This is a genomic window from Thalassospira sp. MCCC 1A01148, from assembly GCF_001613795.1.
Lineage (GTDB): Bacteria > Pseudomonadota > Alphaproteobacteria > Rhodospirillales > Thalassospiraceae > Thalassospira.
This window is the reverse complement of sequence record NZ_LPVZ01000022.1, coordinates 114,297-171,967: the sequence shown is the minus strand read 5'-3', so window position 1 is coordinate 171,967 and position 57,671 is coordinate 114,297. Positions and strand designations below refer to the sequence as shown.

Annotated in this window: 50 protein-coding genes, 2 tRNA genes and 1 other RNA gene (2 of these 53 cut by a window edge); 21 read left to right on the top strand and 32 right to left on the bottom strand. The window is 55.0% G+C overall.

Annotated elements, in window-relative coordinates:
- On the top strand, positions 1–62 hold the 3' end of the coding sequence (locus tag AUQ43_RS18285; RefSeq protein WP_062957744.1) for an ABC transporter permease. 1,081 nt of this gene lie to the left of the window's left edge; the window shows 62 of its 1,143 coding nt (coding positions 1,082–1,143); the start codon falls outside the window, past its left edge; it ends in the stop codon at positions 60–62.
- A 50-nt stretch (positions 63–112) separates the two neighbouring features.
- Here AUQ43_RS18285 and AUQ43_RS18280 read toward each other — a convergent pair.
- Both AUQ43_RS18280 and AUQ43_RS18275 read right to left on the bottom strand, forming a co-directional pair.
- A tRNA-Val gene (locus AUQ43_RS18280) sits at positions 113–189 on the bottom strand.
- A 16-nt stretch (positions 190–205) separates the two neighbouring features.
- Positions 206–282: transfer RNA gene (locus AUQ43_RS18275), tRNA-Val, on the bottom strand.
- 245 nt (positions 283–527) lie between these two features.
- Between AUQ43_RS18275 and AUQ43_RS18270 the strand changes: the two genes are divergently transcribed.
- A complete protein-coding gene (locus AUQ43_RS18270) occupies positions 528–1,394 on the top strand; it encodes an N-formylglutamate amidohydrolase (RefSeq protein WP_062957743.1) in 867 nt (288 codons plus the stop codon).
- Positions 1,394–1,972: a GNAT family N-acetyltransferase gene (locus tag AUQ43_RS18265; protein ID WP_062957742.1), complete on the top strand. Its 579-nt coding sequence runs from the start codon at positions 1,394–1,396 to the stop codon at positions 1,970–1,972. The genes AUQ43_RS18270 and AUQ43_RS18265 overlap by 1 nt, the downstream gene beginning before the upstream one ends.
- 1,038 nt (positions 1,973–3,010) lie before the next feature.
- Here AUQ43_RS18265 and AUQ43_RS18255 read toward each other — a convergent pair.
- The 3 genes from AUQ43_RS18255 to dgcN all read right to left on the bottom strand — a co-directional run bounded on the left by AUQ43_RS18255 (position 3,011) and on the right by dgcN (position 6,569).
- On the bottom strand, positions 3,011–4,120 hold the full coding sequence (locus AUQ43_RS18255) for a diguanylate cyclase (RefSeq protein WP_232310743.1): 1,110 nt from the start codon (positions 4,118–4,120) through the stop codon (positions 3,011–3,013).
- 462 nt (positions 4,121–4,582) lie between these two features.
- Positions 4,583–5,563: an N-acetyl-D-Glu racemase DgcA gene (gene dgcA / locus AUQ43_RS18250; protein ID WP_062957739.1), complete on the bottom strand. Its 981-nt coding sequence runs from the start codon at positions 5,561–5,563 to the stop codon at positions 4,583–4,585.
- A 1-nt stretch (position 5,564) separates the two neighbouring features.
- Positions 5,565–6,569: an N-acetyltransferase DgcN gene (gene dgcN / locus AUQ43_RS18245; protein WP_062957738.1), complete on the bottom strand. Its 1,005-nt coding sequence runs from the start codon at positions 6,567–6,569 to the stop codon at positions 5,565–5,567.
- A gap of 272 nt (positions 6,570–6,841) precedes the next feature.
- Between dgcN and AUQ43_RS18240 the strand changes: the two genes are divergently transcribed.
- The 5 genes from AUQ43_RS18240 (at position 6,842) to AUQ43_RS18220 (ending at position 12,850) form a co-directional block, all read left to right on the top strand.
- On the top strand, positions 6,842–8,191 hold the full coding sequence (locus AUQ43_RS18240; protein WP_062957737.1) for a glutamine synthetase family protein: 1,350 nt from the start codon (positions 6,842–6,844) through the stop codon (positions 8,189–8,191).
- 225 nt (positions 8,192–8,416) lie between these two features.
- Positions 8,417–9,523, top strand: coding sequence for a polyamine ABC transporter substrate-binding protein (locus AUQ43_RS18235; RefSeq protein ID WP_062957736.1), 1,107 nt, complete (start codon positions 8,417–8,419; stop codon positions 9,521–9,523).
- A gap of 404 nt (positions 9,524–9,927) precedes the next feature.
- A complete protein-coding gene (locus tag AUQ43_RS18230; RefSeq protein ID WP_062957735.1) occupies positions 9,928–11,094 on the top strand; it encodes an ABC transporter ATP-binding protein in 1,167 nt (388 codons plus the stop codon).
- Positions 11,091–12,020: an ABC transporter permease subunit gene (locus tag AUQ43_RS18225; RefSeq protein WP_062957734.1), complete on the top strand. Its 930-nt coding sequence runs from the start codon at positions 11,091–11,093 to the stop codon at positions 12,018–12,020. Before AUQ43_RS18230 ends, AUQ43_RS18225 begins: the two co-directional genes overlap by 4 nt.
- Positions 12,017–12,850 (top strand): ABC transporter permease subunit, encoded by an 834-nt coding sequence (locus AUQ43_RS18220; protein WP_062957733.1) that lies wholly within the window; start codon positions 12,017–12,019, stop codon positions 12,848–12,850. Before AUQ43_RS18225 ends, AUQ43_RS18220 begins: the two co-directional genes overlap by 4 nt.
- Positions 12,851–13,007: 157 nt before the next feature.
- Here AUQ43_RS18220 and AUQ43_RS18215 read toward each other — a convergent pair whose 3' ends face one another.
- Together AUQ43_RS18215 and AUQ43_RS18210 are read right to left on the bottom strand one after the other, a co-directional pair.
- Entirely contained in the window at positions 13,008–13,718 is a 711-nt protein-coding gene (locus tag AUQ43_RS18215) for a TetR family transcriptional regulator (protein ID WP_062957732.1), read from the bottom strand.
- A 331-nt stretch (positions 13,719–14,049) separates the two neighbouring features.
- Positions 14,050–14,502 carry an Lrp/AsnC family transcriptional regulator gene (locus tag AUQ43_RS18210; protein WP_249741897.1) on the bottom strand — a complete coding sequence of 151 codons (453 nt, stop codon included), beginning with the start codon at positions 14,500–14,502 and terminating at the stop codon, positions 14,050–14,052.
- Between the two features lie 209 nt (positions 14,503–14,711).
- Here AUQ43_RS18210 and ald point away from each other — a divergent pair, with 209 nt between their 5' ends.
- Complete coding sequence (gene ald / locus AUQ43_RS18205; RefSeq protein WP_062957731.1) at positions 14,712–15,827, top strand: alanine dehydrogenase; 1,116 nt, start codon at positions 14,712–14,714, stop codon at positions 15,825–15,827.
- Positions 15,828–15,902: 75 nt separating this feature from the next.
- On the opposite strand, the gene ilvD is transcribed toward ald, so the two are convergent.
- Positions 15,903–17,756: a dihydroxy-acid dehydratase gene (ilvD, locus tag AUQ43_RS18200; RefSeq protein WP_062957730.1), complete on the bottom strand. Its 1,854-nt coding sequence runs from the start codon at positions 17,754–17,756 to the stop codon at positions 15,903–15,905.
- Positions 17,757–18,343: 587 nt separating this feature from the next.
- On the opposite strand from ilvD, the gene AUQ43_RS18195 reads away from it, so the two are divergent.
- A complete protein-coding gene (locus tag AUQ43_RS18195) occupies positions 18,344–20,416 on the top strand; it encodes a glycosyltransferase family 41 protein (RefSeq protein ID WP_062957834.1) in 2,073 nt (690 codons plus the stop codon).
- A 21-nt stretch (positions 20,417–20,437) separates the two neighbouring features.
- On the opposite strand, the gene AUQ43_RS18190 is transcribed toward AUQ43_RS18195, so the two are convergent.
- Positions 20,438–21,073 (bottom strand): D-glycero-beta-D-manno-heptose 1,7-bisphosphate 7-phosphatase, encoded by a 636-nt coding sequence (locus tag AUQ43_RS18190; protein WP_062957729.1) that lies wholly within the window; start codon positions 21,071–21,073, stop codon positions 20,438–20,440.
- A gap of 229 nt (positions 21,074–21,302) precedes the next feature.
- Between AUQ43_RS18190 and AUQ43_RS18185 the strand changes: the two genes are divergently transcribed.
- On the top strand, positions 21,303–22,178 hold the full coding sequence (locus AUQ43_RS18185) for an AEC family transporter (RefSeq protein ID WP_062957728.1): 876 nt from the start codon (positions 21,303–21,305) through the stop codon (positions 22,176–22,178).
- A gap of 5 nt (positions 22,179–22,183) precedes the next feature.
- Here AUQ43_RS18185 and AUQ43_RS18180 read toward each other — a convergent pair whose 3' ends face one another.
- Genes AUQ43_RS18180 through glmM form a run of 4 tightly spaced genes read right to left on the bottom strand, consistent with a single transcriptional unit; the run spans position 22,184 to position 25,343 of the window.
- A complete protein-coding gene (locus AUQ43_RS18180; protein ID WP_114129835.1) occupies positions 22,184–22,522 on the bottom strand; it encodes a hypothetical protein in 339 nt (112 codons plus the stop codon).
- A 31-nt stretch (positions 22,523–22,553) separates the two neighbouring features.
- Positions 22,554–23,096, bottom strand: coding sequence for a DinB family protein (locus tag AUQ43_RS18175; protein ID WP_062957726.1), 543 nt, complete (start codon positions 23,094–23,096; stop codon positions 22,554–22,556).
- Positions 23,097–23,146: 50 nt separating this feature from the next.
- Positions 23,147–23,944, bottom strand: a complete 798-nt coding sequence (gene thiD / locus AUQ43_RS18170) for a bifunctional hydroxymethylpyrimidine kinase/phosphomethylpyrimidine kinase (protein WP_062957725.1) — start codon at positions 23,942–23,944, stop codon at positions 23,147–23,149.
- A gap of 49 nt (positions 23,945–23,993) precedes the next feature.
- Entirely contained in the window at positions 23,994–25,343 is a 1,350-nt protein-coding gene (gene glmM, locus AUQ43_RS18165) for a phosphoglucosamine mutase (protein ID WP_062957833.1), read from the bottom strand.
- Between the two features lie 273 nt (positions 25,344–25,616).
- Between glmM and AUQ43_RS18160 the strand changes: the two genes are divergently transcribed.
- Together AUQ43_RS18160 and AUQ43_RS18155 are read left to right on the top strand one after the other, a co-directional pair.
- Positions 25,617–27,623 (top strand): ATP-binding protein, encoded by a 2,007-nt coding sequence (locus AUQ43_RS18160; protein WP_181838551.1) that lies wholly within the window; start codon positions 25,617–25,619, stop codon positions 27,621–27,623.
- The gene (locus AUQ43_RS18155; protein ID WP_062957723.1) at positions 27,620–29,614 is read left to right on the top strand and encodes a 7TM-DISM domain-containing protein; all 1,995 of its coding nucleotides are present in this window, start codon (positions 27,620–27,622) and stop codon (positions 29,612–29,614) included. Before AUQ43_RS18160 ends, AUQ43_RS18155 begins: the two co-directional genes overlap by 4 nt.
- Before the next feature lie 67 nt (positions 29,615–29,681).
- Here the strand turns inward: AUQ43_RS18155 and AUQ43_RS18150 are convergent, their stop codons facing one another.
- The 15 genes from AUQ43_RS18150 to AUQ43_RS18080 form a co-directional block, all read right to left on the bottom strand.
- Positions 29,682–30,467, bottom strand: coding sequence for a response regulator transcription factor (locus AUQ43_RS18150; RefSeq protein WP_062957832.1), 786 nt, complete (start codon positions 30,465–30,467; stop codon positions 29,682–29,684).
- 265 nt (positions 30,468–30,732) lie between these two features.
- Positions 30,733–31,848, bottom strand: coding sequence for a dihydropteroate synthase (gene folP / locus AUQ43_RS18145; protein ID WP_062957722.1), 1,116 nt, complete (start codon positions 31,846–31,848; stop codon positions 30,733–30,735).
- Positions 31,849–31,861: 13 nt separating this feature from the next.
- A complete protein-coding gene (gene ftsH / locus AUQ43_RS18140) occupies positions 31,862–33,805 on the bottom strand; it encodes an ATP-dependent zinc metalloprotease FtsH (RefSeq protein WP_062957721.1) in 1,944 nt (647 codons plus the stop codon).
- An 85-nt stretch (positions 33,806–33,890) separates the two neighbouring features.
- The gene (tilS, locus tag AUQ43_RS18135; RefSeq protein ID WP_084272161.1) at positions 33,891–35,345 is read right to left on the bottom strand and encodes a tRNA lysidine(34) synthetase TilS; all 1,455 of its coding nucleotides are present in this window, start codon (positions 35,343–35,345) and stop codon (positions 33,891–33,893) included.
- A gap of 9 nt (positions 35,346–35,354) precedes the next feature.
- Positions 35,355–36,413, bottom strand: coding sequence for a tol-pal system protein YbgF (gene ybgF / locus AUQ43_RS18130; protein ID WP_062957831.1), 1,059 nt, complete (start codon positions 36,411–36,413; stop codon positions 35,355–35,357).
- Between the two features lie 153 nt (positions 36,414–36,566).
- A complete protein-coding gene (gene pal / locus AUQ43_RS18125; RefSeq protein WP_062957719.1) occupies positions 36,567–37,061 on the bottom strand; it encodes a peptidoglycan-associated lipoprotein Pal in 495 nt (164 codons plus the stop codon).
- Between the two features lie 129 nt (positions 37,062–37,190).
- A complete protein-coding gene (gene tolB / locus AUQ43_RS18120) occupies positions 37,191–38,561 on the bottom strand; it encodes a Tol-Pal system beta propeller repeat protein TolB (protein WP_062957718.1) in 1,371 nt (456 codons plus the stop codon).
- A gap of 39 nt (positions 38,562–38,600) precedes the next feature.
- Positions 38,601–39,557, bottom strand: a complete 957-nt coding sequence (locus AUQ43_RS18115) for a hypothetical protein (RefSeq protein WP_062957717.1) — start codon at positions 39,555–39,557, stop codon at positions 38,601–38,603.
- 7 nt (positions 39,558–39,564) lie between these two features.
- Positions 39,565–40,017, bottom strand: coding sequence for a protein TolR (tolR, locus tag AUQ43_RS18110; RefSeq protein WP_062957716.1), 453 nt, complete (start codon positions 40,015–40,017; stop codon positions 39,565–39,567).
- A gap of 2 nt (positions 40,018–40,019) precedes the next feature.
- Positions 40,020–40,751: a protein TolQ gene (gene tolQ / locus AUQ43_RS18105; protein ID WP_062957715.1), complete on the bottom strand. Its 732-nt coding sequence runs from the start codon at positions 40,749–40,751 to the stop codon at positions 40,020–40,022.
- 7 nt (positions 40,752–40,758) lie between these two features.
- Entirely contained in the window at positions 40,759–41,220 is a 462-nt protein-coding gene (locus AUQ43_RS18100) for a YbgC/FadM family acyl-CoA thioesterase (RefSeq protein ID WP_062957714.1), read from the bottom strand.
- Positions 41,220–42,281, bottom strand: coding sequence for a Holliday junction branch migration DNA helicase RuvB (ruvB, locus tag AUQ43_RS18095; protein ID WP_062957713.1), 1,062 nt, complete (start codon positions 42,279–42,281; stop codon positions 41,220–41,222). Before ruvB ends, AUQ43_RS18100 begins: the two co-directional genes overlap by 1 nt.
- The gene (ruvA, locus tag AUQ43_RS18090; RefSeq protein WP_062957712.1) at positions 42,278–42,973 is read right to left on the bottom strand and encodes a Holliday junction branch migration protein RuvA; all 696 of its coding nucleotides are present in this window, start codon (positions 42,971–42,973) and stop codon (positions 42,278–42,280) included. The genes ruvB and ruvA overlap by 4 nt, the downstream gene beginning before the upstream one ends.
- Complete coding sequence (ruvC, locus tag AUQ43_RS18085; RefSeq protein ID WP_062957711.1) at positions 42,970–43,548, bottom strand: crossover junction endodeoxyribonuclease RuvC; 579 nt, start codon at positions 43,546–43,548, stop codon at positions 42,970–42,972. Before ruvC ends, ruvA begins: the two co-directional genes overlap by 4 nt.
- Positions 43,549–43,582: 34 nt before the next feature.
- Entirely contained in the window at positions 43,583–44,329 is a 747-nt protein-coding gene (locus tag AUQ43_RS18080) for a YebC/PmpR family DNA-binding transcriptional regulator (RefSeq protein ID WP_062957710.1), read from the bottom strand.
- A 484-nt stretch (positions 44,330–44,813) separates the two neighbouring features.
- Here AUQ43_RS18080 and AUQ43_RS18070 point away from each other — a divergent pair, with 484 nt between their 5' ends.
- Together AUQ43_RS18070 and AUQ43_RS18065 are read left to right on the top strand one after the other, a co-directional pair.
- Positions 44,814–46,988, top strand: coding sequence for a methyl-accepting chemotaxis protein (locus AUQ43_RS18070; RefSeq protein WP_084272160.1), 2,175 nt, complete (start codon positions 44,814–44,816; stop codon positions 46,986–46,988).
- Between the two features lie 492 nt (positions 46,989–47,480).
- A complete protein-coding gene (locus AUQ43_RS18065; protein ID WP_232310742.1) occupies positions 47,481–49,622 on the top strand; it encodes a methyl-accepting chemotaxis protein in 2,142 nt (713 codons plus the stop codon).
- 103 nt (positions 49,623–49,725) lie between these two features.
- Here the strand turns inward: AUQ43_RS18065 and AUQ43_RS18060 are convergent, their stop codons facing one another.
- The 4 genes from AUQ43_RS18060 to AUQ43_RS18045 form a co-directional block, all read right to left on the bottom strand.
- On the bottom strand, positions 49,726–50,541 hold the full coding sequence (locus AUQ43_RS18060) for a TIGR00282 family metallophosphoesterase (RefSeq protein ID WP_062957706.1): 816 nt from the start codon (positions 50,539–50,541) through the stop codon (positions 49,726–49,728).
- Positions 50,542–50,668: 127 nt separating this feature from the next.
- A non-coding RNA gene (gene ssrS, locus AUQ43_RS18055) (6S RNA) lies at positions 50,669–50,829 on the bottom strand.
- Positions 50,830–50,975: 146 nt separating this feature from the next.
- A complete protein-coding gene (locus tag AUQ43_RS18050; RefSeq protein WP_062957705.1) occupies positions 50,976–51,314 on the bottom strand; it encodes a cell division protein ZapA in 339 nt (112 codons plus the stop codon).
- A 3-nt stretch (positions 51,315–51,317) separates the two neighbouring features.
- Complete coding sequence (locus AUQ43_RS18045; protein ID WP_062957704.1) at positions 51,318–51,584, bottom strand: hypothetical protein; 267 nt, start codon at positions 51,582–51,584, stop codon at positions 51,318–51,320.
- A 408-nt stretch (positions 51,585–51,992) separates the two neighbouring features.
- Here AUQ43_RS18045 and tkt point away from each other — a divergent pair, with 408 nt between their 5' ends.
- The 6 genes from tkt to efp form a co-directional block, all read left to right on the top strand.
- On the top strand, positions 51,993–53,975 hold the full coding sequence (gene tkt, locus AUQ43_RS18040; protein WP_062957703.1) for a transketolase: 1,983 nt from the start codon (positions 51,993–51,995) through the stop codon (positions 53,973–53,975).
- Between the two features lie 113 nt (positions 53,976–54,088).
- Positions 54,089–55,096: a type I glyceraldehyde-3-phosphate dehydrogenase gene (gap, locus tag AUQ43_RS18035; RefSeq protein WP_062957702.1), complete on the top strand. Its 1,008-nt coding sequence runs from the start codon at positions 54,089–54,091 to the stop codon at positions 55,094–55,096.
- Between the two features lie 121 nt (positions 55,097–55,217).
- Entirely contained in the window at positions 55,218–55,940 is a 723-nt protein-coding gene (locus tag AUQ43_RS18030; protein WP_062957701.1) for a hypothetical protein, read from the top strand.
- Positions 55,941–55,949: 9 nt separating this feature from the next.
- Positions 55,950–56,381: a hypothetical protein gene (locus tag AUQ43_RS18025; RefSeq protein WP_062957700.1), complete on the top strand. Its 432-nt coding sequence runs from the start codon at positions 55,950–55,952 to the stop codon at positions 56,379–56,381.
- Positions 56,382–56,449: 68 nt separating this feature from the next.
- Positions 56,450–57,091 (top strand): thiamine phosphate synthase, encoded by a 642-nt coding sequence (gene thiE, locus AUQ43_RS18020; protein ID WP_062957830.1) that lies wholly within the window; start codon positions 56,450–56,452, stop codon positions 57,089–57,091.
- A gap of 199 nt (positions 57,092–57,290) precedes the next feature.
- Positions 57,291–57,671: the 5' portion of an elongation factor P gene (gene efp, locus AUQ43_RS18015; protein ID WP_062957699.1), read on the top strand. The gene runs 186 nt beyond the window's last position; only the first 381 of its 567 coding nucleotides appear in the window; its start codon is at positions 57,291–57,293; the stop codon falls past the right edge of the window.

Here is a 57,671-nt window from a genome sequence, read left to right as displayed (position 1 = left end):
GGGTGGGTTTCTTTGCCTTTAGCGCGCTGCGGTTCAGGAAGAGTATCGCGCAGATGCGCTAAGCCTTGGCCCGGAAACACAAAACCCCGCGCGGGAACCGGCGGGGTGGGAATGGTGGGCCTAACAAGACTCGAACTTGTGACCTCTCGCATGTCAAGCGAACGCTCTAACCAACTGAGCTATAGGCCCCTATGGGTTTGAAAGATGGTGGGCCTAACAAGACTCGAACTTGTGACCTCTCGCATGTCAAGCGAACGCTCTAACCAACTGAGCTATAGGCCCGCAAATCCATCTTTCCAAAGACCAAGGCTTCGTAACCGAAAACAATGGTCTGTGCCGTTTGCGTCGGCGAGGCGGTATTTAGCCCAAGGCTGGACTTGGCGCAACCCCAGAAATGGTTTTTTGACAAAAAATGTTCATCAAATCCGTGGCAATTCCCATATGCTAGAAGATAGTATGATAACGGATCGCAAGACGGACGACGAAGCCCAAATCCGCGTCATAAGGGATGGACATTACGAAAGACAATGAACCAGTTGCCTTCGGAACTCGCCTCAACTGGCCCTGCCACCGTAATCCTGCCACCCCGGCAAACCCTGCCGGTGGTGTTTGCATCCCCGCATTCCGGCCGCCAGTACCCGCAGGATCTGATTGAACGCGCACGGATTGGCGCGTTCGAGCTGCGCGCATCCGAAGATGCCTTTGTCGATCAGTTGTTCAATGCCGCCCCCAAGCTTGGCGCGCCTTTGCTGTGCGCAACATTCCCGCGGGCCTATGTTGATGTGAACCGGGCGGCGATGGAGCTTGATCCGCGCATGTTTGATGGCGACCTGCCCGAGGATGACGACATCAATTCGATGCGCGCCCTTTCGGGACTGGGATCGATCCCGCGCGTGGTCAGCGGCGGGGTCGAGATATACAAGACCCGCCTGCCCGCCGAAGAAGCACTTTCGCGGATCAAGACATATTATCGGCCCTATCATCAGGCATTGCAGAAACTGATTGATCAGACGCGGGCGAATTTTGGCTACTGCATTCTGATTGATTGCCATTCGATGCCCGGAGATTCGTGCGACAGCGCAAAAAACCGCGTTGATCTGGTGCTTGGCGATTGCTATGGAAGTTCCTGCCACCCGTCATTGACGCGGTTTGTGGAAGATTGTTTCCGTGATATGGGCTTTGCGCCCGCGCACAATGATCCATATGCCGGGGGCTATTGCACACGCCATTACGGTCGCCCGCAAGAACATGTGCACAGCCTTCAGATCGAGCTTTCGCGCGCGCTTTATATGGATGAAGCAACAATCGGCCCGCATCGTGGATTTGACGTCCTGCGCGACCAGATGACCGATCTGATATCGCGCTTCCATGATCTCGACGGGAACCCGTTTTAATGACCGAAGCCACCGACACCAGCGACGTGTTGAGCGACCTGATCATCCGCGATGCCGAACCCGAAGATTTTGAACGCATCACCGAGATTTATGGCCACCATGTTTTGCATGGGCTGGCATCGTTTGAAGAACGTGCGCCTGAAATCGCGGAGCTGACATCGCGCTGGCAACATGTGCGTGAACGCGGCCTGCCCTATCTGGTGGCCGATGTGGATGGCCGGGTTGAGGGATTTGCCTATGCCGGGGCCTATCGAACCCGCCCGGCCTATCGCTTTACGGTCGAGGACACGATTTACATTGCCCCGGAAGTCGTCGGCAAGGGGGCTGGCAGTGCGTTGCTTTCGGAACTGATCAAACGCGTCACCGCCCTTGGCTATCGCCAGATGATCGCGGTGATCGGCGACAGTGCCAATGTGGCGTCTATCGGGTTGCATGCGCGGTTGGGCTTCCGGGTGGCCGGCACGTTACAGTCAGCCGGTTTTAAAATGGGCCGCTGGGTCGATAGCGTGATCATGCAGCGCGGCCTGGGCGACGGGGATAGCGACAACCCCGACAGCAATCCAACGCGCGAGAAGTAGGGCTAGCTGCGACCAAAACAGCCCAACGCCTCACAGCACAACATACAGCCCCCCTCAGAATCCAAAGCACAAAATACAGTATGTTAAAACAAGAACCTTGTGTTATAGTCGACCTCCGGACCGGCTGGTTCCAAGGGGGGACCAAACCACCGACTACCTATTAATTGCGATGCTCTGGAAATGCTGAAAAGTGTCGGCGTCAAAAGCAGCGCAAGAGCATTGAGCAAACTATAAAAAGTCAGGCGATTTTAATGCATCTTCCAACGCGTTCACTCTCGTCTGATCACAACCGGAAAAGACATGCGGAAAAATCCGCTCCCGCAGACCAGAATCAACATTGACGTCAAATTCGATGTTGCGCCTACGGTCTCAATAGTTCTCACTTTTGTTCTGATACTATTGGACAAATTTCCCCTATAAGATGATGCCTCGCCAAAACGGCGGGGCATTTCTCTTTCCGGTTGATTTGCACTGCACCATTTAACAAATTCCAGAATGCACCATATGCTCAGGGGTTGAACATATGCTTTGCATTTGTGTAATCGGCTGAATTCAGGCAAAAAAGAAGGCCGCCTGTGACAGCGGCCCAAGTCTAGGGAGGAAACGTCCAAGAAACGAGCGACAAGTCGCTCGCCGGAATGCACTGCGTCCTACCGCAGCGCACAAATGGAGATTACTGATTTGCCGGGGAGGACGCAATAGTTTTTTGACTATTTTTTTGTCAAAAATATTACTGCTTCTTTTTTGTGCATTATTTTGCGGCATTGCCCGTCAAACGCCCGAAAATTTCACACTTCCCGGCTATTTTTTTGACCACCAAAGAAAATCAAACCTCGGTTGGAACGGAGGGAATCGATGCGAATCCACAGCCAAATAGTTCGATTTCGAACGTCATGGCCATCGATTCCACACAGCAACATTGCGCCCATGAGGTCACTTTGCCAGCCAAAGGGCATTGAAACAGGCTGTTTCACCGGAAAGGAAGTCAGGGAAATCCACCCGAAAGGCCCAAAGAAGTGCCCCGGGCACCCCAAAAGATCAGTTGATGCTGTGATCCGCTGATTGCGTATTGCCAGCGGCCGCTGATTGGGAAGCCAGCGCCTGTACGGCGCTGCGTCGGCCTAAATAGCCCTGCTCCACCAGATCTTCGCGATCACGCCGTTTCTTGGCGTCATACATCCGTTGATCGGCAAGGTCGATCAGGTTGTGTGGCAGGGCAATGGCATCCTCGATCCGTTCGGACAGACCGACACTGGCCTTTTGCACCTGCCCGTCTTCAAGCTTTGCCAGACCGGGCAACATAACGCGGTCAAGCACCTCGGCCGCGCGGGCACGGTCAAGTTCGGGCAGCAATATCAAAAATTCCTCCCCACCCCAGCGCACGACAAGATCGGACCGGCGAAACCGGTGGACCAGATTGTTGCCGACCTCGCCAAGAATGCGATCACCGTAATCATGCCCATAGCGGTCATTGATCTGCTTGAAATCATCAAGATCGACAAAGGCGACGGTATAGGGCGCATTTTTACGCTGAGCCGCATCGAAACTGACCCGGATCATTTCCATGCCAAAGGCGCGGGTATAACAGCCGGTCAACGGATCAATGGCGATTTCATGAACAGCCGCGATGGTCCGGTAAAGCTGCACCAGGGATGAAACCATTGCCAGCGGCAGCAAGAAGGCCAGCAACATTTCAAACGGCACAAAACCTGTTTCAAGGCCACTTTGCGCGCTGATGGCCAACAACGCCAGAAACGGCACCGAAAGCAAGCCCGCCTCGGCCAATGTCAGCGGCATGATGGCGATCATCATCACCAGACCAATCAGAAGGAAGCTGTGCGCAGAGTGCATTTGATCGGTAGCACGTGGATCGTTGGCCGCAAAAACACATAAAAGACTGGCGGCAAAGATCAGCATCAGCATGGGCAGATAGGGAAAATGGCGCCGCCAGCGTGCGCTGACCGCGCGATTTGCAAGCACGGCAACGGCAACGCCAGCCACCAGAAGACGCAGAACAAAGGTCTGCGACGACCACATTTCAACGGCAAGGGTGCCATCCCAGAATGGAACAGCCAGCATCAGAACCAGAACAAAAACAGCGGCAAAGCGGGCGGAAATCTGAATAGATTCCTTGCGCCGCAGATGCATGAGTTCTGCGTGCCGGGGCGTGTATAGGAAATCCCGATAACAGCACCGAAATGTCCTGCGCGCCAGACTGCCATTTTCAAGAGGGCGTGTATCCACCAAAACCGCTCCACCCAGATAAAACGGGCCGGTTTCGACCCTTTATTAGCAACGGTTTATCGTTCCCCTATTTGGTCGAATACACAACTATACATTAGGGTGGCGCGATACAGCATAAGGGGCAATATGGACGTTAAAAATCCCTATACTCAACGGCAATGCGTTGAATCCTAAAGAAAAAGTTAACAGCCATATGCCCGGATGCGACGATAAAAAAAATTGGGTCCGATTTTCTACTTCAGGTCGAATATTGTACTGGCGGGTTTCAAATGTCGGAAAATAAAACGGCGCGCCGGTTTCCCGGTGCGCCGTTCAATTATAGCCCTGCCAGACAGCAACTATGCCGCTGTATAGAACCTATCCAAATTAACCCCAGAGTTCACGATCTGGCAGCCCCATAACACCATTATTGAAGGTCAGGGCGTGATCGCGATCCTTGGCCATCCAGATCGGGCCATCGAGATCGACAATGCGTGACATCGCACCGGTGATCATCGCGGGCGCCATGGCAAGCGATGTACCGACCATGCAGCCGGTCATCAGTTGCATGCCAGCCTTTGATGCGGCTTCTGCCAGTTCAAGCGCGCCGGTGAGACCACCGGTCTTGTCGAGCTTGATATTGATCATGTCATAGAGATTGGCCAGACGCGGAATGTCGGCCAATGTATGAACAGACTCGTCAGCACACAGAAGAACCGGGCAATCGATATCGATCAGACCGTCATCCTGCCCGGCAGGCAGGGGCTGTTCGATCATTTCGACACCGAGGCCATCAAGTTCGGCCCCGATATCTTCAAGCAGATCAAGCGACCAGGCTTCGTTGGCATCAACAATGATGCGCGCCTTGGGCGAGCCTTCGCGCACGGCCCGGACCGACTCAACGACGTTTTCGCCATTGAGCTTGACCTTGAGCAGCGGCGCATGGGCGATCTTGCGGGCCCCTTCGCGCATGTTATCGGGGGTATCAATCGACAGCGTTTCAGCCGTGATCAATCCTTCCGGTGCCTTGTGCCCGATCAGTTCCCACACACGACGACCGGCCCGCTTGGCTTCCAGATCCCAATAGGCGCAGTCAACTGCGTTGCGCGCAGCGCCGGCCTTCATGGCATCCTGAAGTTCCTTGCGGGTCATGCCACGGTTCAGTGCGTCTGCCTGTGCTTCGATATCGGCAATAACGCCTTCGACCGTTTCATTGTACCGGGCATAGGGAACGCATTCCCCATACCCGGTATGTGTGCCGTCACTTAAGCTCACCTTGACCACATGTGCCTCTGTCCGTGCCCCGCGCGAGATTTTGAAAACCTGCGCAAGCGGGAAGACTTCGGAAATCACACTGAGTTTTGGCAACTTAGATCTCCTGAAGTTTGTCGACCAGCGGTGCGACACCGGTACGGACCGGATCAACAGCCGGAAGACCGAATTCAGCTTCGATGTCGGCCAGAAGTTTCTTGGCCGCCGCGTCATCAAGCGCCTTGGTGTTGACCGCAAAACCGACAACCTTGCAATTCGGGTTGGTCAGCTTGGCGTGCTGAAGGTTTACTTCCATGCAGGTCTTGAGATCCGGCAGTTTATAGCCCGGCAGGCCACGCATGTGAGTACGGGTCGGCTCGTGGCAAACCACGAGTGCGTCCGGCTGGGAGCCGTGGATCAGGCCCATGGAAACACCGGCAAACGATGCGTGGAACAGGCTGCCCTGCCCTTCCATGACGTCCCAGTGATCGGCGTCATTGGCCGGTGCAATGGATTCAACAGCGCCCGAGATAAAGTCGGAAATCACGGCATCAACCGAGATTCCTTCGCCCGCGATGAAGATACCGGTCTGGCCGGTTGCACGGAAATCGGACTTGATGCCGCGCTTTTTGAATTCGGCGTCAATCGCAAGGGCGGTGTACATTTTACCAACCGAGCAATCGGTCCCAACAGCCAGAACACGTTTGCCCGAACGTTCTTCACCATTGCCGACCGGCACTTTGCCGTCGAAGTGGCGAACGTCCAACAGGCTGACACCTTTGGCCTTGGCGGCATCAACCAGTTCCGGAATGGTGGAAAGACGGGTGTGCAGACCGTTGGCGATATCCATGCCGGCATCAATAGCAGCCAGCAGGGTTTCCATCCATGCCGGGCCGATGATCCCGCCACGGTTGGCAACGCCAAGCACAAGGGTTTTAACACCGGCGGCCTTTGCTTCGGCAATGGACATTTCCGGCAGACCGAGATCAGCCTGACAGCCCGGCAGGCTCAGCTGACCGACGCACCATTCCGGGCGCCACTGCTTGATGCCGATTGCGGTTTTTGCAGCCAGTTCGTCCGGCGCGTCACCAAGAAACATAAGATACGGATGTGCGATTTTCATAATACCTCCTTGACCAGCATCCAAACGCTGCTCTTAAATATTGTGGCGTGACTATAGCGCAATCTGGTAGGATGGTTCCAGAGATATGAAACGATATCTTCGACGATCCCACAGAAACTTCGTCTATAATTCTAAAAAACACGACAATAACGAAATTAAATACAATAGTCTTCGAAGACCAACATCCTTTCTTGTGAATTTGTTCGGGAATGGCCCGAAAAACGCAAGAAAATGCAATTTTGAAGGACTGGCGTGAAAGCGCCCGACTACACATGAGCACCGATCTCAAGACGTGGCTATCCGAGCGAAAAATCGAAGAAGTCGAATGCATTGTACCGGACATGTCCGGCGTTGCCCGCGGCAAGGTTCTTCCGACACAGAAATTCCTGAAGGGGCTGGAGGCCAAAAGCCTTGCCATCCCCGAAGCAATATTCTGCCTGACGGTAACCGGCGGCTATCCGGAGGAAACCGATGCCTTCCTTGATCCGGCCGAAAAGGACGTGGTCATGGTTCCCGACCCGCAAACCGTGCGCGTTGTCCCATGGTACGAAGAGCCAACCGCCCAGATCATCTGCGACTGCTTCCATTTTTCCGGCGAAGAAGTTTCAACGTCCCCGCGCGGCGTGCTGAAGCGCGTTCTCAAGGCATTTGAAGAACGTGGCATGAAGCCCGTGATCGCGCCGGAACTTGAATTTTATCTGGTGGCAAAAAACACCGACCCCGACAACCCGCTGGAACCGCCAATCGGCCGTTCCGGGCGGCCGGAACGCGCATCGAACGCCTTTGGCATTGATGCGATCAACGAGTTCGACCCGCTGATCGAGGACCTTTATGACTATTGCGAGGCCATGAATATCGATGCCGATACCATGAGCCACGAATCGGGTCCGGCCCAGCTTGAAATGAACTTTAACCATGGCGACCCGCTTGAACTGGCCGATCAGGCCTTCCTGTTCAAACGCACCCTGCGCGAGACGGCCCTGAAACATGGTGTCTATGGCACGTTCATGGCCAAGCCGATGGGCAATCTGCCGGGCAGCTCGATGCATATTCACCAGAGTGTTCTTGATATCACAACCGGCAAGAACCTGTTTGCCGATGATGACGGGGAAAACTCCAAACTGTTCCTGAACTATATTGGCGGTCTGCAGCGTTACCTGCCGGCAGCCATGCCGCTTCTGGCACCGAACATGAACAGTTATCGCCGCTTGCAGCCCTGGTCCGATGCGCCGATCAACATGCACTGGTCACTTGATAACCGCACGGTCGGTCTGCGCCAGCCAAATGGCCCGCCCGCCGCGCGCCGGGTTGAAAACCGCCTGCCGGGCGCTGATGCCAACCCGTATCTGGCGATTGCGGCATCGCTTGCCTGTGGCCTTTTGGGGATTCTCGAAGAGGTTGACGCCACGGCCCCGATCGAAGGTTCGGGCTATGACCGTGCCCATTCCCTGCCCCGTCACATCCACGAAGCACTTGCGAAATTCCATCGCTGCAAACCGCTTAAGGAACTTCTGGGCGAGGAATTTGCCGCCGCGGTCATTGCGGTCAAGGAAGCAGAATGGGATGCCTATCAGACCGTGATCAGCGCCTGGGAGCGAGAGCACCTTTTGCTGAACGTTTAAAAGTCCCATATCGAATTTTGCGCCGGGGATTGACGCCCGGCGCAAGAATATTGCATCGCAAATGCACAATTATTCACATGATGCGAAAAATGCACATTTTTCCATCTTGTATTTGACAATATCCTGAAGCATTCGAAGGATATCAGGATCGTCCCCGGGCTCCGGGGGAAGAAAACAACGGAGCCATCAAACATTCAAACGCTGCCACATGGGAGGCTCAGCGAAATGAAAACTCTTCTTAAAACTTCAAGCCTTGCTGTGCTTGCAACTGCCGTTGCCGGTTTTGCAACAAGCGCATCGGCACAGGAAGTTCTCAACATCTATAACTGGTCGGATTATATCGGCGAGGAAACGGTTGCGAACTTCGAAAAGGAGTTCGGCGTCAAGGTCAACTATGACGTCTATGACAGCAACCAGCTTGTCGAAGCCAAGCTGCTGGCGGGCAATTCCGGTTATGACATTGTCGTCCCGACCCTTGCCGACGCCGAACGCCTGATCAGGGCAAAGCTTTTCCAGCCAATCGACAAATCCAAACTGTCGAACTATGACAATCTGGATCCGATCATCCTTGAACAGCAGGCCAAGTACGATCCGGACAACACCTATGCCGTGCCGTATTTCTGGGGCACCAACGGCTTTGGCTACAACGTTGCCAAGATCAAGGAAGTTCTGGGCGACGATGCACCGGTCGATAGCTGGGCAATGATCTTTGACCCGGAATATGCCGAAAAGCTGTCTTCATGCGGCCTGTCGCTTCTGGATGATCCGGGCGAGATCGTTCCGCTTGTAAACTTCTATCTTGGCAATGTGCCGGAAGGCGAACCGACCAAGGAATCGATCGAAAGCGCCTTTGCACAGCTTGAGAAAATCCGCCCGCACGTGACGTATTTCCATAGCTCGCAATACATCAACGACCTTGCCAACGGAAACACCTGTATTTCCGTAGGCTGGTCGGGTGACGTCGGCATGGCGGCCCTTCGCGCAGAAGAAGCCGGCAACGGCAACGAGATCAAGTATGTCATCCCGAAGGAAGGCACGCTCATCTGGTTCGATGCGATGATGATCCCGGAAGATGCACCGAACCCGGAACTGGCGCACAAGTTCATCGATTATGTGCTGCGTCCGGACGTCGAAGCTGAAATCGCAAACTATGTTGCCTATGCAACGCCGAACCTTGCTGCGATGGAACTGGTTGACCCGGCACTTCTGGAAGACGAAGGCATCTATCCGCCGCAGGAAGTCAAGGAACGCCTGAAGTCCAAGGTCGAGCCGAGCGGACGTCTTCTGCGCACACGTACCCGTATGTGGACGAAGCTTAAAACCGGTCAGTAAGCAATCCTAGCTGATTGTGTTCTGATATCTTTGCGAAGGGCGCGACATGTTTCGCGCCCTTTTGCTTTTTTGGGATGTGAAAACGCCGCGCTGGCGCGTACAGTGACTCGTGCTCAGTCGCTGCAAACAGCCACAGATCTGCGCCGGACCGCAATTGCGAATCCGCGAAATATTGCACATTTTTTGAACACCAACCTTCGATTCCCTGCCGTTTTAGACATCAAATGGCGATTGTTGTTCAAAATATCGCACACCCCTCTTTACAGATTGCAGAAATGCTTCATCCTGTTATCAGGAAGAACCGACCTTTTCAGCAATGCCGCAACATCGAAAGATTGCGCATCAGGTCATCAGGGGCTGACGTCTGATTTAATCGGTTCATCTTGACATTGAACAAGGGGAGAATGCTGGTGTCAGAGGCGGTTTTGGAGCACGTGCACGAGGATGTGCACAAGACGCAACCTTGGAACAATCCGGATGCGGTTCCCTATATCCGTTTTGAGAATGTGACCAAGAAATTCGGCGACTTCTATGCCGTTGATGATGTTTCCCTTGATATTTATCGCCACGAATTATTTGCCCTTCTGGGCGGATCGGGCTGCGGGAAAACAACACTTCTGCGCATGCTGGCCGGGTTCGAGGAACCGACGTCGGGCAAGATTTACATTGATGGCGTCGATATGGCGGGTGTTCCGGCCTATGAGCGCCCGACCAACATGATGTTCCAGTCCTATGCCCTGTTCCCGCATATGAGCGTGGAGCAGAATGTCGCGTTCGGTCTTGTACAAGACGGTGTTTCGCGCAGCGAAATCAAGGAACTGGTCGCCGAGATGCTGGGCCTTGTTCAGATGAGCAAGTTTGCCAAACGCAAACCCCATCAGCTGTCGGGTGGCCAGCGCCAGCGTGTCGCGCTTGCACGATCGCTTGTGAAACGGCCAAAGGTGCTGTTGCTCGATGAACCGCTTGGCGCGCTTGACAAAAAGCTGCGTGAACAGACCCAGTTCGAGCTGGTCAATATTCAGGAAAAGGTTGGCACAACCTTTGTCATGGTCACCCACGATCAGGAAGAAGCCATGACCATGGCATCACGCATCGCCGTGATGAATGAAGGGGTGATCAACCAGATCGGCACCCCGTTTGAACTGTATGAGTATCCCAACAGCCGCTATACCGCGAATTTCCTAGGTCAGGTCAACCTGATCGAGGGTGTTCTGGTGGATGATGACGAAAAATACGCCGTTATCAAATCCGAGGAAGCCGGTTGCGACATTTATATTGATCACGCAGTTCAGGGCCACCAGAGCATGACGTTTTGGGTGGCACTTCGCCCGGAACGCCTGCGCATTACCAAACAAGCCCCAAGCGAAACCAAATACAATTGCGTGTCGGGCAAGGTCGAAGAGATCGGCTATCTGGGCGGTATTTCGACCTATCACGTCCGGCTTGAAAGCGGTAAACGCATCAAGGTAACCGAGCCGAACTCCACCCGCCAGATCGAGCCCCGCTATACGTGGGAAGACCCCGTCTGGGTATCGTGGGAGGCCGGTGCTGCTTCGGTTCTGAACAAATGAGCAGTGACAAGCTAACCATCAAGCAACGTTTTGATCGCTGGATGATCAAGCATGGCCGGGTGCTGGTGATCGGCATTCCGTATTTCTGGCTGTTTTTGTTCTTCCTTGTACCGTTTCTGATCGTTCTCAAGATCAGCTTTTCGGTGGCAGAATATGCACAGCCGCCCTATACGCCGCTTTTTGAATGGATCGACGAAGGCATCGCGATCACGCTTAATTTCGGGAACTACCTGTTCCTGCTTTCTGACAGTCTGTATGCCACCGCCTATCTGAATTCGATCCGGATCGCGGCGATTTCGACCATCATCACGCTTCTGATCGGCTATCCGATGGCCTATGGCATTGCGCGTGCGCAAGGATCGATGCGCAGTGTGTTGCTGATGCTGGTCATCCTGCCGTTCTGGACCAGTTTCCTGATCCGCGTTTATGCCTGGATCGGGATCCTTGACCGCGAAGGATTGATCAACGCGTTCCTGCTGTGGGCAGGTATCATTTCCGAACCATTGATCATGCGCCAGACCGAATTCGCGGTTTATGTCGGGATTGTCTATACCTACCTGCCCTTCATGATCCTGCCGCTGTATTCCACGCTTGAAAAGATGGATGTCAGTCTGGTGGAAGCCGCCCTTGATCTGGGCTGCAAGCCCTGGCAGGCCTTTGCCAAGATCACGCTACCGCTTTCCATGCCGGGGATTTTGGCCGGGTCGCTTCTGGTGTTTATTCCGGCTGTGGGTGAATTCGTTATCCCCGAACTGCTGGGCGGTCCGAACACATTGATGATCGGTCGAACGCTTTGGAACGAGTTCTTTGCCAACCGTGACTGGCCGATTGCATCAGCCGTGGCGATCGCGATGCTGATCTTCCTTGTCGTGCCGATCATGTGGTTCCAGCATATTCAGACCAAGCAGGAGGAAGGCCAGCAATGAGCAGCAAACGTTCAACCTTCCTGATTTCGGCCCTGGTGTTTGGCTTTGCCTTTCTTTATGTGCCGATCCTGCTTGTCATCATCTATTCCTTTAACGAAGGGAAGCTGGTGACCGTTTGGGCGGGCTTTTCGACCAAATGGTATGTGTCGCTGTTTTCCAATGACGGCATGATTGATGCTGCCTGGAACAGCCTGCGCATTGGTGTGATGTCGGCGACCCTCGCCCTGGCACTCGGCACGCCTGCCGGTCTGGTGATGTCACGCTTTGGCCGGTTCAAGGGACGCACCCTGTTTTCGGGGATGATCGCAGCCCCGCTGGTGATGCCAGAGGTTATTACCGGTCTATCGCTTTTGCTGTTGTTTGTAACGCTTGAGCAAATGATCGGCTGGCCGGCGGGCCGTGGTCTTTCGACCATCACGATTGCGCATACGACCTTCTGTGCTGCCTATGTCGCGGTTGTCGTGCAATCACGCCTGTCGGGCATGGATACCTCGGTCGAGGAAGCGGCGATGGATCTGGGGGCAAAGCCTGCCAAGATCTTCTTTGTCATTACACTGCCGATGATCCTGCCTGCGTTGCTGGCCGGCTGGTTGCTGTCCTTTACGCTGTCACTGGATGATTTGGTGATTGCGAGCTTTGTCGCTGGGCCGGGGTCAACCACACTGCCAATGAAGGTCTTTTCATCGGTACGTCTTGGCGTCTCGCCCGAGATCAACGCGCTGGCGACCCTGATCATTCTCGCCGTTTCGGTGATGATCATCATTGCCAGCCTGATGATCCTGCGCTCTGAACGGATGCGCAGCCGGGCCTCTGCCGACGCACAACATTGAGACTGACCTAGGCCTCAGGACCAAAGATCACATCACAAAAAAGCAGCGCCGGACAAACCATCCGGCGCTGCTTTTGTTTTGCGATATCGCTGCCTTGGCGTGAACGGGCCAGTCGTGGCCTAGAGCAGTTTCCGTTTAGATCGAAACGGAAATTGCTCTAGCAGTTGCCTTCGGCCGCCTTGCGCATCATTTCACGGCACTTCATGCCCGGTGCAGAGACCTGCCAGTAGGAAACAACTGCTTCCTCTGCAGCATCGGCAAAATCGATAATCAGATTATTGAGCGCGTTCTGTTCCATAAGCTTCTTCACCCGATCCGGGAGCTGCGACATCTGCCACAGGCCAAGAACCAGCGCATAGGATGAACGCATCAGCTTGCTGGCATCTTCGGGTGTGATTTCATAAAGCTCGGCCAAAGCATCGGCGGTACGTTTGACCATGGATGCCAGGAAACGGCGCTGGTTGACGACCATTTCATCGTCAGAACCTGATTCCAGAACGCCTTGCGACAATGACGCGAGATAAAGGAACTTTTCGTTCTTGACCAGATATTGCACAAACTGCCGCGCAACACGGGTTGAATCGCGTTCCTCGGGCCGGCGCAATGCTTCCTGATCAATGATATCCAGATTGTTCTCAAACCACTCTTTCTGGAAGTGGCGGAGCACCTCTAGAAACAGTGCTTCCTTGCTTGAGAAATAAAGATAAAGCGTCCCTTTGGCCAAATTTGCCTTGCGTGCGACCTCTGCGGCCGAGGGCAAGGTGCCGTCACCTTCCAGATAAAGCTTGCGGGCAGCATCAAGAATATCAGCACGGCGTTTTAGTTTCTGCTCGTGGCTTCGAGCACGAACAAGATTATCTTGTTCCATTTGATTAGTTTCCCCCAACGTATTTTCCCCGGGCATATTATTGCATTTTAATTCACCTAAAAGTCAAATCGCGGGATTGGAATAAATGGACAAAATTCATGAGGCATTGAAAAGACAATCATTTTTCCGCTCGAACACCTGCCAGATTATATGAATTACGGTCATATACAATCAACCTGAGCAACGCACTCCGAACAATTCACCAATTTTCGTACAGTTTTTTGTTCGAGTCGCGCACGGTCCCAAAGGCGTGAAAAGATGAGCCCCGGCAACAAGGTCTGCCAAAGCATTACATTCCATGGTGCCCAATAGGGTTGCTGGTAGCGCTGGTTTATACCGGCAGTTCCGTGGTGCGTTTGACTTCGCGCAGTGTGATGACTGTCTGAACCCGTTCGACTCCGGGCAATTGTGTCAGGACTTCGCTGTGGATGCGTTCGTAGTCCGCCGTGTCGCTATAAACGACATGTACAAGATAGTCGCTTTGCCCGGCCAGCAGATAACATTCGACGACTTCGGGAACCTTTTGAATTTCCTTTTCAAAGGTTTCGAGTGCCTCGCGGGTTTGACGGGTGATCGCGATATTGACGAAGGCATTTCCCGGCTTGCCGATCCGTGCGGGATTGAGAAGCATGGTGTAATGATCGATGAAGCCCGCCTCTTCAAGCAGCCGCACACGCCGCAGGCAGGCAGAGGCCGAAAGGTTCACCTTTTCGGCAAGTTCCGCATTGCTGATGCGACCATCTTTCTGCAGCAAACGCAGAATCATCCGATCTCGTTCATCCATCTCCATTCGAACAATCCTCCGAAATAATCATCTATCTGTTGAATTATATAGCAATGATACCATCAAACACCCCTTGAAATGAAGATTAATTGCCCAATTTTTAGGGTATCATTCAAGAACAAGATTAAAAGAGGCGCCAACCGCCCGGGAATCCCCGGAAACACCGAGGATATCCCCCGATTACCACCTTTTTGTCGGGAGGAAACGACATGCTGATTGGTGTTCCAAAGGAAATCAAAAACCACGAATATCGCGTCGGACTGACGCCAAGCTCGGTCCGCGAACTTGTTGAACATGGCCATAAGGTTCAGGTCGAAACCATGGCCGGTGCCGGTGTCGGCTTTGCTGATGAAGACTACATTGCCGCCGGTGCAACCATTGCCGGTGCTGCGTCCGATATCTTTGCCAGTGCCGAGATGGTCATCAAGGTCAAGGAACCGCAGAAAGTTGAGTATGAGCAGCTCCGCCCCGGCCAGTTGCTGTTTACCTATCTGCATCTGGCCCCGGACCCCGATCAGACCGCCGGTCTGGTCAAATCCGGTGTGACCGCGATTGCCTATGAAACTGTGACCGACCGATCCGGTGGCCTGCCGCTTCTGGCGCCGATGTCGGAAGTTGCCGGTCGCATGGCGCCGCAGGTTGGGGCCGCAGCCCTTCAGAAAGCCAATGGCGGACGCGGTATGTTGCTGGGCGGTGTGCCCGGTGTGGCCCCGGCCAAGGTCGTTGTGATTGGTGGCGGTGTTGTCGGCACCAATGCGGCCCGCATTGCCGCAGGCATGGGGGCGGACGTGATCATTCTTGATAAAAACGTCAAACGCCTGACCTATCTTGATGATCTGTATGGCCCGCGCATCAAAACGCAATACGCCACCATCGATGATACCGAGGCGCTTGTGCTTGAAGCCGACATGGTCGTTGGTGCAGTGCTTGTGCCTGGTGCGGCTGCGCCGAAACTGATCAAGAAAGAGCAACTGTCACGCATGAAGCCGGGTTCGGTGATTGTTGATGTTGCGATTGATCAGGGCGGTTGTTTTGAAACATCGAAGGCAACCACCCATGCCGACCCGACCTATATCGTCGATGATGTTGTGCATTATTGCGTTGCCAACATGCCCGGTGCCGTCGCGCGGACATCGACCTTTGCGCTCAACAACGCCACCCTGCCCTTCGCACTGGCCCTTGCCAATAAGGGCTGGAAAAAGGCCTGTCAGGACGATCCGCATCTGGCAGCAGGGCTTAATGTCCATGATGGCAAGATCACCTACAAGGCCGTGGCAGATGCGCTGGGCTATGATTACCTGCCGATTGAAAGCGCCCTGGCCTGAGGCGCTTGAATGCGATCATGAAAAAAGGGCGCCGATTGGCGCCCTTTTTGTTTGGTTTCGGTGAACGCTGGTCGATCAGAATTCGACCTGTGTCACGTCACGGACCGCACCCTGATCGGCACTGGTTGCCATGGCGGCGTAGGCACGAAGGGCTGTCGAGACCTTGCGTTTGCGCGGCTTGGCCGGACGCCATGCTTCGGGCCCCTTGGCTTCCATCGCCTGACGACGGGCGGCCAGATCGGCATCATCAACCGCGATCTTGATTGAACGGTTCGGAATGTCGATTTCGATCATATCACCCGGCTCGATCAGGGCGATATCGCCACCAGCAGCTGCTTCGGGCGAGACGTGACCAATCGACAGACCCGACGTACCGCCCGAGAAACGACCATCGGTAATCAGTGCGCAGGCCTTGCCCAGCCCCATCGATTTGAGATAGCTGGTCGGATACAGCATTTCCTGCATGCCCGGACCACCTTTGGGGCCTTCGTAACGGATGACGACCACGTCGCCTTCCTTGACCTCGCCACCAAGAACCTTGGCAACGGCTTCGTCCTGACTTTCGCAAATTACGGCCGGGCCGGTGAATTTCAGGATGCTTTCATCGACACCGCCGGTTTTGACCACACAGCCGTTGGCTGCAAGGTTGCCAAACAGAACGGCAAGACCGCCATCCTGACTGTAGGCATGGGCGACATCACGGATGCAGCCTTCTTTTTCATCAAGGTCGAGATCGTCCCAATAACGTTCCTGACTGAACGCGGTTTGTGACGGCACCCCGCCCGGCATGGCACGGAAGAACTTGTGCACGGCCTCGTTGGTGGTGCGTTTGATGTCCCATTTTTCAAGGGCATCGGCCATGGTCTTGGAATGCACCGTGGAAACATCGGTATGCAGCAGGCCTGCGCGATCAAGTTCGCCCAGAATACGCATGATGCCACCGGCACGATGGACGTCTTCCATGTGGAACATCGGATGGTTCGGCGCGACTTTTGACAGATACGGGATCTTGCGCGACAGGCGATCCATATCGGTCATGGTGAAGTCGACTTCCGCTTCCTTGGCAATCGCAAGCAAATGCAGAACCGTGTTGGTCGAACCGCCCATGGCGATATCAAGCGCCATGGCGTTTTCAAAGGCATCAAAGGTTGCGATGCCGCGCGGGGTCGCACCGATGTCTTCTTCTTCGTAATAACGACGTGCCAGTTTGACCGAGGTACGGGCCGCTTCGAGGAAGAGCTCCTTGCGGGCCGCGTGGGTTGCCAGCACAGAACCATTGCCCGGCAGCGCAAGGCCAAGTGCCTCGGCCAGACAGTTCATCGAGTTGGCGGTAAACATGCCAGAGCATGACCCACAGGTCGGGCAGGCAGAACGTTCGACTTCGGTAACCTGTTCGTCGGAGATGTTCGGATCAGCGGCCTGCACCATGGCATCGACCAGATCAAGGTGATGTTCCTTGCCCTCGATGGTGACCTTGCCGGCCTCCATCGGGCCACCGGATACGAACACGCACGGGACATTCAGGCGCATCGCCGCCATCAACATGCCCGGGGTAATTTTATCGCAGTTGGAAATGCAGACCATCGCATCGGCGCAATGGGCATTGACCATATATTCAACGGAATCAGCAATGATTTCGCGTGACGGCAGGCTATAGAGCATGCCGTCATGGCCCATCGCAATGCCGTCATCCACTGCAATGGTGTTGAATTCCTTGGCAACACCGCCGGATGCCTCGATCTCGCGTGCGACCATCTGACCGAGGTCCTTGAGATGCACGTGACCGGGCACGAACTGGGTGAAGCTGTTGACGACCGCAATGATCGGCTTGTCGAAATCTTCGTCTTTCATGCCAGTGGCGCGCCAAAGGCCGCGCGCACCAGCCATGTTGCGGCCGTGTGTTGTTGTACGGGACCGATATTCCGGCATGGAAGGAACCTCTCTTCAAATCGCTAGTGGCGTTTCTTTCGGACCATGGATCGCGGTCCAAAGCCCTCTATATATGGGTGCGTTCTAGCACAGTCTTCGCGCATTTTGACAGTTTTTTGCCTGAAAATTTCGCCAAATTCCGTGATTGGGTACGAATGCTACGAACAAGAAATTTTACACCCGTTTTTCAAGGGGCATTTAGATGACTGTTTCTACACTCAGAGTTTGCGTAAAAATCGTCCCGTACCAGTGCATGAACGCAAAATTGTGATCAAGTTCACAATGTTTATACAAATTTAGACCCACACCTATCCCAAATACCCTCAGACCTACTCCATTGCATAGGCGACCTTTAGCCAAACAATACATATCGTACTAGGTGATTATCGCCGCCAGGCGATTCTCCCACTCCCATTCTCGCCCCGGACCTCATACAGGTTCGGGGTTCTTTTTTGCCCATATTTCATGCCGCAATCGCCAAACTGGTAATTGCGCGCTTTAAAGGATGTCGCGAACCCTTTAATGTCTGGCAAGAACCGCTTGGGTCCGAGCCCAGTCAAAACCATCAGGTGGAGATCCGCACATCCATGTCCGACCAACTCAAGACACTGTTGCGTCGCGGCCTGACTGCGCATGAGGGCAATCGCCCGGAAGAAGCCGAAAAGACATATCGCGCGGCACTTGCCATTTCCCCGGGAAATGCCGAAGCTGAGCATCTTCTGGCTACCCTGCTGACCGGCCTGGGCCGCCATGGCGAGGCGCTTGAGCTTTTTGAAAGCTGCCTTGGCAGTTTTGCGGCCAACCCGGCGGTGCGATGCAACTATGCCATTGCACTGGAAAGTTCCGGGCAGATCGACAAGGCGATTGACCAGTTCAAGCAAGCCCTGAGTTATCACGGGGATTTCCCCACCGCCCTTTATCATCTGGCGCGCCTTGAAATTCCCCGTGGCCATCTGGGTCAGGCAATGGATCTTTTGGGGCGGTTGCTTGGCCTGAAACCGAATCATTATGAGGGGTTGCTGCTTTTCGGGCAGACGTTGCATGATCTGGGACAGGAAGAAGCCGCCCTTAAATCACTTGACCATGCGGCAGAGGCCGCCGGCATTTCACCGGAACTGATTTGCCGTGTGGGATCGGCCTTTTTGCGGCTTGGCTATCCGGAACTGGCGCAGAACCTTTATCAACGTGCGCTGAGCATCGATGCGAAATATGTTCCGGGCCTGCGCGGACTTGGACAATCACTGGCCCATCAGGGGCAGTATTCCAAGGCCATCGCGATTTTAAAGACTGCACGTCGCCTGACCAAGGAAACCGATGATATTGACCTGGTTCTGGCCGATATCACTTTGCGCTGCGGTGATCTTGACGCAACGATTGCAACGCTTGAAGCCCTGATCAAGGCATCACCGGACAATGCCACGGCAGAAGCACTTTTGATCCGGGCGCGCGCCAAGCTTGGCAGTACCGATGGCACTGCACATGCCAAGGCGGCGAAGGCGTGGGCCAAGCATCATATGCCGATTGCCGCCAAGCCCGCCTTTGGCAATAGCCGCCAGGCCGACAAGCGATTGCGCATCGGTTGGATTTCACCGTTTTTCTGTCAGCACCCGTCCTTTGGGCTGTTGAGTGCTCTGGCACGTAACCTTAATCGCCACGAGATCGACCTGTTTTTGTATTCTGCCACACCACGCCCTGACGACGTTACACGGCAATGGCAGGTGATGGCGGATGGCTGGCGCGAGGTTTGCGGGCAGGACCCGATGCGCATTGCCGACCGCATTCGCAAGGACAAGATCGATATCCTGATTGATGTGTGCGGCATTCATCCGACCCAGCCGATTGATGTTTTTGCGATCAAGGCCGCGCCGGTACAGGCCAGCTTGTCTGCGATCACCACCGGCATCGCGGAAATGGATTACCTGATCGGACACAAGGATGTGTTTGGTGGCAGCCTGGCGGAAAACAAAATGTTCTCCGAGCGCCCCTATCCGTTGGCACTTGGCCCGTATCTTCCGGCAGAACTTGATGATGCATTGCCGCTTACCCCGCTTCCGGCAGCGGTTGGCGAAGAAATCATCCGGTTTGGTTGTATTGAACGGCTGGCCAATATCAGCAACGAGACGCTTAATTGCTTTGCGCGGATCTTAAACAAGATCAGCAACAGCCGTATCGTCATTCAGGATGACGTGCTTGAAGATTCCTATGCCGCCAAGACGTTTCTGGACCGCGCACGACAAGCCGGGATCAAGCGAGACCGCCTTGATCTGGCTGGCAAGATAAAGCCACAGGACCGCGCGGCCCTGTATGCCCAGATTGATATCGGGCTGGCACCGTTTCCCGCCATCAGCCTTGAGACCTATTACGAGATGCTGTGGTTTGGCATTCCGTTCGTGTCGCTGGCCGATGATCGACCGGGATCACGGCTTGGCCTTGCTGTTTTGGGGGATATCGGGCTTGGCGCGCTGTGTGCCGAAACCGAAAAGGGTTATGTCGATAAATGCATCATGCTGGCATCCGACCTAAAGGCGCTGGCCAGCATCCGCGAAAACATGCGTGAACGTATCAGGGGCAGTCGCGCCTTCCATGGCCCGGCCGTGGCGGCCGAGTTCGAGGAAGCCTGTCGCGAGATGTGGCAGAACTGGTGTCGCGGCAACCAATAGCCCCGGACACACACAGGATTCCTACCCCATATTGGTCAGGATGTGATCAACGGCAGCGGCCAGATCATCAGCGATGAAATCGGCTTCTTGTGCCTCGGGCAGGATGGCTTCCTTGGTCCCGTGGCCGGTTCTGACCATGATGGTGCGTGTGCCCGCCGCGCGCCCGGCACGGATATCATTAATACGGTCGCCGACCAGAATGCTGTCTGAGAGGTTGATGGCAAATTCGTCGCTTGCTGCCAAAAGCATGCCCGGTTCGGGTTTGCGGCATGTGCTGTTGCGACGATAGTCACCCTTGCCGTCGGGATGATACGGCGAATAGTAAATTCCCTGCACAGAGGCCTTCTTGTCGGCAAGCATGGCGACCAGCGCCTTGTGGATTTCAAGAAGCTGGTCTTCGCTGATATAGCCGCGCGCCACACCGGACTGGTTGGTCACGACAATGACTGCAAGACCTGCGTCATTCAGTCGTTTGATCGCATCAGCCGCACCGTTGATCAGCTTGAGATCGGCAACATCTGACAGATAGTGAACTTCTTCGTTGATCACCCCGTCCCGATCTAGAAAAACAGCCGGGACCGGATGACGCTGATCGCGAAAGCGCGGGGCCGGATCGATCATGTGACGTTTGACAGTTTGGGTGGCGGAGCCGGTCATTGATGGCCTTTTGCGTGGTCGGATTTAGGGGCTGATCGCAACCAACAATGGCGCAAAGGTGTTTGGAAAAGCAAGACTTCACACACTGCGATCCCCGTTTGCACGGTTTTGCACAGTACGGAAAAGAAATTGGTATTACCATTATTCACTTGCAGAGCAACCGGAAGACGTGAGAATTTCGGTTCAAATTACGTCCCGTGATCACACGCCCCACAAGGAAAGCCGCCTTATGTTTGCCGATATTTTTGCGATTCTGGCCCCGGTTTTTATCACCACCGGACTGGGATATTTCTGGGCTCGTGCCGGCAAACATTTTGACACCAACCTTGTCACATCCATCGTTACCTATTTCGCAACGCCGTGTCTGACCTTTGCCGCACTTGCAACCGTGGAGCTTGGGGGTGATACACTGGTTCTAATGGGAACGGCGGCCCTTGCCGCCAATGTGATCTTTGCGCTGATCGGCTGGCCGGTGCTTAAGGTCTTTAATCTGTCACCACGCACCTATTTGCAGTCGCTGACCTGGCCAAATGTTGGCAACGTAGGCTTGCCGCTTTGTCTGCTGGCCTATGGGCAGGAAGGACTTGCGCTTTCGGTGGCGTTCTTTGCAGCTTATGTCGTGATCCAGCTGACCATCGGTGTTGCGTTCGTATCGGGCAGTTTTTCCATCAAGTCGCTGGCCAAGATGCCAATAATTCCGGCAACCCTGATTGCCACGGGCTTCCTTGCCACCGACACCGCGGTGCCAGAATGGCTTTACAACACCACCAACCTGATTGGGCAGCTCACCATTCCGTTGATGCTGTTTACCCTTGGTGTATCGCTCGCAAAACTCCGTCCGGTAAGCCTTGCGCGCAGCACGGCGCTCAGCTTCTTGCGTCTTGGCATGGGTTTCGGGGTTGGCTTGGGTCTTTCAGAAGTCATGGGACTGACCGGCATGGAACGCGGTGTGGTGATCTTGCAATGTTCGATGCCGGTTGCTGTGTTCTGCTACCTGTTTGCGCAGCTTTATAACCGCGAACCGGAAGAAGTTGCTGGTGTTGTCATCAGTTCAAGCTTCCTTGCCGCCATCGCCCTGCCCGCCCTTCTTTGGTACGTGCTGTAAACGGCTTACTTGATGATCAGGCGGTACTCGCCGCCTGTGCCATCGTCCTTGTCTGCATAAAATCCGATGGCGCATTCAAACCGGCCCTTTTGAAGATCCGGGTCACCATGTTCGGCGGCTTGCGCCATGACGTGGCTTTGGCAGGCATCAAGATTGTCAAAGGCGGCCTCGGATATCTTGATCCGGGTGGGTTGGCTGACATCGGGGACATAGACAGCGGTCACCTGTTCCCAGGGCGCGGCATCATTCGGCCAGAAAAGATCGGCGATATGACGGTGCGGGTTTCCGAAACTGACCACCGCCAGAACCGCAATACCGGCTGCCAGAATTGCGCGCCGTAGCATTCGTGTATTCATTTGTATCCCTTAGGCACCTCTAGGCCCCTTTTCGTCCCAAAGCGGAAAAATCGATCCCCGGGAAGGGTGTATCATATTCAAGATGATAGTCATCAAGGGGTGGCGCTGCCTGACTGGTGACGGCCAGAAGAGCATGGACCTGCCCGCGCTGATGGGTTTGATAGACAAACAGGTGTGACAGGATATCGCCCACGGTATCATGCGTCTTGCTGGCATCTTCGCGGACCAGTTCGACGCTGCGAATGGCGTCCTTGTCGTTGAGCTGCTCGCAAAAAGCCATCAGCCTCATATCCGTATCCCGCTGGGCTGCGGCCAGTTTATCAATGGCCGCAAACGGCATTTCATCGGCAAAGCATCCCCGCCCGCGCCCGCCATCAACCAGCGCATCAAGATAATACCAGTCATTGGTCAGGATGTGGTTCAGGTTCTGCAGAATGGAGGATGAAAACGGCGTTCGTTTGGTGTCGAGTTCCTGATCTGTCAATTTCTGACAGACACCATACAAACGGTGATTTGACCAGGCGTTGTTACGCGCCTGATGGAAAAACGATGTGCCCGGCATACCTCAAGTGTCCCAACTTTCAGCGTCCTGTCACATTCGTGTTGAGAGACTCAACCGGTCACAGGATGCGCATGGTTTAGCGGACCGTTTCCTTTGCCAAAGTCTGGCGCGGTTCGGATGGCTTCACGCACGAAATCCCGTGCGCGGGCCACAGAGTCACTTAACCCCATGCCCTGTGCCAGCCCGGTTGCAATGGCGCTTGCAAGCGAGCAGCCCGTGCCATGATTATTTTCAGACGGAATGCGCGTGCCTTCATAGCCTTCGACATCACCATCCCGGCGCCACAAGATATCGACGATTTTATCCCCGTCTGCGTGACCACCTTTTATCAGGACAGCCTCAGCACCGAGATCGCCGATTTTGTGCGCTGCAGCAATCATATCACCTTCGCTGGTGATTTTCATACCTGATAGTACTTCTGCCTCGGGAATATTTGGTGTCAGGACGGTGGCCAGCGGCACCATATGCGTTATCAGGGCTTCGACCGCGTCTTCCTGAAGCAGGCGTGAACCGCTTTGCGAAACCATCACAGGGTCAACAACGACGGGAATACCAGCAGCCTTTGATTTGATAAATTCCGCCACGGCAGTAATCACCGGGACTGAATGCAGCATGCCGGTTTTAAGCGCATCCGCGCCGATATCATCAATCGTCACGGTGGCCTGATGAACGATCATGTCGGGATCAATGCCCAAGACATCGAAGACTCCGGTGGTATTTTGCACCGTAAGCGCCGTGATCGCAGTCGCCGCATAGCCGCCAAGGGCGGTCACCGATTTGATATCGGCCTGAATACCGGCCCCACCGGAACAATCCGACCCGGCTATGATCAAGACGCGACCTTTCATAAAACCCTTCCTTATCCTGCAAAAATCAGGTTTGACGCACGATGTTCACTTAACCGGCAACGGCGGTGATTTCAGCAACGATACCATCGACGATCTGTTCGACCTTAAGCGCATCGTCGCCTTCGGCCATGACACGGATCAACGGTTCGGTGCCCGATTTACGGATCAGGACACGGCCATCGCCGTTAAAGGCACGCTCAGCCGAGGAAATGGCCTCAATGACACTGCTTTGCGACAGCGGATCGGAACCCGCGCTATAGCGCACGTTTTTCAGGATCTGTGGCAGCGGATCGAACACACGGCTAAGTTCGGAAACCGGGCCTTCGCGGCTGGCAAGTACCGCAAGCACCTGAAGACCGGCCAGCAGGCCATCACCGGTTGATGCGAAGTCCGACAGCACGATATGGCCGGACTGTTCACCACCAACATTGCAATCAAGGGCACGCATCTGTTCAACGACATAGCGATCCCCCACCTTGGTACGGATCAGACGCACATCGTTGCTTTCAAGATAGCGTTCAAGACCAAGGTTGGACATGACGGTCGCGACCAGTGCATTGCCGCGCAGCTGCCCGGTGCGCTTCCAATGGGTTGCGACAAGGCCCATCAACTGATCACCATCAATCAGATGGCCTTTTTCATCACACATCTGAACGCGGTCAGCATCGCCATCAAGGGCAATTCCGACATCCGCCTTTTCGGCCAGAACGCGGTCACACATGGTTTTGGTATAGGTCGAACCACACTGATCATTGATGTTCATGCCGTTCGGGCTGGTGCCAATTTCAATCACGTCCGCACCCAGTTCACGCAGGACCTTGGGCGCGACGGAATATCCGGCACCATGGGCGCAATCAAGCACGATCCGCAGACCTTCGAGCGAGACAGTACCCGGCAGGGACGATTTGACGGCCTCGATATAGCGGCCCGGGGCGTCGTCGATGCGTTTGGCACGGCCCAGTGCATTGGCAGGAACCAGCTTGCCTGACAGATCGCTTTCCATCAGGGCCTCGATTTCAAGCTCTACCTCGTCAGACAGTTTGAAGCCATCCGGGCCAAACAGCTTGATACCGTTATCCTGAAACGGATTGTGCGAGGCAGAGATCATCACACCAATATCCGCGCGCATTGATTTGGTCAGCATGGCGACAGCCGGGGTCGGCATCGGGCCGACCAGCATCACGTCCATCCCCATCGACGTAAAACCGGCGACAAGGGCGGGTTCAAGCATGTAGCCCGACAGTCGGGTATCCTTGCCAATCACGACCTTGTGGCGGTGATCGCCACGGGTGAAGTAGTGGCCTGCGGCCATCCCGACTTTCAGGGCAACCTCGGCTGTCATCGGGGCCGTGTTGGCGGTTCCGCGGATGCCATCGGTGCCAAAATATTTGCGGCTCATATTCTGTATCTCTGCTTGCTTTGCAGGCATGTCTGCCTTTGCCAACCATTCTGAATGCCGGTTATATCAAAGTGGCGTCGCATTGCCACAGGCAATCACCACATTCTAGCGTCAAGTTGGCAACCAATCCGTTAACACTGTCACATGAAACAGTTCTGATAAAAGCAATGACCTTGGCGTCAAAACCCGCTATCAGAAACGAATGTGATGAAGGCGTTTGTTTTCGGGGGAGCTTTGCGCGAATTACGTTCGATGGTGGCAGCATTTAGCGTTATGACAATCGTCATCGCTGTCTGCCTTGCCATGTCCCCCTACCCTGCGAAAGCACATACAAGCCAACAACATTTCACTGTCGGCATGAATGGGCCGACAAGTACAATCATCCTTGGCCAATTTTTACAGCGCCTGGTCACCCCCCACACGATCAATGTTCCTGCCGACCTTATAAACATCCCGAATGACGCGTTTGAGGATGTATTTAACACGGCAGGTCCGGGCTATACGCCAGATACAGTATGGTATCGTGCGGCGTTCACTGTCTCAGACACCGACCAGGGCGGGCAGGAAAAGTCCTATATCGAGATGGGGCAGCCCTATTTGAACGACATCAAACTGGCAATCGTCAAGGAAGATACCCGTGCGGTTATCTGGCGTGATCGTGTTGGCGACAGATTGCCCAAAGGCAACAATGATGTGCGCGGTCTCTTGCATCTGTCGGAATGGCCGGAACTTTTACCCGGCAACTATTGGCTGACCATCGCGATCACAACAAACAGCGCCCATATCTTTCAGGCGCAACTGGTCCCTGAAACAGAGCAAATCGCCAATATCGGCCGCAACAGCTTCCCCAAGGGGATTTACCTCGGCATTCTTATGGTCGCTTTCGGGGTGTATCTGACCCTTGGGGTTCTTTCATCAGACAAGGCCGTCATCTGGTATTCAGCCTATATCTTCTCGCTGTTTCTGATCAATTTCGGGGTCTCGGGATACGCACATTTTCTGTTCACCGATCTCTGGTATCTGACAAGCGACTTCCTGACCGGAACCGGCACTGCCTTTGCGATTGCAACAAGTGTTACGATGTGGAGCTATATTATCGAGCTTGATCGGCATAACCGATGGCTCCACCGGGTGATGACCACGTTCTCGTTCCTTGCCGGTCTCGGGTTCCTGACCGCAACAACGGATGCCTATATCATCTTTGCCAAGCTGTTTTTCATTCCAGATGTGATCCTGCTTTCGACGCTTCTGATCTATCTGGTGTATCTGGGAATCCGGCAGAAAAAGGTGCTTGAACACAGTTTTCTGATGGTTGCGCTTGGCGTTCCGACCATGGCGGTGATTGCGCATCTGTTGCTTTTGGTTGGCGTGATACCGGTCAACGCAGTTACCACCACTATTTATTCGGCAAGTTCGGTGGTTCACCTGACAATGATCGCCATCGCGATGGGGTTGCGAACCTACAAGCTTAGCCACCGTCGAATGAACGCCGCCGCATCGAACCAGCGCGCCAGCCAGCTGGCTGGTGAACAACGCGCATTCATCACCATGTTGTCGCATGAATTTCGCACACCGCTGGCAATCATTCAGCGATCCTCTGAAATTCTGGGCCTGCATCTTAGCAGCGAACAGGATGCCGTTCATAACAGGCTTGGCACCATACGAAATAATGCATCGCAGTTATCCGGACTTGTCGATGCGTTTCTGACCAAGGACACACTTGATAGCGCGACCTTTACGACCACTCGCGAGCCGGTGGCGATTGACGCTTTTCTTGCAGACCTGATTGCGCGACGTCACCGCGAAGTGCCGGGACAGAACGTCAATCTGATCAATTCCGAGTTCGCAATTGTCGATATTGACCGCATCCTTCTGGAACGCGCCATCGTCAACCTGATCGAGAATGCGCGGAAATATGCGCCGGGTGCGGCTGTCTGGATCGCGTGCAACAGATCGGCCAATGGCTATGTCTATATCCGCGTTGTAGATGAAGGCCCCGGCATCGCGGCCGAGGACCTCAGCAATGTGTTGAATGCGTTTTATCGCGGTCGTGAAGCCGCAAAAACACAAGGGGTCGGCCTTGGCCTGCATCTGACACGCCGCATTGTTGAAGCACATGACGGGTCCCTGTCGGTCAATGTCGGCGAAAAAGGCGGCACCACCATCCTGATCAAACTTCCCTTCAACAAGGATGCGACTGTTTTAAAAACCAACGACGTCCTTTTGCGGGTTATGGGCGGTTCAAGACGCAAGCCGAGCAACAGGGAGACAGACGAATGAAGCTGATCTCCCGCAAATTTACGCAGGCGAAAACCACCGCAAGTGCGGGCAATCGTCTGTTGGCCCGGATGGCTTTCCTGATACTGCTTGCTGCGATGGCAGTGACCGGCACCCCTGTCCATGCGCAATCCGGGGCCGAGGACGTCGGCAAAACCAGCGCAACCGTGACAGCCCCGCTCAATGACACGATTGATCTGACGCCCTATGTGTCGTCCTATGTTGACGCCACGCAGTCGCTTGGTCTGCAAGATATTCTGGGCCTGCCACAAAATGCATTTGAGCAGACAACGGCCATTCCGTCATTTGGCTATACAACCGATATCATCTGGCATCAGGTCAAGCTTGGGATTGAAGGCACGCTTGCGCAATCACCGACCATCGAAGTTGGCCCAAGCTATTTGAACTTTATTGACCTTTACCTTTTCAAGGCCGATCAGGGCGAACCGATCTGGCAGGTCAAGCTTGGCGACAATATCCCTGCCAGTGAACGCCCGGTTGCCGGCACGGCACAGCTTGCATCTTTGCCCGTGCTTGAACCGGGTGAGTACCGCTTGATCATCCGGGTCGAGAGCAACAGCGCAAACCTTTTGCGCTTAACGCTGTGGCCTGCCAATGACCTGATCGCATCGCTGACAAAGCGCAACGTTGCGACCAATATTTTCTTTGGCCTGATTGTAACCCTGGGGCTGGCTTATTTGGCACTTGGCCTGATGCTGCGTGACGTGATTGTCGCCACTTATGGTGTATGGGTTGCCGCGGTGGGGACAACAGTTGCCATTGTGAATGGTATCGCGCTTGGCGTTTTGCGCCCGGAGCTGCCATGGGTAAATGATCTGCTTCTTGGCGTGATAAATATCATTTCCTATTGCGGCACCGTGTTGCTGTGGATGCATATCGTCGAGCTTAGAAAACGCATGCTGCCGCTTTACCTTTTCGGCATCGCCTATGCATGTGTCATTTTTGGCTTTGTTGTCAGCTCAACAAGCGACCTCTATACCGTTTTTGGCACCTATATTGTCCCGAGCCATTCGGCATTCATGATCCTGATGTGTGTTTTTCTGGCGATCCGTGCGGTCCAGGATTGGCGGAACTGGCTTAACTGGGCATATCTGATTTTGCTTGTTCTGCCGACGGGCCCGGCCGTGCTTCTTCAACTGTCGCACAGCGGTTTAATTGATGCGACGCCTGCCCGACTTGAACTTCATCAGTTTACCTTGCTGTTTCACCTGACCGGGATGGCAATCCTGATGGCGGCACGTCTGTCCTATTTGGATAAAGAACGCCGGGTGATGACAATCAGGGCGGCAGAAACCACCAATCTGGTTGAAGAACAGCGCAACCTGATTTCAATGCTGTCACATGAATTCCGCACCCCGCTTGCCGTGATCCAGCGATCATCTGAAATGCTGATGCTGCGCCTTAAAAACCACAGGGGTGATGTTCTTGAACGTTTGCAGCGCATTCAGCTTCAGGCGCGGAAACTGGCCCGACTGGTGGATGTTTTCCTGAGCAAGGATGGCATTGATACGCACGACCTGTCGCTTGAACGAACGACAGTCCAGGTTGATCGCTTCCTTGCGGAATTTGCCGCGCAAACCACCCGTGAAGGTGCAGAAATCCTGGTGACATGCCATGAAACAGCCGGTGCCGAGGTTTTCATCGACGAAACATTGATGGCGTTGGCCATCACCAACCTGATCGAGACGTCCCGGCGCTTTGCGCATGGCAGGCCAATACACATCAACCTCTATCGGCCAAAAGAAACACTGGTCGAAATCAGAATCCCGTGCAGCGGCGACGAGTTGGACGACACCGAAATCGGTCTGATCGCGGATGCCCTGTTCAGACGTGATATGGAAACACAGGCCCTGAGTCGCGCACTCGGACTGAACATTTCACAACGCATTGTCGCATCCCACGGCGGTTCCATTACCCTGCGTGACCGCGGTGGCACAGGTATCGAGCTTTGCCTGATTCTGCCAAGTGAATAGCGCGACAACGCCAGTTTGGCGGTGCCGGACAACCGGCCTCATGATCTGTCGTGGAAAGTGCGGGGCGTCAGGACGCCTCAGCCTCACCGGAAACGGTGGCAGGTGAGGCAAAGGCGTAACCACGCCCATAGGCGGTCCGCACCGGTAACTCTTCGCCAATTTCCTTGACGATCTTCTGGCGAACACGGCGAATGGCTGTATCAAGGTTGCGGCAATTTTCGGCCGTGTCGGCCTTGCCGAGCGCCTCGACAATTTCCGGACGCGTCAGCCACGCACCATTGGCCTCAATCAGAAGCTTGATGATTGTGCGTTCGGTCGCGGTGAGCTTGGCTTCGGTGCCGTCAGGATTGCGCAACGTCCAGTTAAGAAGATCAAGGACCCAGTGATCGTCAGGGGTCGTTTCATCTGACGTTTCATCCTCGCCCCGTGATGCACGACGCAGGAGCGGCTTGAGGGCTGCCTCAATCACCGAAAGCGGACTGTCTTTGGTCAGATATACATCGGCACCGGATTTGTAACCGGTAAGGTGATAGTCCATCCCGGAAAGCGAGGTCAGCATCATGATACCGCAATCGACGGTCTTGCGGACATGTTGTGCCAGCTGATAACCGTCTGCATCCGGCAGCATGATATCAAGAATGACAGCATCGGGTTTGCGCGCGTCGAGCGCACGATAGAAAGCAGCACCGGTTTCACAGCCGACCACTTCCAAACCGCACATCTCAAGATACTCACACAGATCCTTGTTAAGGTCCGTGTTGTCTTCCACGACGTAAACACAGTGTGCCATTGCATTCCAGCCAGACGCCGCATCGTCGGGAACCGACTGCGCCGCTCTGCCAATCTCGTTCATATAAAGACCTTCGCGTTCGCTTGTTTGTCCAACCTTAAATTGTGACTTTGATGCCACTTTTACTTAATACCCAAAGGTATGTGGCCATTGTGCCAATTCTGCAAGCCCCAACCATGAATGGTCAGAAAATGCCAGAATCCCGTCCCCCCAATGCAAAAGGCCCGCCACTGGTAATATGCAACGCATAAACCGGTGGCGGGCCTTGTTTTAAACGATGTTCGGCAGAAGACAAGTTATACGTGCAGACGATACCCGTCGTACACCATTATACAACCGCCGAGGAGCTTGCGACCGAGATGGCCTGCACTGTTTCGGGAACATCATGCACGCGGATCATTTGAACGCCATGACGCCATCCGTTAACCGCAGAGGCAATCGATCCGCCAAGACGTTGCTTGGGATCCGCCTTGGGATCAATTTTACCAATGAACGATTTGCGCGACGTGCCCAGCAGGATCGGACAGCCCAAACCATGAAAGATGGCCAGACGCGACAGAAGTTCAAGATTATGCGACAGCGTCTTGCCAAAGCCGATGCCCGGATCAATGCAGATGCGATCGCGTGAAATCCCCGCCCGCTCGCAGCTTTCGATGCGATCGAGCAGATAGTCATAGATATCAAGCGGCGCGCAGTCATATTGCGGGTCTGCCTGCATCGTGCCGGGTTCGCCCTGCATATGCATCAGCATGACAGGCTTGCCTGATGCGGCAGCAACTTCCATGGAACGTTCATCGCCTTCAAGGCCGGTAACATCATTGATGATGGCAGCCCCGGCTTCAATTGCGGCCTCCATGACTGTTGCATGGCGGGTATCGATGGAAACCACATGCCCCTTGGCAGCGAGTTCCCGAATGACCGGAACGACGCGGTTAATCTCTTCGTCCTCGGAAACGTCATCGGCCCCCGGGCGGGTAGATTCCCCGCCGACATCAATGATTGATGCGCCCTGCTCTATCATGGCTTCGGCGCGCGCTACAGACTGTTCGGTCGTATTGTAGTCGCCACCATCAGAAAAACTGTCAGGCGTGACATTGATAATGCCCATCACATGACAGGATGCCATATCAAGTCCGGCATAATCCGGGCGCTTGGCCATCAGTCGATCAAGTACTGCATTGATTTCATCCACACGGCCGCTGTTCTGGACCCAGCCTTCAAGGGCAAGCAATGGCAGAATCATGCTTTCGGCACCACCGCCTTCGCGACGACGGATGATTTCAAGCGCGGAAAAGCCCCGTCGTGATCCGGCGAGTGGCAAGGTATTGGGATCATCAGCATGGTCGATGAAACCGGTCGGTGCGTAGTAAAGCGGTCCTTCAAAATCGGCAAAGCCCCGCACATCGGCGGGGCTTCGCAGGACCGATCGTTTGATCTCGTCCATCAGTCTCTTTCTGTTAGCTTCCCGGTTGCGGTTCCGGGGAGAGGTCCCCGCCGCCGTCACCAGGGTTGTCTTTGCGTGCACCACCGGAGCTGGGCACCGTCGAACGGCGTCCGCCACCAGCATCCTTGCCGCCACCGGAAGAATGGCCCGGACGGTTGATTTCCTCGCCGCGCAGCAACGCGTCGATTTCACTACCCGACAGGGTTTCATATTCCAGAAGACCTTTGGCAAGTTTGTGCAGGTCATCAAGATGTTCGGTCAGAACGCGCTTGGCGAATTCATAAGCCTCGTCAGAGTAACGACGGACTTCCTCGTCAATGAGTTGCGCGGTTTTTTCCGAAACGTTTTTGTGCTGGGCAACGCTGTGACCAAGGAAGACTTCTTCCTGGTTATCAACATATTTGACGTTACCCAATTTGTCGGAGAAGCCCCACTCGGTCACCATCTTGCGCGCATATTGCGTCACCATGTTGATGTCCGAAGATGCCCCCGTGGTGACCTTGTCCTTGCCAAAGATGATTTCCTCGGCAACGCGGCCACCCATGGCAACCGCAAGGTCGGAAATCAGCTGTTCATAGGACTTGGACACCTGATCACGTTCCGGCAGACGCATCACCATACCCAGTGCGCGACCGCGCGGGATGATGGTGGCCTTGTGGATCGGATCGGATGCAGGTGTGTGAAGTGCAACCAGTGCGTGGCCACCTTCGTGATAGGCGGTCAGCTTCTTCTCGTCATCGGTCATGATCATGGAGCGACGTTCAGCCCCCATCATGACTTTATCCTTGGCGTTTTCGAAATCGGCCATGGTGACAACGCGCTTGCCAAGACGGGCTGCAAGCAATGCTGCCTCGTTGACAAGGTTTGCAAGATCAGCACCCGAGAAGCCCGGGGTACCACGGGCAACCGTACGCAGTTCAACATCCGGGCCCAGCGGAACTTTACGCGCATGGACACCAAGAATGCGTTCACGGCCTTCCAGATCCGGGTTCGGCACGACGACCTGACGGTCAAAACGACCGGGACGCAGCAATGCCGGGTCCAGAACATCCGGACGGTTGGTTGCAGCCACCAGGATCACGCCTTCGTTGGCTTCGAAACCATCCATCTCGACAAGGAGCTGGTTGAGCGTCTGTTCGCGTTCATCGTTACCGCCGCCAAGACCGGCACCACGATGGCGGCCCACAGCGTCGATTTCATCGATGAAGATGATGCAAGGTGCGTTCTTTTTGCCCTGTTCGAACATGTCACGCACACGCGATGCACCGACACCAACGAACATTTCAACGAAGTCAGAACCCGAAATGGTGAAGAACGGAACGTTTGCTTCGCCAGCAATCGCACGCGCCAGAAGGGTTTTACCGGTACCCGGAGGACCGACAAGCAGCATGCCTTTGGGGATTTTACCGCCAAGGCGCTGGAACTTCTGCGGATCGCGCAGGAAGTCGACGACTTCTTCAAGCTCGCCCTTGGCTTCTTCGATGCCGGCAACATCTTCGAAGGTCACGCGGCCGGACTTCTCGGTCAGCATTTTGGCCTTGGACTTGCCAAAGCCCATGGCCTTGCCGCCGCCGCCCTGCATTTGACGCATGAAGAAGATCCAGACACCGATGATCAGAAGCATCGGGAACCAGCTGATCAAAGCGCTCATCAACGGAGACAGGCTTTCTTCAGGCTGTGCGATGATGCGCACGCCCTTGTCGTTCAGCTTTTCAACGAGGTTCGGATAATCCGGGGTGTAAACATTAACAGAGCGACCGTCGCGCGTTTCTGCAGTCAGGTTGTTGCCCTGGATGGTGACTTCGGAAATCTGGCCTGAATCCACTTCGGCCAGGAAGTCCGAAAATGCCAGCGACGACTGACTGGACCGTCCGGAGGGCGACTGAAACAGGTTAAACAGCGCCACCAAAAGGATGGCGATAATAACCCACAGTGCGAGATTTTTTCCCATATTCATTCCAAGCTACTGGTCGCAATTTGTGTGTGCCGTGACGCAAAACTTCCTGCGCAGGGTCTGACAATCAAATAGTCATAAGCCCCGCTTACGCAAGTAGGTTGTCGGGTTTCGGTGACGATTTGAAACCACTTTCCCACAAAGGTACTTGCGGCGCAAACTGCCAACTGCCACCTGATGCGATCTGGCCCCTGCCCAGAGGCCGTTCGCAACCGGCGGCGGATAGTACGTCGGAAAGCTCCGAAACCTCAAGCCCGCCAACGGATAACAAGCCTTCTTTATCGTAGAGTGCAGGCATGGATGCAAGGGCTGCGCGCGGTAAATTACCAATAAATGGTGCAATTTCACGCAATGCACTGCGAAAAGACTTCGTGTGAAACACATCACAAAGACCAAGCGGCCCGATCCAAAGCCCGGTTTGCGCCGACAAAGCCGCTGCATCGGCCTGCCATTCAAAGCGATTATCAAAGCGCACACGCACAGATTTGGAGCACGATTCTGTATCCAGCGCCATTGCGTCCTGTGCCATACGTCCAAATTCGCGATAGACGCAAACCATGCCTTTGCGGCCATGCAACACACAACCGCCCAAACTGATGCGCGCAGTATTGTCCATGGCAAGGCGGTCCATCGCCCCGTGCAGCTTGTCGCGCGCTGGCATGTAAGCTGCCCCGCCAATTGTTCGCACCACCTGCCCCAGCGCGTGAATTGCCGTATCGGCAACCCCACGGGCAGCAAGGAAAACCTTCGGGTCAATGATCGCCACACCATTGGAATGCAGGGTGACGGCAGCGGCCAACAGACGACCAATCTGCTGTTCTTCGGCAAGACGGATGGCGGCACGTTGCCCTGTTTCGAAATCAGAGGCTGGCTTGGCGCCAAGCGCCTTGCGCACACGCACGCGCTCATAGGTGTTATCGATATTGGACGGGTCTTCGATCCATGGCTGCCCCCGTTTGATCAGGGTTGCGATCAGATCCGTTTTGGGAATGCCAAGCAGTGGCCGCAGAAGACGCCCATTGCGCAAATAGCGACGGGCGGACATCCCGGCCTGACCAAGTGCCGTTGCCCCGCGTTCCTGACGCATGGCAATGGTTTCGCGTTGATCATTGGCGTGATGGGCAATCAGCAAATGGAAAATGCCGATGTCGCGCATCAGGTCGTCAAAAATCCGGTAGCGGGCCTGTCTGGCTTTTTCCTGTAGCGCCCCGGTCGGTTTTGGGCCCTGCCAGACCCTGGTGATGTGTTCAATCCCGTATCGGGCAAGTTCGTTTGCGACCCAGCGCGCCTCGTCCGCGGCGGCCTTGCGCAGACCGTGATCAACGGTAACCGCAACCACACGCCCACCACGCGCCTGACACCAGTCATGGGCCAAAAGGGCAAGCGCCATGCTGTCAGCCCCGCCGGAAACCCCGACAAGGAGGTACGGATTGGCTTCAAATGGCGCAAAGGAGACCATCAACTCATCAAAGACAACGGCGTCCAGTGGAGTTCCACTGGACGCCGTACTCCGATCATATGATGACGTAACGTTGCCGATCATTGGACTGAATTACTGCGGACAACCGCGGTTGTTGCTTTCCTGACGGGCACGATCCAGAACAACATTCGATGCGTTCGGGAAATTGTCGATCAGGTGACTGAAGGCCGTGCAGGCATCTTCGTTCTTGCCAAGATTTGCCAGCGACATGCCGAGCTTCAGAAGATTGTCCGGTGCCTTGGTGCTGTCGGGATAGGTCTGGAACCCTTCGGTAAAGGCGATGGCAGCATTTTCATACTGACCACGCACATAATAGGTTTCACCCAGCCAATATTGCGCGTTGCCAGCCAACGGATCGTTGGGATGGTTCTCCACGAAATTGCCAAGCGCCTGTTCGGCGGCCTGGAAATCCTGTTTGCGCAAAAGACCAAAGGCCTCGCGGTACTGTTCTTCGGGGGTGCTGGCGCTTGCCGCCGCACTTTGGGTCGGTGCCGCGCTATTGGAGGCTGCCGTGCCACTTGGAATTTGCGGCGGCTGACCTTCGTTCTCGATCACGCCAAACAGTTTGGTGCCACGATCATTAAGCGTTTCGCCACTACCTGCTCCGCCCTGACCGGAAGTCGGGGCGGCATTGGTACCTTGTTCAGCAGTGCCCGTTGCCTGTGGGGCCGCTGTACCGTCGGCATTCGTGCCATTTGTCGAAACCGCGCCGCCTTCAAGCTGGCTGAGGCGGAAATCAATATCGGCAACCAGACGTTCCAGACGGTCTTCCATTTTGCGAATGCGGAAGTCGAACTGTTCGAGCTGTCCGGTCAGTTGGCTGGTGGTGCGCTCCAGATCACTGATCTGGACTTGCTGGCGTGCAGCCGCCGGTGTTGAGGCCCCGCCACCAGATGACGACGCAGCTGCCTGTGCGGCATCACCGGTGCCTTCACGATAGACATAGCGCTGCAACAGATCGAGATCCTTTCGCAGCTGCTCGACCTGGCGCGACATATTGGCGTCTTGCGCATGAACCGGCTGAGACCCGAGTGATGTCATGCCAAATACAGCGCCAATGGCCAGGGCCATGATGACGTTGCGGCTTTGGGGCCGGCTTCTTGGCGAAATGGCGGATCGAACACGGATCATTTGCGGGTCCTTTGTCGTCAATTCAGTCTTTGAAAGTCCACTATGAAAACTCATGTCGTGACTTTCAAACATTTTCAGGCGGCAAAAATAAGGCGCCTGCCCCGAGCGGGACAGGCGCCTTGATCGTCAAGTCAGGCTTTCACCTGCACGCGCTTAACGGATAACCGAAACAGCGCGGCGGTTTTTCGCCCAGCTTTCTTCGTCATGGCCAAGAGCAACCGGGCGCTCTTTGCCGTAAGAAATCGTTTCGATGCGCGACGGGTCAATGCCCAGTGCGATCAGGTAATCTTTGACCGAGTTTGCGCGGCGTTCGCCGAGTGCAAGGTTGTATTCACGGGTGCCGCGCTCGTCGGCATGACCTTCAACAACAACTTTGTACTGCGGATATTTCTTCAGCCAAGCAGCCTGCAGTTCCAGGGTGCGACGTGCTTCACCGGCAAGATCGTATTTGTCGAAGCCAAAGAAGACGCGGTCACCAACATTGACAGCGAACCACTCTGGGCTGTCTTCAGACAGAGAGGTCGTGGTCGACGCGCTAGAAGAAGTGCTTGCACCGTCGCCACCAGTGGTCGCCGTGCTATCAGGTGCAGTTTCACATGCAGCCAGAAGTGCGGCAGCAGCAAAAACGCTGAGAATACGAAGTTTCATTTAAGTTTTCCCCTTAACACCGGACGCATTCGCCCGAGGTTGGTGTTTTCCATGTCTCGCGACACCGAAAATGCCCGCGATTAAAGCGAATCGCATTCAGTGCTTCGCGATGACTATACTCTTGAGATATCAGGGAATCAAGGGTGACCATGCTGGATCCGACCCATCCGCCGGTGTAACGATCTCTCGTTCGTTATAACCGGTAAGATCAATCGAATACAAGCGATAGCGATCCTTGGTCCCGTCCCTGGACGGGTGCTGGCGGTAGTACATCAAAACTCGACCGTTCGGCGCCCATGTTGGTCCCTCTACGAGGTACCCTTCGGCCAGCAGCCTTTCTCCACTGCCGTCTGGCCGCATGACGCCGATATAATAACGACCTCCTTCAGATTTGGTGAATGCAATCAGGTCACCGCGCGGCGACCAGACCGGTGTGGCATAGCGCCCGCCACCGAAACTGATCCGTTGTGCGCCGCTACCATCCGCATTCATCACATAAAGTTGTTGTGCCCCACTGCGGTCGGAGTTGAACGCAATGCGCGAACCGTCAGGCGAATAGGAAGGCGAGGTATCCACGGCCGGATGACGCGTCAGCTGACGCTTTTCACGCGTGCGCAGGTCCAGTCCATAAATCTCACTGTTCCCGTCAAGCGCTTGTGACATCACAACCGAGTTCCCGTCTGGCGCGAATCGGGGCGCAAACGTCATCCCCGGAAAATCACCCAGCAGTTCCAGTTCGCCACTATCAATATCCAAAACATAGACGCGCGGCTTGTCGTTGAAATACGACATGTAAACCACTTCCTGTGCTGTCGGCGAGAAGCGCGGGTTCAGCACAAGGAACCGGCCATCGGACAGGAAGCGGTGATTTGCACCATCCTGATCCATGATGGCCAGACGTTTGGTCCGGTTATCAGCCGGACCACTTTCAGAAACATACACAACACGCGTATCGAAATAGCCGGTTTCACCGGTGATACGCTTGTAAATCTCATCGGCGATCTTGTGCGCGATGCGACGCCAGTTGTTGGGCTGCGTACGATAGGCCACACCCGACATCTGGGTTTCGGCCAAGACATCCCAAAGGCGGAACTCAACCCGCAGAAGACCGTTTGGTTCGGTCACGACACGGCCATTGACCAACGCCTGGGCATTGATCGCGCGCCATTCTGCAAAGTTCGGGTTTACCGCCAATGACGCGGCACTTTGAATGAATGCCTTTTCATCGATTGGTGAAAACAGCCCCGAACGTTCAAGATCGGCGGCGATAACCTGTGTCAGGTTCTGACCGATCTCGGTTTCGGCAACGCCTTCGCCCGGAAAGCGGGTGACGGCAATTGGCATCGGTTTCAGTTCACCCCGGGTAATATCAATCCGGAGTTCCGCCTGTGCTGGCGACATGAACCCGACATTCAGGCCAGCGACAACGGCAAGGGCGCACAGTGCCGCGACACTGCGTGTTACCCAAAATCGTTTTATTGCGTTGGTCTTGATCGTCATCCTGCCTCACTCTTTTCCATGCGTATCAGGAGTTTATCCTTAAAGGCCCAGCATTTCACGCATGTCAAAATTGAACGTGAATGTGCGCCACATTTCGTATTTATCCAGCGGCAGTTTTAGAGGACTGCATTGCGGATTTAGCACTGCTCGAAGCGCGCTTTCCGCAATCGTACGGCGGGAAGTATCGCCCTGGATGTCGCTGCGGTTGCTAATCCGCGCCTGACGGACGGTTCCGTCCGGGTTTGCGCTGACATGAATTTCCACTGCAAAGTTGCCTGCTTCCTTCGCCCCTGCCGGCGGGCTCCAGCATTTTTCAATCTGACGTTTCACGGCATCAAGCTCGCTCATGGTCAGATTGGCATCAAGCCGCGTTGCCACAACCTCGCTGGCATTTTCCTGCGGCGCTTCGTCAGGCTGCGGTTCAGATGTCGCCTCCGATGTTTCCTTAAGCTTGCTGACATCCTTAAGAACGCTCATCAGGTCGCGTTTCTTCGGCTCTTCCTTTTTCGGCTCCGGTTTTTTGACCGGTTCCGGTTTGGGCGGTGTCGGCTTGCTTGTCGGTTTTACGGCGGCAAGTTCTGTTGGCTGCGGTTCTGGCTCTGGCTCTTTTTTGACCTCAGGCGTTGGAACCGGTTCGGGCTTCGGCTCGGGAACGGGTTCCGGTTTTGGCTCAGGTTTTGGCTCAGGCTTCGGCTCTGGTTTTGGTTCCGGTTTGGGTTCGGGCTTCGGCTCCGGTTTTGGCTCGGGTTTCGGCTCCGGCTTGGGTTCGGGCTTGGGTTTTGGTTCCGGTTTCGGGGCCGGTTTGGGTTCTTCTTTCGGTTCAGGCTTTGGCAACGCCTTGGTCGGGGCGGCAGAGAATTCATCAACCGTCACGACTTCGACCGAAATGGACTGCAGATCCAGCGGTGTTTCATCAAACAGATCCGGCAAGCCAAGCCACGCCACCAAAAACAGCGCAACATGCAAACCAAGCGATATGAGAGCATAACGCAGCATAATTCGATTACGAATCCCGTGCCGGCAGTTCCGCGATCAACGCCACCTTGGTAAAGCCGGCATCCTTGATCAGCCCCATGACTTCCATCACACGGCCATAGTCAATTGACTTGTCCCCGCGCACGAAGATGCGGGTATCGGCCTTGTTGTCGGTGATGGCCGCCAGCTTTTCGGTCAGGGTGTCCTGCGCGATTTCACTATCCATGATGTAGATCGTGCCTTCGGCCGAAACCGACACCACCAGCGGTTCGTCCTGCCCGGTCATCGGCGCGGCACTGGTTTCCGGCAGATCAACCTCGACACCAACCGTCATCAAGGGGGCCGCGACCATGAAGATCACGAGCAGCACCAGCATGACATCAACCATCGGCGTGACGTTGATGTCACTCATTGCGGCGCGCCGGTTACCCCGACGACCGCGACGGCGTCCTCCGCCTGATTTGGCAAGTTGAGCGCCCATGATCAGTCTCTCGTGTCGTCAAGTTGGCGCGAAAGGATCGAGGAAAACTCGTCCACGAAAGCTTCAAGGCGATTGCTGTAACGGTTCAGGTCACTGGAAATCTTGTTATAGGCAACCACCGCCGGAATAGCGGCAACAAGGCCCATGGCGGTTGCAAAAAGCGCCTCGGCAATACCCGGTGCGACAACAGCCAATGACGTGTTCTTGGATGCGGCAATCGACTGGAACGACACCATGATGCCCCAGACGGTGCCGAACAGACCAACAAACGGTGCGGTCGAACCGACAGATGCCAGGAACGTCATGTAGCGTTCAACCCGGTCCATTTCACGGCCGAGCGTGATTTCCATGGATTTTTCAAGGCGCTGCTGAAGGCGGGCACGCATGGTATCACCATGGACACCCTTTGCGTTAGAACGACGCCATTCACGCATGGCCGAAACAAAGATGGCTGACATCGGATCGCGCGGCTGATCGGCGATGCGATCATAGAGATCTTCAAGCGATCCGCCCGACCAGAAGGCTTCTTCGAAAGTGTGGGCCTGCGCACGCAATTTGCGCAGCCGCAGGACTTTCTCGATCACAATTGCCCAAACCCAGACAGAAGCCAGCAAAAGCCCGATCATCACAGATTTGACGACAAGCCCAGCCTGCATGAACAGTCCCCATAAAGACATGTCATGCGCCATGACCGACTGCCCCAGCGTTACCGCGTCGACCACTTGATTTTCCATATTCCCGTCAGTCCTTTGTCACATCAAGACATCGATTAAATACTGTTCTTAGTTCATCAGGCAGGCGTTGTGCCCGAAGTTCTTCCAACGACATGCAGGCGAGATAAATCTCGATCACCACCAGTTCTTCGCCATCACGCATGATCTTTTGTTCAAAACCAAGCGATGCGCCCCCAAGCTTGATCACCCGGCTTTCAACCGTCAGGCGATCTTCCAACTGTGCGGCACGTCGAAAGTCGAGCGTACAGTGTCGAACGGCTATGGCAACTTTGTGGCGTTCTGCAACATTTCGATTGGTAAAGCCCAACAGGTTAAGCATCGCTGAACGTGCACGTTCGGCAAATGCCAGATAACTGGCGTGATAGACGATGCCGCCTGCATCCGTATCTTCGTAATAAACAATAAGCGGATAGATGTGCTTATTGCCGTCAAGCCATCCCAAAAGGGCATCATGATCTTTTTGTGACATCAGGAATCGTCCCCCGCCTGCCCGTCAAACAGATCGGAAAGCGGCATCCCGCCCGCTTCGCGCGGCGGGGTCAGACCTAGATGCTTAAAGCCCTTAACACCAAGCATGCGCCCGCGCGGGGTTCGCTGGATCAGGCCTTGTTGCAGCAAATAAGGCTCAATGACGTCTTCGATGGTATCGCGTTCTTCAGACAGGGCCGCGGCAAGCGTGTCGACACCGACAGGACCGCCGCCATAGTTGCTGGCGATACAATTAAGGTAACGCCGGTCCTGACTATCAAGACCAAGGTTATCGACCTCAAGCCGGGTCAGGGCGGCATCGGCAATAAATTTATCGACCGGGGATTTTTCCGCCACCGCAGCAAAATCACGCACACGGCGCAACAGGCGACCGGCGATACGCGGGGTGCCGCGCGACCGACGGGCGATTTCCATGGCACCTTCTTCGGTCATGTCGAAATTCAGAAGCCGCGCACCACGGGCAACGATGCTAACCAGTTCTTCGGGCTCATAGAACCGCAAACGCAACGGGATACCGAAACGATCACGGAGCGGCGTGGTCAGAAGGCCCGAACGGGTCGTGGCCCCCACAAGGGTGAAGGGCGGCAAGTCAATCCGCACCGAACGGGCTGCTGGCCCCTCGCCGATGATCAGATCAAGCTGGAAGTCTTCCATCGCCGGATAAAGGATTTCCTCCACCGCCGGGTTCAGGCGATGGATTTCGTCAATAAACAAAACATCGCGCGGTTGAAGGTTGGTCAGAAGGGCGGCCAGATCCCCGGCCTTGGCAATTACCGGGCCGGATGTGGCGCGAAAGCCGACACCGAGTTCACTGGCAACGATTTGCGAAAGTGTGGTTTTCCCCAAGCCCGGCGGACCAAAGAACAGGACATGGTCCATGGCCTCATCGCGGGCACTGGCGGCCTTGATGAAAACATCAAGGTTTTCACGCACTTCTTTCTGGCCGGTAAAATCATCAAGCCGACGGGGACGCAGCGATCCATCCTGTTGGTCTTCTTCGCGACGCTCGCCACTGAGCAGACGGTCTTCTTCTTCGCTCACGCGCTAAGCTCCTTTAGTCCCAGACGGATCAGGGTATCGATCGACTTGTCGTCACCCGCTTGCTGCGCGGCCTTGCCCACCGCACCAAACGCCTCGGAGCGGCCATAACCGAGATTGACCAGTGCCGATACCGCATCTGCCAAAACGACGCTATCATCCACAACAGGTTCTGCCGGGGCTGTGTCGGCGCTCACATCCGGTGCGGGTTTGGCGGTTTTTTTGGGTTTTGCGGCTGGTTTTGCGTCTTCGACGGCGGGAGCCGCAGGGGCTGCAACCGGGCCAAGGTTCAGTTTTGCGGCCTTGTCTTTCAGTTCGCCAACGATGCGGGTTGCGACCTTTGGCCCGATACCCGGTGCGCGGCAAAGTGCCGTGGTGTCCTGGGCCGCCAGCGCACGCAAAAGATCAGTCGGGGTCAAAACAGACAACAGCGCCAGCGCGACCTTGGCGCCCACACCTTGCACGGTGGTCAGCAAGGCAAACCATTGCTTTTCGGCGTTGTCGGCAAAACCATACAGATGAATGTGATCTTCGCGGACATGGGTTTCGATCATCAGCCCGGCATCCCCGCCCTTGGGCGGCAGCATGGAAAGGGTGCGGCGCGATGCAAAGACCAGATACCCGACACCGTTCACATCAATGATAACGCTGTCTTCACCGATGAAATCCACAATTCCGCGCAGTTTGGCGATCACCTGTATTTTCTCCCGTTTCGTGTTGGGTGCGCTGCCATCGAATTGGCAAGCGACCGGTTTCCGGCATGTTGCGCGTGGCAGATGGCAACGGCAAGGGCGTCCGCCGCATCCGGCCCGACGATCTCACATCCCGGCAGCAGGGTCGAAACCATCATTTCGACCTGCTGTTTGGCAGCATGACCTGCGCCAACAACAGTCTTTTTGACGGCATTGGGTGTATATTCCGTTACCGGGATGCCGTTACGCGCCGGCGCAAGCAAGGCCACCCCGCGTGCCTGCCCCAGTTTCAGGGTGGAAACCGGGTTCTTGTTCACAAAGGTTTCCTCGACCGCGGCTTCGTCAGGCGTCCAGAGCTTGATGACTTCGATCAGGCCGGTATGGAGCTGGTCGAGGCGTTCGGCAAGGGTCAGGGCTTGGGTGGATGTCACCACACCATTGGCGACATGACGCATGCGGTTATTGTCGAGGTCAATGACACCCCAACCGGTTCGTTGCAGACCGGGATCAATCCCGAGCACTCTGACCACTACTTCCCCCAAAAGAAAACCGGATTGCAGATACAAAACACCCGCCATTCAAAAGCGAAAGGCGGGTGTTGGCAAATGTTAATTAGTTGTCGAGACCAGCAACGATTTCGTCTGTCCAGTTAACGTTGGTCCAAACATTCTGGACGTCGTCGTTATCTTCAAGGACATCGACAAGCTTCATGATGCTTTGTGCCTGATCGACGGTAATGTCCGCCTCGGTAGTTGCCCGGAAGACCATTTTTGCGCTTTCCGGATCGCCGAATTTTTCGGTCAGGGCTTCACGCACAGCGTTGAGTTCTTCGAGTTCGGTATCGATGATGTGGTTTTCGTCATCAGATTCCGCGTTGGCAGCACCGGCTTCAAGGGCCGCTTCGAAGATTTCGTCGGCATCGGCCTTGTCGGCCGGATAGACGATTTCGCCCAGACGGTTGAACATGAAACCAACCGAACCGGTTTCGCCAAGGTTGCCACCGTGTTTAGTGAAGGCTGCACGAACTTCGGAAGCGGTCCGGTTACGGTTATCGGTCAGAGCTTCAACAATGACGGCGACACCTGCAGTGCCATAACCCTCGTAACGGACTTCTTCGTAGTTATCGCCCTCGCCCGCACCGGTCGCCTTTTTGATGGCGCGATCGATGTTATCCTTGGGCATGTTCTGCGCACGCGCTGCAGCAATCGCCGCACGCAGGCGCGGGTTGCTATCGACGTCTTCGCTGATTTTCGCCGCAACGGTAATTTCGCGCGCGAGTTTGGTGAAGATCTTGGCGCGCTTTTTGTCCTGCGCACCTTTGCGGTGCATGATGTTTTTAAATTGGGAATGGCCGGCCATAACCTAAAACCTGTAGTCATTGAACTTGTGTTGGAACGGTATCGGGAGATACCACGCCGGTCATACGGGCCTTCCCTGACAGACCAGCCCGCCCGGGCATGTGCAAGCTGTGCATTCACATCTGCAACATACGCGAACGAAAATTTCGACAGCTCCTATATCCTGTTTGCCGTGCAAGGTCCAGCCATGCTTGCCAACTCGCCGGGATCACAGGCAGCACCGGGCGACGGGAACGCAGCGAACCCTGTTTGGTTTCCCGACCTATCCCAGGATAGTTCGCCCCTATACGCGGATAGATGTTGCAGACCTCATGATATTCTTTCATTAATGTTATTTGTCATAGATATTAAACTAAAGAAGAATACTCTCAGGGGGCCGGAACTGACGCCGAACGCGGGACAAGACATGATCCTGTGGTGCCAGAAACAACCGGAATGGACAAAGAAGCCATACGGAAACAGCCAGGAAACAAAGGTTAGATAGAATGGGAACTAAATTCGGGGTCCAAAGCAAGCTTCTGATATCATTTGCTTTGGTAGGACTAATGGCGGTTATTTCTGCCATCGTCGGTGCGGTATCCTTCAACCAATTCGGCAATGCGCTGAGCACAATCACAGAAGAAAAGCTTCCGCCGATTGCCGCAGCACAGTCACTTGCGACCGGAAGTGCCGAGATTGTTGCGATTGCGCCACGTATCGTGGCCGCTGCCAATCCGGACGAGGAAATTGCGATCAATGACGAACTTGCGGTGCGCCTGGACGAACTTTCCGTCCTGATCGAGGAAATCGAGGCAACCGGCTTTATGCCGGCTGTGATCGCAAGCATCAATGATAACCGCTCCCTGCTCGCGGATAACCTTCGTCAGCTTCACGAAGTGACCCAGGAACGCTTCCAGATCAGCAACGAAAAGTCTGATAAACTCGACGAGTTCCAAAGTCATGCCAAGCGTTATGCCGACACCCTGAAGCCGCTGCTGTCCTATACCCAGAACGACATGGCCCAGGGCACCGAATACGCTTCGTCCTTTGAAGATGATCCGTCAAAAAAATTCAGTACCGACAAGACAGAAATTCTAGAGGCTTTCCAGAAGTTCGCGTCAGCGATCGAGACACGTACTCCGATCCTCGAGATCGAACGTCTCGGTTCGGCCGCATCCAACATGATTATTTCCAGCACCACGGAAACGCAGGCTGTCCGCCTGTCGATCATTCCGGTGCGCATCCGCGGCGTTTATGCCGACGCGCTGAGCAAGCTTGATACGCTTGACAATGACCGCCTCAAGGCCTTTTACGTCGACCTGATTGGCAAGATGCAAAAGCTTTCGGTTGGTGAAGGCAGCCTGCCGGACCTTCGTAAACGTGAACTTGAGGCGACGGAAAGAAGTCAGGCACTTGTCGTACAAAGTGGCGAATATGCCAATGCCATGCGTAACAGCGTTGCGGAACTGGTTGCCGGTCTGAATGCAGAAGTTGACGAGGCCGCCGCCCAGGCAAAAGTTGTCGAGAAACAAAGCCTGACCGCCCTGTTTGTCGTCGCAGTTGCAGCGATCATCATCTCGCTTGCGATCTATGTACTGTATGTGCGTGGCAACGTTCTGCGCCGTCTTGGCAGCCTGCAGAAAACCATGGTTCAGCTTGCAGATGGCAACCTTGATGTCGTTGTCCCCTCCAAGGGCAAAGACGAAATCAGTGCCATGGGCCGTGCGGTTGATGTCTTTAAGGACAACGCGCTTAAGGTTCAAGCCATGCAGGCGGAAGAAGAACGCCTTAACCGTGAACGCAATGAAGCGCTTCGTGATGAATTGCTGACGCTGGCTGATACCCTGCAAAACGAAGTCGAAAGTGCCGTGAATGAAATCGCGGCCCTTGGCGATCAGCTTCAGGGGGTATCGGGCCAGATGACGTCGAGCGCGGAACTGGTTTCAGGCCAGACCGAAGACGTTGCGAGCTCTGCACAGGAAGCAACCGGCAATGTCGAAACGGTTGCAGCCGCGACCGAACAGCTGTCGGCATCGAATGCGGAAATCAACCGTCAGATGGCGGAATCGACCCGCATTTCAAGCGAAGCTTCCAGTCGTGCACAGGAAACCAACGAACTGGTTCACAGCCTGTCGCAGTCTGCAGATCGTATTGGCGAAGTGATCGCCCTGATCACCGACATCGCAGAACAGACCAACTTGCTTGCACTTAACGCGACCATCGAGGCCGCCCGTGCTGGCGATGCCGGCAAGGGCTTTGCGGTTGTTGCCGCAGAGGTCAAAAACCTTGCCAACCAGACCGAAAAAGCCACCGAGGAAATTTCTGGCCAGATTTCTGGCATCCAGAAAGCAACCGGTGAGTCTGTGAACGCAATCGGCGATATCGGCCGCATCATTGAAAACATCAATGAAATCGCGACCACTATCTCCGCTGCGGTTGAGGAACAAGGTGCAGCAACAGACGAAATCACGCGCAATGTGCGTGGTGCGGCTGATCGCACACGTTCTGTTTCGGCCTCGATCACGGAAGTTGCCAACGAAACCAGCAAGACCGGTGAACTTTCTGGTCAGGTTCTGGCAACTGCGCAGGATGCCTCGCAGAAGGTTGAAAACCTTCGCTCGCGGATTAACGGCATTCTTGATGATCTGCGCCAACAGGCAAATGAGCGCGCAGCGTCCTGATCCTGCCTGACGTACTTTTAAAAAGGCCCGCCAATGGCGGGCCTTTTTTTGCATGCGTCCGGGGGCGAGATATTGAATAACGACCGCCGTCCCCCAAATCAAAACGCAACCGTCGTAACGCGCAATCTTGGGCCAATACCTGGCCATATACAGATGTACAGGTTGGTTTGAAAAGCCATGATCGCGGCGGCGATACTGTGCTATATCTGCTTCCAATGATAAAAAATCAGGCCCCACTTTAATCACCCTTGATCCTGTTCGGGGCAGGACACGGGTATCCCCAAAATGTGGCTTGGCAGGGAACAGACGTTCAAACGACGCATGTATACGCGTCGGCACGAGGCCGTGTTGACGCTTGGCTCTTTGGTCTACGGGGTAAGATAAATTATGGGTTTTAGTATCAAGCGCGGCACCAAGCCGTCTTCGCCAAAAAAGAAATCCACAGACAAAGCAAAAAAATCCAATAAAGCAGGACACGGCGTTCGTGAAAAATTGGCAGGTGCATTCTTTCTTGTCGGTCTGATTGCAATTCTGGCTGCAGCCGTATCGGTCTTCTCATTTACAAAATTCGGCAACCAGCTTGACAAGATTGCCTATGAGCAGCTTCCGCCCATGTTTGCCGCGCAGCAGCTTGCGACGACCAGCGCGAAGATTGTGGCATCCGCACCACGTATTGTTGCTGCCTCAACCATCGAGGAAGAACAGGCCGTCAAAGCCGACCTTGATGTGATGCTGGCAACCTTGCAAGAAAACCTTGCCGTCCTCGACGAGTCCGGTCTTCCGGAAGAAACCCTTGCGGTGATTGAAGGCAATGGCCAGAGCCTTGCCGAAGCTCTGCAGGAACTGCATGACACGACCATCGAACGGTTTGAAGTCGCAAGCGAGCTGTCAGATTCAATCTCCAAGTTCCAGCAGCTGACCGGCAAATACAACTCGATGATCCAGCCGATCCTTTCGGCATCCCAGACCAACATCACCTCGATCACCAGCCAGGTTCAAGAGCTGCGTCAGGCGGGTGCCTTCATGACCGAGGAACAGGAAGCCTCGATCAAGGGGTTGCTGTTCAAGCTTGACGAATTGATGGCAGCGCAGGCGCCGATCACCCGTCTGGCAAACAGTGGCGCGGAAATCAGTAATACGGTTCTGTCGGCCGCGTCATCGGATGACCGCATGCAGCTTCGCATCATGGGGGTTCAGGTGCGTGGTGCGGTTGGTGTTGTTGCCAACACGATTGCCGAGCTTGAAAACGCAAAACTCCGTAAGTTCTATGAGGGTCTTCTTGGCGATATCAAGAAACTGTCGATGGGGCGCAAAAGCATCTCGTCGCTGCGCAGCAAGGAACTCAAGCTTGCAGACGAACAGATCGATATCGTTGAAGACAGCGCCGAATTTGCTGCCGCCATGGAAGATGGTGTGAACATGCTTGTTGGCGATCTTCAGTCGGGCGTGGACAAATCGGCTGATGCTGCCAGCACCCTTACCCAGCAAAGCTCTGTCGTGATGTACGGGGTTGGTGGCGCTGCGATTGTCATCCCGCTTCTGATCTATCTGGTTTATGTGCGTGGCAACCTTCTGCGTCGTCTGGCCGGTCTTCAGAAATCGATGATTTCGCTGGCTGATGGTGATCTTGAAGTGGCCGTACCGTCGGCGGGAAGTGATGAAATTTCCGCCATGGGCCGCGCCGTTGACGTGTTCAAGGCCAACGCCATCAAGGTCCGCGACATGCAGGCCGAGGAAGAGCGCCTTAACCGCGAACGCAATGAGGCGCTCCGTGATGAATTGCTTACGCTTGCCGACAACCTTCAGGGTGAAGTCGAAAGTGCGGTGAATGAAATCGCGGCCCTTGCCGAACAGTTGCAAGGTGTTTCCGGTCAGATGACTGACAGCGCCGAACTTGTTTCGGGGCAGAGTGACGAAGTGTCGAAATCGGCTGATGAAGCTACCGGCAATGTCGAGACTGTTGCCTCGGCGACGGAACAGCTTTCAAGTTCGAACGCGGAAATCAACCGTCAGATGGCGGAAACCACGCGCATTTCGAACGAAGCTGCACAGCGTGCGCAGCACACCAACGAACTGGTCAACAGCCTGTCACAGTCGGCAAGCCGCATTGGCGAGGTGATCGCACTGATCACTGACATTGCCGAGCAAACCAACCTTCTGGCGCTGAACGCGACCATCGAGGCGGCCCGTGCTGGCGATGCGGGCAAGGGCTTTGCGGTTGTCGCGGCAGAGGTCAAAAACCTTGCCAACCAGACTGAAAAGGCGACTGAGGAAATCTCTGGTCAGATTACCGGCATTCAGAAAGCCACCGGTGAATCGGTCAATGCGATTGGCGAGATCGGCTCGATCATTGACAGCCTCAACGAGATTGCCACGACCATCTCGGCAGCGGTTGAGGAACAGGGTGCGGCAACCGACGAGATCACGCGCAACGTGCGTGGTGCGGCAGACCGTACCCGCGCAGTGTCAGCATCGATTGCCGAGGTTGCCAATGAAACCGGCCGCACCGGTCAGTTGTCTGGTGAAGTTCTGACCACGTCGCGTTCGGCATCCGAGAAAGTCAGCGAAATGCGCACCCGCATTTCCAGCATTCTGGATGATCTGCGCCAGCAGGCCCGTGATCGCGCGGCCTGATCCGAACCACACATCTGAAATGACAAAGGCCCGTCATCTGGCGGGCCTTTGTCTTTGGGCTAAAGATATTCAGTGCTTGTGCACTTTGCCTATGTGCTTGGCCTTATGCGCTGGGCCAGCTGCCTTTAAGGCGTCCACCTATCCGTACGGCCTCAATCCGTTTGGCGAGCCCCGTCTTGTCATCGGTTTCAACATACACACCACATACCGTGGCCGGACCATCTGCCGGTTCAAACCGGCCAGACGGCATCTTTGTGATGAACTTGCGGACCGAGTTTTCCTTTTTCATGCCGATCACGGAATCAAAGTCGCCGCACATGCCAACATCGGTCTGATAGGCCGTGCCATGTGGCAGTATCTGGGCATCAGCGGTCGGCACATGGGTGTGCGTGCCCAGAACAAGCGACGCCCGCCCGTCACAATGGTGCCCAAAGGCCATCTTTTCCGACGTGGTTTCAGCATGGAAATCAAGGATCACCGCATCAACATTCTTGCCCAGCTTGTACTTGGCAAACAGCTTGTCAGCCCCCTGGAACGGGCAGGAAAGCGGATCCATAAACAGGCGGCCCATCATGTTGATGACGCAAACCTTTTTGCCCGCTTTGGTCTTGAAGACGTAATCACCATTGCCCGGCGTGCCATCGGGGAAGTTCCAGGGGCGCAGCAGTTTTTCGTCTTCATCAATATAGGCGATGATTTCGCGCTGGTCCCAGACATGGTTGCCCGTGGTCAGGACATCGGCACCAGCAGCATAGAATTCCTTGCAGATCTTTGCCGTGACGCCAAAGCCGTGGGCTGCGTTTTCGACATTCACCACCGCGATATCAACCGACAAACGGTCACGTAACATAGGGAGCGCCTCAAGCGCTGCCTTGCGACCGGATTGCCCCAGAACGTCGCCAAGATGAAGTAAACGCATTGTGCTTCCTGTATTGCGTCAGCCAGCAGGCAGACATGTTTCGTTTAATGCACCCTGCCCCGGGACGCATGACCGGCATCACGAAATGGAAAAGGGATTTTTAGGGTCATGACCCTTAGCAAAATAATCGGGAGCCACCGCTGCCGTTGGCCATTTGGTAATTCCTCGTGACCTGCGAGTGCAGGTGGGCGCCGTATAACGAGACCACGGCCTCGACAGGGACAGCTCCCTAGAGAAATGAGCATCGGCCCCGGGAATTAGCGAACCTGACGAACAGGGCAGCTCCCTTGATGCTGTGTTCTTGATCGCCGCGAACGGCGCATCGCAAACTGTCAGCGACCGGAACTTAGTCTTCGGCCGTCTGAATTTCAAGTAGATTGCGTGATTTCGGTTCTGAGTTAAAGCAGCCATGCAGCAGGCGAATAACCAGTTGATCAGTCTTTGTTCAGACGATCTGCAAGCGTTTCGATGCGTTCGGCCATGCTTTCGATATTTTCTGCCAGCGCGTCGCTTTCTGCAGCCGACAGGCTGCCATCTTCCGCGACCGCGGCGCCACCATTTTCAAGCTTGTCCTGCACCGTACCCAGTTCATCGGCAATCAGAAGGCTGGTCATGACCAGAAGGCGCTGTTCGCCGATCTGACCAACGGCACCTGAGATTTCCTTGACCCGTTCGTCAACATATCCGGCAAGTGCATGAATTCGATCTTCCTGACCGTCGTCACATGCGATGTCATAGCTGCGACCGTTAATGCGAATGGAAACCTGTGCCATGGGTTATGCCTGCTTCTTTGCGGGTTCTTCATCAAGGACGAGTTTGAGTTGATCAACCGCACCATCAAGGCGGTTGGAAACCGTTTCGGTCGTCTGGCAAAGCCGGTCGTAATCTTCGCGGAGAGCCGAAAGTTGTCCGCGCAGGGCTTCGACTTCTGCCGTGTCAGCATTTGCGTCCTGGCTTTTGGCGTCGATCGCCGACTCCGCGACCGTTTCCAGACGTTCCAATGCTGCTTTCAGTCGATCACTTGCCTGTTGCAACCGCGACATGACCCTACCCAAATATTTGCTGTTAACTCAAAGATTACAGACGTCAAACGTCTGCTACGACAGTCCATATTCCAATATGACCTGTCGAAGATGTCATGATCATGGCTGATTTAACACCACAGATTCCGATCAACAACCGTTTTACCCGACTGTGTGCAAAACCAGTCTGATCGGGTGGCACGACAGCCATGCCCGAAACATAGAACTGGCGCTGCAAACAGGTCAACAGGACCCGTAATTGGCCCCGTCAATGCCCGTGTGGTTAACCATAATCGCGAGAACATGGCAGATTTTCGATAGAAGCGGTTGACGTATGCCCCCTGTAAGGGCATCTTCCGCGCGAATTCCGTTAATAAATGGAAAAGTGTTTTCATCGCCCGACCGCGAAACCCCCAGGAACCGCATCACATGACGACGCAAGTAGAACACAACCGCATGGCCAATGCCATCCGCTTCCTCTCGGCAGATGCTGTCGAGAAAGCCAAATCCGGTCATCCGGGCATGCCGATGGGCATGGCAGACGTTGCGACTGTTCTTTATACCAAATTCTTGAAATTCGATCCGAAGCACCCGAACTGGCCAGACCGCGACCGTTTCATCCTGTCCGCAGGTCACGGTTCGATGCTTCTTTATTCGCTTCTGCACCTGACCGGGTATGACGATTTCGATCTCGATCAGATCAAGAATTTCCGTCAGATGGGCTATCGCACTGCGGGCCACCCGGAATATGGCCACGGCGAAGGCATTGAAACCACCACGGGCCCGCTCGGCCAGGGTATTGCGACCTCGGTCGGTTTCGCCCTTGGCGAGCGCATCATGAATGCCCGCTTTGGTGACAGCGTTGTTGACCACTACACCTATGTGATTGCCGGTGACGGTTGCCTGATGGAAGGTATTTCCCAGGAAGCCATTTCGATGGCCGGTCACATGAAACTGTCGAAGCTTATCGTTCTGTTCGATGACAACGGCATTTCGATTGATGGCCCGACCTCGCTTTCGACATCGGAAGACCACAAGAAGCGCTTTGAAGCTGCTGGCTGGGACGTTCAGGAAATTGACGGCCACGATCCTGCTGCGATTGAAGCCGCCATTGCCAAAGCAAAATCCACCAACACCCCGTCGATGATTGCCTGCAAAACCGAAATCGGCTTTGGCGCACCGACCAAGGGTGGCACCGCGGCAACGCACGGCGCACCGCTTGGTGCGGAAGAACTTGCTGGCATGCGCAAGAAACTCGGCTGGGATTCTGAGCCGTTTGAAATCCCGGCAGATGTCCGTGACGCATGGCTTTCTGCTGGCGCACGCGGTGCCGAGGACTTCAATGCGTGGGGTTCACGTTTTGATGGTCTCGAAGCTGCCCTGAAAGACGAGTTCGAACGTCGTATCGAAGGCAAGCTTCCGGAAAACTGGATCGAAGCGTTCAACGACTACAAAAAGCAGATCACCGAAGAACTGCCGAAGGTTGCAACCCGCAAGGCGTCGCAGAACGTTCTTGAAGTTCTGACCAAGGCGATCCCGGAAATGATCGGCGGTTCTGCCGACCTGACCGGTTCGAACAACACCAAGACCGGCGTTCAGGCACCGATCACCGCCGACGGTGGTTATGAAGGCGCGTATATCTATTACGGTATCCGCGAACACGGCATGGCAGCAGCCATGAACGGTCTGGCGCTGCATGGTGGCGTTCTGCCCTATGGTGGCACCTTCCTGGTCTTCACCGACTATTGCCGTCCGTCGATCCGCCTTTCGGCCCTGATGAACCAGCGCGTTGTTTACGTCATGACCCATGATTCCATCGGCCTTGGCGAAGACGGCCCGACCCATCAGCCGGTCGAACATGTTGCGTCGCTGCGCGCCATGCCGAACGTGACCGTGATCCGCCCGGCCGATGCTGTTGAAACCGCCGAAGCATGGGCAATGTCGATCACCAACGAAAGCGGCCCGACCGTTCTCGCCCTCACCCGTCAGAACCTGCCGGTTCTGCGCACCGAATATCGTGACGACAACCTTGTCGCACGTGGCGGCTACGTGATTTCCGATTGCGATGGCGATCGTCAGGTCACCCTGATCGCGACCGGTTCGGAAGTCGAGATCGCGGTTGACGCGCAGGCCAAGCTGAAAGCAGACGGCATCAATGCTGCTGTTGTTTCGCTGCCGAGCTGGGAACTGTTTGACGCCCAGTCGCCGGAATACCGCAAGGACGTTCTGGGCAGCGCACCACGCGTTGCCATCGAAGCCCTTTCGGTCTTTGGCTGGGAAAAATATGTTGGCGACAACGGCAAGGTTGTCGGCATGCACGGATTTGGTGCCTCGGCACCGGCCCCGGTCCTTTACGAGCATTTCGGCATCACCGCCGACGCGCTGGTCAAAGCGGCCAAGGAACTGGTTTAATTTACAGGGCCGGATCGGTAACATGCCGATCCGGCCTTTTTTCTATGGGTTCTTGACCCTAAGCCGTGATTGATACTCCCCAGGTACCAATCATTATAATTTTGGAGGGATGAATGGCTATTCGCGTAGCGATTAATGGTTTTGGCCGTATCGGCCGTCTGGTTCTGCGTTCTATCGTTGAAAGCGGTCGCACCGACGTTGAAGTTGTTGCCATCAACGACCTGGGTGACGTCCACACCAACGCACATCTTCTGAAATATGATTCCGTTCATGGCGTTCTGGCCAATGACGTCAAAGCCGAAGGCGATGATCTGGTCATCGACGGCAAGGCGATCAAGGTTTGCTCTGAACGTGACCCGGCGAACCTGCCGTGGGCCGACCTTAAAGTCGACATCGCGTTCGAGTGCACCGGTATCTTCCTTGACGAAGCGGGCGCAGGCAAACACCTGACCGCAGGCGCCAAGCGCGTTCTGATCTCTGCCCCGGCAAAGGGTGACATCAAGACCGTTGTTTACGGTGTTAACTCTGACAGCCTGACCGCTGATGACGTCATCGTTTCGAACGCATCCTGCACCACCAACTGCCTGGCACCGGTTGCAGATGTTCTCAACAAAACCGTTGGCATCACCAAGGGCTTCATGACCACTGTTCACGCCTTCACCGGCGACCAGAACACCGTGGACAGCCTGCACAAAGACCTGCGTCGTGCCCGTTCGGCATCGCTTTCGATGATCCCGACCTCGACCGGTGCTGCAAAGGCTGTTGGTCTTGTTCTTCCGGAACTCAAAGGCAAGCTCGACGGTACCGCGATCCGTGTTCCGACCCCGAACGTCTCGATGGTTGACCTGACCTTCGTGGCTGGTCGTGACACCACCGTTGATGAAGTCAACGCAGCAATCAAGGAAGCCGCAAACGGCCCGCTTAAAGGCGTTCTTGGCGTTTGCGAAGCTCCGCTGGTTTCGGTTGATTTCAACCACAACCCGAACAGCTCGACCTTTGATGCGACCCAGACCCAGGTAATGGACGGCAACTTCGTTCGTATCCTGTCCTGGTATGACAACGAGTGGGGCTTCTCCAACCGTATGAGCGACACCGCTGTCGCCATGGCGAAGTTCCTCTAAGCATCGCTTAGGTCAAAATTTTTCAAGGTGCCCGAAGTTCTGCTTCGGGCACTTTTCTTTTGCGCCTCTTTCCGTCACTGTCTAGGTGACACGCCTATCAAGACAAACAGGAGCCCGGCCCGTGAGCCTTCTTTTCAAGGAACTTGATTATCGCCCGACACCGATGGGGGTTTTAAGCCTGCGTCGCCGACGTGAGTTGAGCCTTGATATCGATGTCTATGAAATCAAGCTTGATGAAGAATACCTGATGTCGAGCCTGTTTACCGATGCCGAGATTGCGCTGGCCGATCTGGGGTTGGCCGAACTTGATCGCGAGAACCTTGATGTGGTCGTTGGTGGCTTGGGCCTTGGCTATACCGCCAAGGCAGCGCTTGATAATCCCAAGACTGGCAAGCTGACCGTGCTTGATACCCTGCCCGAGGTGATCGAATGGCATCAGCAAGGATTGCTGCCCTTGGGGGATCAACTTTCAAACGACCCGCGTTGCGCATTGGTGCATGGGGATTTCTTTGCCGCAGCACTTTCCGATACGCCGGGCATGAACCCGGATGCATCCGAAAAACTGCATGACGCGATCCTTTTGGATGTCGACCATTCGCCGGGCAATGTCCTGCATGAAGACCACAAGCGTCTTTACACCAAGGATGGCTTGGCGAAGCTTGCGACCCATCTGGTGCCGGGGGGGATTTTTGCCCTGTGGTCGACCGAGATGCCCGAACCATGGTTTGAAGAGAACCTGAAATCCGCGTTCGAGACCATCCGGGCCGACGTGATTACGTTCAAGCATCCGCTGATTGATCGTGAAGACATCAACACGGTCTATGTTGCGCGCACCAAGGCCTGAGCAAGCATCATGACCAACCTGCCCGCCCTGATCATCCGCGTTCACGGCATCACTGGTGCCCGATCCGCCTGCCGGATTCTGGGAGATCGTGGGTTTGCGCTGCTGTCGCCTGTTCACGCAGCCCAATCACACGGGGCACAATGGTTTGCCGATCTGATCACGCTTGTGCGCGAAGAATTCCCGGCATCTGACATCACAGCGATCCTTGATTGTCGCGGAAGGGTTTCTGGTGCACTGACCGCGATTGAGCTTGGCCTTGATGCGGTGATGGTCGATCCGATGCCCGAACCGCAGTTGGAAAACCTTCGGGATATGGCAGCCCAGACAAACTGTCTGGTCATGACAGAGCTCCCGGCCAAAGATGTGATTTATCAGATGGCCGATGACCTGTTGCCCGATCATGAACTGGACAAGCGGTTGCTTGCACATCTTGCCGGGTAGCCTTGGCAATTGCCAAAACCGGCGTCAAAGGTTACATAACACGCAGGAAATCATCAGGAATTATCATCGTGAATTCAGACGAACTTGCCGGTCTTTATCTTCTGACGCCGCCGAAATTTGACCTTGCACCCTTTGGCGAGACGCTGAAATCTGTGCTCGATACCGGTGCGGTCGATTGCCTGCAATTGCGCCTGAAGGACGTCAGTGATGATGAGATCCGCACCGCGATTGATGCGATCCTGCCAATGTGCGTGGATCGTGACATTCCACTGATCCTGAATGACCGTCCCGACATTGCCAGGAAATCGGGCTGCGATGGTGTGCATGTTGGCGAAGGTGATGCCAGCTATGACGAAGCCCGCGCCATCATGGGCGAGGAACATATCGTTGGTGTGTCATGCTATGACAGCCGCCACAAGGCGATGATCCTTGGCGAAAAGGGTGCGGACTACGTGGCATTCGGTGCGTTTTATCCGACCAAGACCAAAGAAGCCAAAACCAGCGTTACGCCGGAAATCCTTGAAATCTGGACGACCTTTACCACCGTGCCCTGTGTGGCAATTGGCGGCATCACGGCAGACAATGTTGCCCCGCTGGTTCTGGCAGGTGCAGACTTTATCGCGGTAACAGGTGGTGTGTGGAACCATCCGGATGGCCCCGAAGCGGGGGCAAAGGCGATCAAGGCTGCGATTGCGGCGACCGATATCTGAACTGAATACCGGCGAACGGGAAATCATATGGCTGGCAATTGGTTGCGCCAGCCATGCGCGAATGACGGGGTGTTATGCGCGTAAACCCGGATCAATCTGCTTGCAGCAAAACACCCGAACTGGTAGGTAGACCCCCTGAAATGGGGCGCTTGCCCCTTATTGCATTGTGAATCTGTGATCTGAAAGAACGGTTTGTGCCATGAAAATCAACGGCAACGAAATCCGTCCGGGTAACCTTATCGAACATAAAGGTGCCCTGTGGCGTGCAGTAAAATGCCAGGCTGTGAAGCCGGGTAAAGGCGGTGCTTTTAACCAGGTTGAACTCAAAGACATTCGTACCGGCACCAAGCTGAACGAACGTTTCCGTGCATCGGAAACCGTCGAAAAGGTTCGCCTTGAGCAGAAAGAATACACCTACCTGTTTGCCGATGGTGACATGATCACCTTCATGGACAGCGAAACCTACGACCAGATCACAGTCAATTCCGACCTTATTGGCGACGCTGCTGTCTATCTTCAGGATGGCATGGTTGTGACCATCGAATCCTTCGAAGGGGAGCCGCTTGGCGTGACCCTGCCA

Bases quoted from the DNA above. Each gene is read 5' to 3' on its own strand.
- AUQ43_RS18255 (WP_232310743.1), bottom strand. From the start codon at position 4,120: ATGCATCTGCGGCGCAAGGAATCTATTCAGATTTCCGCCCGCTTTGCC.
- AUQ43_RS18270 (WP_062957743.1), top strand. From the start codon at position 528: ATGAACCAGTTGCCTTCGGAACTCGCCTCAACTGGCCCTGCCACCGTA.
- AUQ43_RS18025 (WP_062957700.1), top strand. From the start codon at position 55,950: ATGACCAACCTGCCCGCCCTGATCATCCGCGTTCACGGCATCACTGGT.
- tolQ (WP_062957715.1), bottom strand. From the start codon at position 40,751: ATGGAAAATCAAGTGGTCGACGCGGTAACGCTGGGGCAGTCGGTCATG.
- AUQ43_RS18190 (WP_062957729.1), bottom strand. From the start codon at position 21,073: ATGACCGGCTCCGCCACCCAAACTGTCAAACGTCACATGATCGATCCG.
- AUQ43_RS18115 (WP_062957717.1), bottom strand. From the start codon at position 39,557: ATGCTGCGTTATGCTCTCATATCGCTTGGTTTGCATGTTGCGCTGTTT.
- AUQ43_RS18150 (WP_062957832.1), bottom strand. From the start codon at position 30,467: ATGAACGAGATTGGCAGAGCGGCGCAGTCGGTTCCCGACGATGCGGCG.
- AUQ43_RS18060 (WP_062957706.1), bottom strand. From the start codon at position 50,541: ATGCGTTTACTTCATCTTGGCGACGTTCTGGGGCAATCCGGTCGCAAG.
- AUQ43_RS18195 (WP_062957834.1), top strand. From the start codon at position 18,344: ATGTCCGACCAACTCAAGACACTGTTGCGTCGCGGCCTGACTGCGCAT.
- AUQ43_RS18070 (WP_084272160.1), top strand. From the start codon at position 44,814: ATGGGAACTAAATTCGGGGTCCAAAGCAAGCTTCTGATATCATTTGCT.
- glmM (WP_062957833.1), bottom strand. From the start codon at position 25,343: ATGAGCCGCAAATATTTTGGCACCGATGGCATCCGCGGAACCGCCAAC.
- AUQ43_RS18050 (WP_062957705.1), bottom strand. From the start codon at position 51,314: ATGGCACAGGTTTCCATTCGCATTAACGGTCGCAGCTATGACATCGCA.
- tolB (WP_062957718.1), bottom strand. From the start codon at position 38,561: ATGACGATCAAGACCAACGCAATAAAACGATTTTGGGTAACACGCAGT.
- AUQ43_RS18215 (WP_062957732.1), bottom strand. From the start codon at position 13,718: ATGGAACAAGATAATCTTGTTCGTGCTCGAAGCCACGAGCAGAAACTA.
- tilS (WP_084272161.1), bottom strand. From the start codon at position 35,345: ATGATCGGCAACGTTACGTCATCATATGATCGGAGTACGGCGTCCAGT.
- AUQ43_RS18220 (WP_062957733.1), top strand. From the start codon at position 12,017: ATGAGCAGCAAACGTTCAACCTTCCTGATTTCGGCCCTGGTGTTTGGC.
- tolR (WP_062957716.1), bottom strand. From the start codon at position 40,017: ATGGGCGCTCAACTTGCCAAATCAGGCGGAGGACGCCGTCGCGGTCGT.
- ybgF (WP_062957831.1), bottom strand. From the start codon at position 36,413: ATGATCCGTGTTCGATCCGCCATTTCGCCAAGAAGCCGGCCCCAAAGC.
- AUQ43_RS18160 (WP_181838551.1), top strand. From the start codon at position 25,617: ATGACAATCGTCATCGCTGTCTGCCTTGCCATGTCCCCCTACCCTGCG.
- pal (WP_062957719.1), bottom strand. From the start codon at position 37,061: ATGAAACTTCGTATTCTCAGCGTTTTTGCTGCTGCCGCACTTCTGGCT.
- AUQ43_RS18175 (WP_062957726.1), bottom strand. From the start codon at position 23,096: ATGCCGGGCACATCGTTTTTCCATCAGGCGCGTAACAACGCCTGGTCA.
- AUQ43_RS18045 (WP_062957704.1), bottom strand. From the start codon at position 51,584: ATGTCGCGGTTGCAACAGGCAAGTGATCGACTGAAAGCAGCATTGGAA.
- AUQ43_RS18210 (WP_249741897.1), bottom strand. From the start codon at position 14,502: ATGGATGAACGAGATCGGATGATTCTGCGTTTGCTGCAGAAAGATGGT.
- ilvD (WP_062957730.1), bottom strand. From the start codon at position 17,756: ATGCCGGAATATCGGTCCCGTACAACAACACACGGCCGCAACATGGCT.
- tkt (WP_062957703.1), top strand. From the start codon at position 51,993: ATGACGACGCAAGTAGAACACAACCGCATGGCCAATGCCATCCGCTTC.
- AUQ43_RS18180 (WP_114129835.1), bottom strand. From the start codon at position 22,522: ATGCTACGGCGCGCAATTCTGGCAGCCGGTATTGCGGTTCTGGCGGTG.
- folP (WP_062957722.1), bottom strand. From the start codon at position 31,848: ATGGACGAGATCAAACGATCGGTCCTGCGAAGCCCCGCCGATGTGCGG.
- AUQ43_RS18100 (WP_062957714.1), bottom strand. From the start codon at position 41,220: ATGTCACAAAAAGATCATGATGCCCTTTTGGGATGGCTTGACGGCAAT.
- AUQ43_RS18230 (WP_062957735.1), top strand. From the start codon at position 9,928: ATGCTGGTGTCAGAGGCGGTTTTGGAGCACGTGCACGAGGATGTGCAC.
- dgcN (WP_062957738.1), bottom strand. From the start codon at position 6,569: ATGAAAATCGCACATCCGTATCTTATGTTTCTTGGTGACGCGCCGGAC.
- AUQ43_RS18240 (WP_062957737.1), top strand. From the start codon at position 6,842: ATGAGCACCGATCTCAAGACGTGGCTATCCGAGCGAAAAATCGAAGAA.
- thiD (WP_062957725.1), bottom strand. From the start codon at position 23,944: ATGAAAGGTCGCGTCTTGATCATAGCCGGGTCGGATTGTTCCGGTGGG.
- AUQ43_RS18235 (WP_062957736.1), top strand. From the start codon at position 8,417: ATGAAAACTCTTCTTAAAACTTCAAGCCTTGCTGTGCTTGCAACTGCC.
- ruvC (WP_062957711.1), bottom strand. From the start codon at position 43,548: ATGGCGGGTGTTTTGTATCTGCAATCCGGTTTTCTTTTGGGGGAAGTA.
- AUQ43_RS18185 (WP_062957728.1), top strand. From the start codon at position 21,303: ATGTTTGCCGATATTTTTGCGATTCTGGCCCCGGTTTTTATCACCACC.
- ftsH (WP_062957721.1), bottom strand. From the start codon at position 33,805: ATGAATATGGGAAAAAATCTCGCACTGTGGGTTATTATCGCCATCCTT.
- AUQ43_RS18225 (WP_062957734.1), top strand. From the start codon at position 11,091: ATGAGCAGTGACAAGCTAACCATCAAGCAACGTTTTGATCGCTGGATG.
- ald (WP_062957731.1), top strand. From the start codon at position 14,712: ATGCTGATTGGTGTTCCAAAGGAAATCAAAAACCACGAATATCGCGTC.
- AUQ43_RS18155 (WP_062957723.1), top strand. From the start codon at position 27,620: ATGAAGCTGATCTCCCGCAAATTTACGCAGGCGAAAACCACCGCAAGT.
- AUQ43_RS18080 (WP_062957710.1), bottom strand. From the start codon at position 44,329: ATGGCCGGCCATTCCCAATTTAAAAACATCATGCACCGCAAAGGTGCG.
- gap (WP_062957702.1), top strand. From the start codon at position 54,089: ATGGCTATTCGCGTAGCGATTAATGGTTTTGGCCGTATCGGCCGTCTG.
- AUQ43_RS18265 (WP_062957742.1), top strand. From the start codon at position 1,394: ATGACCGAAGCCACCGACACCAGCGACGTGTTGAGCGACCTGATCATC.